The sequence below is a fragment of the Streptomyces goshikiensis genome (assembly GCF_014650555.1).
Taxonomy (GTDB): Bacteria; Actinomycetota; Actinomycetes; order Streptomycetales; family Streptomycetaceae; genus Streptomyces; species Streptomyces goshikiensis.
This window is the reverse complement of sequence record NZ_BMVE01000002.1, coordinates 574,762-631,262: the sequence shown is the minus strand read 5'-3', so window position 1 is coordinate 631,262 and position 56,501 is coordinate 574,762. Positions and strand designations below refer to the sequence as shown.

At 73.7% G+C, this 56,501-nt stretch carries 49 protein-coding genes, 1 tRNA gene, 2 pseudogenes and 1 riboswitch (2 of these 53 only partly in view); of the genes and pseudogenes, 28 read left to right on the top strand and 24 right to left on the bottom strand.

The features are described 5' to 3' along the window. Positions 1-478: the 3' portion of a hypothetical protein gene (locus tag IE248_RS08080; RefSeq protein ID WP_190030277.1), read on the top strand. It extends 44 nt beyond the left edge of the window; only the last 478 of its 522 coding nucleotides appear in the window; its start codon lies beyond the left edge, outside the window; it ends in the stop codon at positions 476-478. 65 nt (positions 479-543) lie between these two features. Further along, positions 544-1,041 carry a hypothetical protein gene (locus IE248_RS08075; RefSeq protein ID WP_190030276.1) on the top strand — a complete coding sequence of 166 codons (498 nt, stop codon included), beginning with the start codon at positions 544-546 and terminating at the stop codon, positions 1,039-1,041. On the opposite strand, the gene IE248_RS08070 is transcribed toward IE248_RS08075, so the two are convergent. From IE248_RS08070 to ligD, 3 genes are all read right to left on the bottom strand, one after another. Further along, positions 1,042-1,296 (bottom strand): WhiB family transcriptional regulator, encoded by a 255-nt coding sequence (locus IE248_RS08070; RefSeq protein ID WP_037795395.1) that lies wholly within the window; start codon positions 1,294-1,296, stop codon positions 1,042-1,044. A gap of 106 nt (positions 1,297-1,402) precedes the next feature. Further along, positions 1,403-1,909 carry an HAD domain-containing protein gene (locus IE248_RS08065; protein WP_350878047.1) on the bottom strand — a complete coding sequence of 169 codons (507 nt, stop codon included), beginning with the start codon at positions 1,907-1,909 and terminating at the stop codon, positions 1,403-1,405. A 3-nt stretch (positions 1,910-1,912) separates the two neighbouring features. After that, positions 1,913-2,932 carry a non-homologous end-joining DNA ligase gene (gene ligD, locus IE248_RS08060; RefSeq protein ID WP_190030274.1) on the bottom strand — a complete coding sequence of 340 codons (1,020 nt, stop codon included), beginning with the start codon at positions 2,930-2,932 and terminating at the stop codon, positions 1,913-1,915. A gap of 75 nt (positions 2,933-3,007) precedes the next feature. On the opposite strand from ligD, the gene IE248_RS08055 reads away from it, so the two are divergent. Then, a complete protein-coding gene (locus IE248_RS08055; RefSeq protein WP_190030273.1) occupies positions 3,008-4,084 on the top strand; it encodes an ATP-dependent DNA ligase in 1,077 nt (358 codons plus the stop codon). Positions 4,085-4,144: 60 nt separating this feature from the next. On the opposite strand, the gene IE248_RS08050 is transcribed toward IE248_RS08055, so the two are convergent. Next, a complete protein-coding gene (locus tag IE248_RS08050) occupies positions 4,145-5,527 on the bottom strand; it encodes an NAD(P)/FAD-dependent oxidoreductase (protein ID WP_073796852.1) in 1,383 nt (460 codons plus the stop codon). 128 nt (positions 5,528-5,655) lie between these two features. Next, complete coding sequence (locus tag IE248_RS08045; protein WP_073797029.1) at positions 5,656-6,645, bottom strand: NAD(P)/FAD-dependent oxidoreductase; 990 nt, start codon at positions 6,643-6,645, stop codon at positions 5,656-5,658. Positions 6,646-6,711: 66 nt separating this feature from the next. On the opposite strand from IE248_RS08045, the gene IE248_RS08040 reads away from it, so the two are divergent. Both IE248_RS08040 and IE248_RS08035 read left to right on the top strand, forming a co-directional pair. Further along, a complete protein-coding gene (locus tag IE248_RS08040; RefSeq protein WP_190030272.1) occupies positions 6,712-7,383 on the top strand; it encodes a helix-turn-helix domain-containing protein in 672 nt (223 codons plus the stop codon). Continuing rightward, positions 7,383-7,904, top strand: coding sequence for a nucleotide triphosphate diphosphatase NUDT15 (locus IE248_RS08035; RefSeq protein WP_229895176.1), 522 nt, complete (start codon positions 7,383-7,385; stop codon positions 7,902-7,904). Before IE248_RS08040 ends, IE248_RS08035 begins: the two co-directional genes overlap by 1 nt. A gap of 12 nt (positions 7,905-7,916) precedes the next feature. On the opposite strand, the gene IE248_RS08030 is transcribed toward IE248_RS08035, so the two are convergent. The 3 genes from IE248_RS08030 to IE248_RS08020 all read right to left on the bottom strand — a co-directional run bounded on the left by IE248_RS08030 (position 7,917) and on the right by IE248_RS08020 (position 12,525). After that, the gene (locus IE248_RS08030) at positions 7,917-10,010 is read right to left on the bottom strand and encodes an MDR family MFS transporter (RefSeq protein ID WP_229895175.1); all 2,094 of its coding nucleotides are present in this window, start codon (positions 10,008-10,010) and stop codon (positions 7,917-7,919) included. A 36-nt stretch (positions 10,011-10,046) separates the two neighbouring features. After that, positions 10,047-11,396, bottom strand: a complete 1,350-nt coding sequence (locus tag IE248_RS08025) for a 6-phospho-beta-glucosidase (RefSeq protein WP_190030271.1) — start codon at positions 11,394-11,396, stop codon at positions 10,047-10,049. Positions 11,397-11,535: 139 nt separating this feature from the next. Beyond that, on the bottom strand, positions 11,536-12,525 hold the full coding sequence (locus IE248_RS08020) for an MmyB family transcriptional regulator (RefSeq protein WP_229895174.1): 990 nt from the start codon (positions 12,523-12,525) through the stop codon (positions 11,536-11,538). A gap of 218 nt (positions 12,526-12,743) precedes the next feature. Here IE248_RS08020 and IE248_RS08015 point away from each other — a divergent pair, with 218 nt between their 5' ends. From IE248_RS08015 to IE248_RS08005, 3 genes are all read left to right on the top strand, one after another. Further along, positions 12,744-13,409, top strand: coding sequence for a helix-turn-helix domain-containing protein (locus IE248_RS08015; RefSeq protein ID WP_008743839.1), 666 nt, complete (start codon positions 12,744-12,746; stop codon positions 13,407-13,409). Positions 13,410-13,476: 67 nt separating this feature from the next. Beyond that, positions 13,477-14,034 (top strand): toxin-antitoxin system, toxin component, encoded by a 558-nt coding sequence (locus IE248_RS08010; RefSeq protein WP_073796856.1) that lies wholly within the window; start codon positions 13,477-13,479, stop codon positions 14,032-14,034. Beyond that, a complete protein-coding gene (locus tag IE248_RS08005) occupies positions 14,031-15,263 on the top strand; it encodes an MAB_1171c family putative transporter (protein ID WP_037798504.1) in 1,233 nt (410 codons plus the stop codon). Before IE248_RS08010 ends, IE248_RS08005 begins: the two co-directional genes overlap by 4 nt. On the opposite strand, the gene IE248_RS08000 is transcribed toward IE248_RS08005, so the two are convergent. Next, complete coding sequence (locus tag IE248_RS08000; protein ID WP_037798501.1) at positions 15,185-15,961, bottom strand: bestrophin-like domain; 777 nt, start codon at positions 15,959-15,961, stop codon at positions 15,185-15,187. The two genes, IE248_RS08005 and IE248_RS08000, sit on opposite strands and share 79 nt — an antisense overlap. Before the next feature lie 37 nt (positions 15,962-15,998). Beyond that, on the bottom strand, positions 15,999-16,589 hold the full coding sequence (locus IE248_RS07995) for a hypothetical protein (RefSeq protein ID WP_190030270.1): 591 nt from the start codon (positions 16,587-16,589) through the stop codon (positions 15,999-16,001). Positions 16,590-16,728: 139 nt separating this feature from the next. On the opposite strand from IE248_RS07995, the gene IE248_RS07990 reads away from it, so the two are divergent. After that, a complete protein-coding gene (locus tag IE248_RS07990; protein ID WP_190030269.1) occupies positions 16,729-17,919 on the top strand; it encodes a cytochrome P450 in 1,191 nt (396 codons plus the stop codon). Positions 17,920-18,026: 107 nt separating this feature from the next. On the opposite strand, the gene IE248_RS07985 is transcribed toward IE248_RS07990, so the two are convergent. Next, on the bottom strand, positions 18,027-19,469 hold the full coding sequence (locus IE248_RS07985) for a glyceraldehyde-3-phosphate dehydrogenase (RefSeq protein WP_037798496.1): 1,443 nt from the start codon (positions 19,467-19,469) through the stop codon (positions 18,027-18,029). 221 nt (positions 19,470-19,690) lie between these two features. Here IE248_RS07985 and IE248_RS07980 point away from each other — a divergent pair, with 221 nt between their 5' ends. Beyond that, positions 19,691-21,262 carry a YfcC family protein gene (locus IE248_RS07980; RefSeq protein WP_190030268.1) on the top strand — a complete coding sequence of 524 codons (1,572 nt, stop codon included), beginning with the start codon at positions 19,691-19,693 and terminating at the stop codon, positions 21,260-21,262. A gap of 88 nt (positions 21,263-21,350) precedes the next feature. Here IE248_RS07980 and metG read toward each other — a convergent pair whose 3' ends face one another. Beyond that, positions 21,351-23,066 (bottom strand): methionine--tRNA ligase, encoded by a 1,716-nt coding sequence (gene metG, locus IE248_RS07975; protein WP_037798495.1) that lies wholly within the window; start codon positions 23,064-23,066, stop codon positions 21,351-21,353. Between the two features lie 197 nt (positions 23,067-23,263). Then, a complete protein-coding gene (locus IE248_RS07970) occupies positions 23,264-25,387 on the bottom strand; it encodes a hypothetical protein (RefSeq protein WP_229895173.1) in 2,124 nt (707 codons plus the stop codon). Positions 25,388-25,687: 300 nt separating this feature from the next. On the opposite strand from IE248_RS07970, the gene IE248_RS07965 reads away from it, so the two are divergent. Both IE248_RS07965 and IE248_RS37230 read left to right on the top strand, forming a co-directional pair. Next, entirely contained in the window at positions 25,688-26,209 is a 522-nt protein-coding gene (locus IE248_RS07965; RefSeq protein ID WP_053065811.1) for a sigma-70 family RNA polymerase sigma factor, read from the top strand. 659 nt (positions 26,210-26,868) lie between these two features. Beyond that, positions 26,869-27,783: pseudogene (locus IE248_RS37230) on the top strand (IclR family transcriptional regulator domain-containing protein); the annotation flags it as partial. Between the two features lie 357 nt (positions 27,784-28,140). On the opposite strand, the gene IE248_RS07955 reads toward IE248_RS37230, so the two are convergent. After that, entirely contained in the window at positions 28,141-29,877 is a 1,737-nt protein-coding gene (locus IE248_RS07955) for a serine/threonine-protein kinase (RefSeq protein ID WP_506417320.1), read from the bottom strand. 128 nt (positions 29,878-30,005) lie between these two features. Between IE248_RS07955 and IE248_RS07950 the strand changes: the two genes are divergently transcribed. Next, positions 30,006-30,629 carry a hypothetical protein gene (locus IE248_RS07950; protein WP_190030267.1) on the top strand — a complete coding sequence of 208 codons (624 nt, stop codon included), beginning with the start codon at positions 30,006-30,008 and terminating at the stop codon, positions 30,627-30,629. A gap of 113 nt (positions 30,630-30,742) precedes the next feature. On the opposite strand, the gene IE248_RS07945 is transcribed toward IE248_RS07950, so the two are convergent. Continuing rightward, positions 30,743-30,827, bottom strand: a tRNA-Leu gene (locus tag IE248_RS07945). Between the two features lie 162 nt (positions 30,828-30,989). Further along, positions 30,990-31,931 (bottom strand): beta-ketoacyl-ACP synthase III, encoded by a 942-nt coding sequence (locus IE248_RS07940; RefSeq protein ID WP_073772501.1) that lies wholly within the window; start codon positions 31,929-31,931, stop codon positions 30,990-30,992. A gap of 217 nt (positions 31,932-32,148) precedes the next feature. Here IE248_RS07940 and fdhD point away from each other — a divergent pair, with 217 nt between their 5' ends. Then, entirely contained in the window at positions 32,149-32,976 is an 828-nt protein-coding gene (fdhD, locus tag IE248_RS07935; RefSeq protein WP_037800007.1) for a formate dehydrogenase accessory sulfurtransferase FdhD, read from the top strand. Positions 32,977-33,008: 32 nt separating this feature from the next. On the opposite strand, the gene IE248_RS07930 is transcribed toward fdhD, so the two are convergent. Both IE248_RS07930 and IE248_RS07925 read right to left on the bottom strand, forming a co-directional pair. Beyond that, the gene (locus tag IE248_RS07930; RefSeq protein WP_190030266.1) at positions 33,009-33,440 is read right to left on the bottom strand and encodes a (2Fe-2S) ferredoxin domain-containing protein; all 432 of its coding nucleotides are present in this window, start codon (positions 33,438-33,440) and stop codon (positions 33,009-33,011) included. Between the two features lie 9 nt (positions 33,441-33,449). Further along, positions 33,450-34,487, bottom strand: a complete 1,038-nt coding sequence (locus IE248_RS07925) for a bile acid:sodium symporter family protein (RefSeq protein ID WP_229895226.1) — start codon at positions 34,485-34,487, stop codon at positions 33,450-33,452. A gap of 212 nt (positions 34,488-34,699) precedes the next feature. Here IE248_RS07925 and IE248_RS07920 point away from each other — a divergent pair, with 212 nt between their 5' ends. The 9 genes and pseudogenes from IE248_RS07920 (at position 34,700) to IE248_RS07880 (ending at position 45,333) form a co-directional block, all read left to right on the top strand. Next, positions 34,700-35,551, top strand: a complete 852-nt coding sequence (locus IE248_RS07920; protein WP_190030264.1) for a LysR substrate-binding domain-containing protein — start codon at positions 34,700-34,702, stop codon at positions 35,549-35,551. Between the two features lie 124 nt (positions 35,552-35,675). Further along, complete coding sequence (locus IE248_RS07915; RefSeq protein WP_190030489.1) at positions 35,676-37,499, top strand: AMP-dependent synthetase/ligase; 1,824 nt, start codon at positions 35,676-35,678, stop codon at positions 37,497-37,499. 125 nt (positions 37,500-37,624) lie between these two features. Then, positions 37,625-38,887: an ABC transporter substrate-binding protein gene (locus tag IE248_RS07910; protein WP_190030263.1), complete on the top strand. Its 1,263-nt coding sequence runs from the start codon at positions 37,625-37,627 to the stop codon at positions 38,885-38,887. Between the two features lie 19 nt (positions 38,888-38,906). Continuing rightward, positions 38,907-40,724: pseudogene (locus IE248_RS07905) on the top strand (ABC transporter permease); the annotation flags it as partial. Positions 40,725-41,223: 499 nt separating this feature from the next. Beyond that, entirely contained in the window at positions 41,224-41,919 is a 696-nt protein-coding gene (locus tag IE248_RS07900; protein ID WP_308438138.1) for an ABC transporter ATP-binding protein, read from the top strand. Beyond that, the gene (locus IE248_RS07895; RefSeq protein ID WP_100580341.1) at positions 41,916-42,686 is read left to right on the top strand and encodes an ABC transporter ATP-binding protein; all 771 of its coding nucleotides are present in this window, start codon (positions 41,916-41,918) and stop codon (positions 42,684-42,686) included. Before IE248_RS07900 ends, IE248_RS07895 begins: the two co-directional genes overlap by 4 nt. Positions 42,687-42,775: 89 nt before the next feature. Next, positions 42,776-43,969 (top strand): CPBP family intramembrane glutamic endopeptidase, encoded by a 1,194-nt coding sequence (locus tag IE248_RS07890; protein WP_229895171.1) that lies wholly within the window; start codon positions 42,776-42,778, stop codon positions 43,967-43,969. 75 nt (positions 43,970-44,044) lie between these two features. Further along, the gene (locus tag IE248_RS07885) at positions 44,045-44,893 is read left to right on the top strand and encodes an aldo/keto reductase (RefSeq protein WP_008737804.1); all 849 of its coding nucleotides are present in this window, start codon (positions 44,045-44,047) and stop codon (positions 44,891-44,893) included. 14 nt (positions 44,894-44,907) lie between these two features. Then, positions 44,908-45,333 (top strand): RICIN domain-containing protein, encoded by a 426-nt coding sequence (locus IE248_RS07880; protein ID WP_190030262.1) that lies wholly within the window; start codon positions 44,908-44,910, stop codon positions 45,331-45,333. A 31-nt stretch (positions 45,334-45,364) separates the two neighbouring features. Here IE248_RS07880 and IE248_RS07875 read toward each other — a convergent pair whose 3' ends face one another. Beyond that, on the bottom strand, positions 45,365-45,670 hold the full coding sequence (locus IE248_RS07875; protein ID WP_008737808.1) for a 4a-hydroxytetrahydrobiopterin dehydratase: 306 nt from the start codon (positions 45,668-45,670) through the stop codon (positions 45,365-45,367). Positions 45,671-45,820: 150 nt separating this feature from the next. Between IE248_RS07875 and IE248_RS07870 the strand changes: the two genes are divergently transcribed. After that, complete coding sequence (locus tag IE248_RS07870; RefSeq protein WP_008737810.1) at positions 45,821-46,630, top strand: helix-turn-helix domain-containing protein; 810 nt, start codon at positions 45,821-45,823, stop codon at positions 46,628-46,630. Here the strand turns inward: IE248_RS07870 and IE248_RS07865 are convergent. Beyond that, a complete protein-coding gene (locus IE248_RS07865; RefSeq protein ID WP_073796869.1) occupies positions 46,616-47,053 on the bottom strand; it encodes a hypothetical protein in 438 nt (145 codons plus the stop codon). The genes IE248_RS07870 and IE248_RS07865 overlap by 15 nt on opposite strands. Positions 47,054-47,369: 316 nt before the next feature. Between IE248_RS07865 and IE248_RS07860 the strand changes: the two genes are divergently transcribed. Next, entirely contained in the window at positions 47,370-48,449 is a 1,080-nt protein-coding gene (locus tag IE248_RS07860; RefSeq protein WP_190030261.1) for a hypothetical protein, read from the top strand. Beyond that, positions 48,446-49,858: an NAD(P)/FAD-dependent oxidoreductase gene (locus tag IE248_RS07855; RefSeq protein WP_008737813.1), complete on the top strand. Its 1,413-nt coding sequence runs from the start codon at positions 48,446-48,448 to the stop codon at positions 49,856-49,858. Before IE248_RS07860 ends, IE248_RS07855 begins: the two co-directional genes overlap by 4 nt. Before the next feature lie 84 nt (positions 49,859-49,942). Here IE248_RS07855 and IE248_RS07850 read toward each other — a convergent pair whose 3' ends face one another. Beyond that, entirely contained in the window at positions 49,943-50,788 is an 846-nt protein-coding gene (locus tag IE248_RS07850; RefSeq protein WP_073797032.1) for a bifunctional 5,10-methylenetetrahydrofolate dehydrogenase/5,10-methenyltetrahydrofolate cyclohydrolase, read from the bottom strand. Positions 50,789-50,855: 67 nt separating this feature from the next. Then, positions 50,856-50,958, bottom strand: a riboswitch (ZMP/ZTP riboswitch). A gap of 47 nt (positions 50,959-51,005) precedes the next feature. Here IE248_RS07850 and IE248_RS07845 point away from each other — a divergent pair. Together IE248_RS07845 and IE248_RS07840 are read left to right on the top strand one after the other, a co-directional pair. Beyond that, entirely contained in the window at positions 51,006-51,767 is a 762-nt protein-coding gene (locus IE248_RS07845; protein ID WP_073772496.1) for a class I SAM-dependent methyltransferase, read from the top strand. Between the two features lie 214 nt (positions 51,768-51,981). Then, positions 51,982-53,559 carry an RNA polymerase sigma factor gene (locus IE248_RS07840; protein ID WP_073772495.1) on the top strand — a complete coding sequence of 526 codons (1,578 nt, stop codon included), beginning with the start codon at positions 51,982-51,984 and terminating at the stop codon, positions 53,557-53,559. 83 nt (positions 53,560-53,642) lie between these two features. Here the strand turns inward: IE248_RS07840 and IE248_RS07835 are convergent, their stop codons facing one another. The 3 genes from IE248_RS07835 to IE248_RS07825 all read right to left on the bottom strand — a co-directional run. Continuing rightward, positions 53,643-54,083, bottom strand: a complete 441-nt coding sequence (locus IE248_RS07835; RefSeq protein WP_008737818.1) for an SRPBCC family protein — start codon at positions 54,081-54,083, stop codon at positions 53,643-53,645. A 60-nt stretch (positions 54,084-54,143) separates the two neighbouring features. After that, complete coding sequence (locus IE248_RS07830) at positions 54,144-55,517, bottom strand: amino acid permease (protein WP_100580346.1); 1,374 nt, start codon at positions 55,515-55,517, stop codon at positions 54,144-54,146. Between the two features lie 74 nt (positions 55,518-55,591). Further along, positions 55,592-56,501, bottom strand: the final stretch of a protein-coding gene (locus IE248_RS07825) for a phage holin family protein (protein ID WP_190030260.1). 1,178 nt of this gene lie beyond the right edge of the window; 910 of the gene's 2,088 nt are visible here — the last part of the coding sequence; its start codon lies off the right edge, out of view — the gene reads right to left on this strand; its stop codon occupies positions 55,592-55,594.

Sequence of the window (56,501 nt, the reverse complement as noted above, 5' to 3'; positions counted from 1 at the left end):
CCGCCTCATGGACCACCTCGACGAGCTTGCCGCACACCATGTCGTTCACACGTCGGTGGGCCTGCATCCAGGCGACCCGGCCGGCATCTCAACGTCGATTTTCTCCCTGGCCGTCTGGAGATCCGAGCAACTCAGCCCCCGGGTTTCCGTGGCGCGCACGGCTCTCGCCATCTCCCGGTCGGAGTTGTGGAAGAGCGCGACTCGCGAGTTCATCGACTTGCCCTCGCAACAGCCCTGTTGCCTCGTCAGCGGGTTCATGTCGCCGCCAGGCTTAGAGGAGCGCCTGTTTCAGGCCCGGATTGCCATGGCCCACCCGGCACAGGGCCATGTCATCGTTCTCGACCTGACCAGCGCGGCAATCGAACACGCCGCCGCGTACACAAGCATTCTCAATGCCATCGCCCACACAATCAGCTTCTCCGACCCCAGTCCCACTCGCGCGTCAGGGACGTCACGCATTTTGGATCTGCTGTTGTGACTCCTCCACTCGTCAAGGCGGCCTGGGATCACCCGCCGACTGCTCTCGGATACAAGCGGCTGGTCATGCGCCGCTTGTTCTGGCTGGTCGGTCCTGGCGCTTTGCTGGTGGTGACACTCGTGGGCGCCGAGCTTGAGCTGATCCCGCACGGAGCGCTGATCTTCATTTGCCTCGCGGCCACCACTCTTCCGTTCCTCCCGGTGCTATTGGTCGCGTACCTCCGCCGTCATCGCGTCGCCGCCATCCTCAAGGCGTACCCATGGTGCGAGGTACGCGGCCACCACCCTCCCCGAACGCCGTCGATCATCGCGATTCGCATCGCGGAGGACTGCGCCCCCACCTTCCGGATGTTCCCGTTCCCGATCCAGGTCACGGACAGTGAGAACCTCATCTGGTTCGCCGGGGATCCGCGGTTCGGTGGGGTGGTTTCGCCCGTTGGGGGGCATCGGCCCGTGCGGGTCGTGCTCGACAAGGGGGCCGGGCGGGAGTGGGGTGGCGGGGATGACGCGCTCGCGCTGAGGGTCGGGTTGGTGCGGCGGAGCGGGAAGGCGACGCAGACCTGATCAGTCGCGCGGGCGCAGCGCCAGGCGTTCGGATTCGGACAGGCCGCCCCAGACGCCGAAGCGCTCGTCGTTCGTCAGGGCGTACTCCAGGCACGCCGCACGCCCCTCGCACGCGCCGCACAGCCGCTTCGCGTCGCGCAGCGACGAGCCCGGCTCCGGGAAGAAGAACCCCGGGCCCGTCTGGGCGCACAGGGCGAGTTCGTACCAAGCGGGGGCGGCGGCGGTCGTCGGCCGCTCACTCGTGTTCATCGACATGCGGCGAGCCTGTCCGCCGCCGATGGACGTCCTATCAACACCTGATCAACACGCGTTCATGCGCGGCCTCTCCGAGCATCGCACCCGCCACTGACAATCGGGGTGTCTACACCTCGCGCAGCCACTCCTCCACGGCTGCGAAGTCCGCTTCCGTCAGGCCGTGGCGGGCGTCGACCCGGTGGAGGAGGGCCGGGGCGGGGTGGGTTGCCGAGACCCAGGCGCGGTCGGCCTCGGTGAGTTCGTCGTCGAGCCAGACGAAGGGGCGGCCGGCGGCCCAGGTGATCAGGGACGGGGTCTTCCAGTGCAGCCCGGGGTGGGGGTGGGGCTCGTCGGAATCCGGCCATTGGACCACGGGGAGGGCCGGGAGGCCGAGTCGGGGTGCGACGCTGTCGTTCGCGTCATCCGTCCAGGTCGTGGCCCATACGAGAGTGCACCCCAGCGCCGCCAGGCGTGGCCCGTGGGTGGGGTTGACGCGGGCGAGCAGCGGATGGGCGTCTGCCGCCGGGTCGGACGGGGTCGTTCGATACGTCGGGTACCCGTCGGGGAGTCGGCGCGGGCTCGCCCCGAAGGGGATGAGTGGTCCGTCCACGTCCAGGAAGAGAAGGGTGCTCAGGGCTCAGTCCTTGTGTTTGGCTCGGCTGGGCTGGACCCGTTTGGGTTCGCCCGGCATCTTCGGGTAGTCCGGCGGGTAGGGCATGTCGCCCAGGCCGTGGTCGTGTTCTTGCCGGTCGGCGAGTTCGAGTACGGCGTCCAGCGTGAAGGCGTGCTCGTCCATGTCCGCGTGCAGGTCGCCCAGTTCGGCGAAGCGCGCCGGCATCGTGACGATGTCGAAGTCCCGCGGCTCCGCGTCGTCGACCTCTTCCCAGCGCAGTGGGGCCGACACCGGCGCGTGCGGGCGGGGCCGGACCGAGTAGGCGGAGGCGATGGTGCGGTCGCGCGCGGTCTGGTTGTAGTCGACGAAGATCCGCTCGCCGCGCTCCTCCTTCCACCAGGCCGTGGTGACCTTGCCCGGCATCCGGCGCTCCAGTTCCCGGCCCAGGGTGATCGCGCACCGCCGGACCTCGGTGAAGGTCCAGCGAGGGGCGATCGGCACGAACACGTGCAACCCCCGGCCGCCGGAGGTCTTGGGCCAGCCGCGCAGGCCCAGCTCCTCCAGCACCGCCCGCAGTTCGTGCGCGGCGGCCACCGCGTGGTGGTAGTCGGTGCCCGGTTGCGGATCCAGGTCGATGCGCAGCTCGTCCGGCCGGTCGGTGTCCTCGCGCCGCACCGGCCAGGGGTGGAAGGTGAGGCACCCGAGGTTGGCGGCCCACAGGACGGCGGCCGGTTCGGTCGGGCAGATCTCATCGGCCGTGCGCCCGCTCGGGAAGGCGATGTGGGCGGTCGGAATCCAGTCGGGCAGGTTCTTGGGAGCGCGCTTCTGGAAGAAGGACTCGCCCTCCACCCCGTCCGGATAGCGCTCCAGGGTCGTGGGGCGGTCGCGCAGGGCGCGGGTGATGCCCGGCGCGACCGCCAGGTAGTACTCGGCCACATCCCTCTTGGTGAGCCCGCGCTCGGGGAAGTAGACCTTGTCCGGGTTGGACAGTCGTACCGCCCGCCCTCCGGCGTCGAGCTCGATCGCATTACCGGCTGCACCCATGTGCGCCACGTTAGGCGCGCCCGCCGCGGCGCGCATACCGGGCGGGTCCGGACGTACCGCCGCAGAATCTCAGGTATGGATCTGCCGGTGATGCCCCCTGTGAAGCCGATGCTCGCCAAGTCGGTGGCCAAGATCCCGCCGGGCATGCAGTACGAGGCCAAGTGGGACGGCTTCCGGGCCATCGTCCACCGCGACGGCGACGAGGTCGAGATCGGCAGCCGCACCGGGAAGAGCCTGACCCGGTACTTTCCCGAGCTGGTGGTGGCGTTGAAGGAGAACCTGCCCGCCCGCTGCGTCGTGGACGGGGAGATCGTCATCGTGCGGGACGGGCGGCTCGACTTCGACCGGCTGACGGAGCGGATCCATCCCGCCGCCTCCCGCGTGAACATGCTGGCCGAGACGACCCCGGCCAGCTTCGTCGCCTTCGATCTGCTCGCGATCGGCGACGAGGCACTCCTCGACACCCCGCTCGCGGACCGCCGTAACGCCCTTTCCCAAGCCCTTTCCACCGCTCGGCCCCCCGTTCATCTCGCGCCCGCGACCACCGACCCCGCGCTCGCGCGGGAGTGGTTCGAGCGGTTCGAGGGCGCCGGGCTCGACGGGGTGATCGCCAAGCCCCTCGATCTCCCCTACCGGCCCGATGCCCGTCTCATGTTCAAGATCAAGCACGAGCGTACGGCCGACGTCGTCATCGCGGGTTTCCGTTTCCACAAGAGCGGTCCGATTGTCGGATCGCTGCTGCTCGGGCTGCACGACGCGCACGGCGCGCTCCAGCACGTGGGCGTCTGCGCCGCCTTCCCCATGAAGCGCCGCGCCGAGCTGGTGGACGAGCTCGAACCGCTGCGGATGCCGGATCCCGAGGGCCACCCGTGGGCGGCCTGGGCCGAGGAGTCCGCGCACGAGAGCGCCAGGCTGCCGGGCGCGCAGAGCCGCTGGACCGGCAAGAAGGACCTGTCGTGGGTGCCGCTGCGCCCCGAGCGGGTCTGCGAGGTCGCCTACGACCACATGGAGGGCGACCGCTTCCGGCACACGGCCCAGTTCCGCCGGTGGCGGCCCGACCGGGCGCCGGAGAGCTGTACGTACGCCCAGCTGGAGGAGGTCGTCGGCTACGACCTCGCCGACGTGCTCGGCCGGCCCGGCCCGGCGCACTGACGTGGTGAAAGGCGGACGGTGACCGGCAACCGGCAACCGGCAACCGGCAACCGGCCGTGCTCAGCCCGCCGTCAGCTTCTCCCACTCCTCCCGCTCCGGGCCCACCGCGTTCGGCTCGTAGTCCGGCCGCGCGGCCAGCCAGCGCGCCACCCGGGCCCTGACCTGCGGATCCGCGTACGCCCGCGCCGGCGGGTCGGCCAGGTGCCGGACCCGGGCCCGCGCCCGCATCACCTCCGGGTCCTCCAGCGCGCACTCGAAGAGAGCGGCCACCTCGCGCGCCGTCCCCGCCCGCCCGGCGCGGGTGGCGAAGCGCTCGCCGATGGCCCCGTCGGCGACGACCTGGTAGTCGAACCAGGGCTTCAGGGTGCGCACCGCCCAGTCGTGGTACTCGGCGGCGAACCGCGCCGACCCCGGGTCGTTCCCCGCCGTACGGGCCACCCTGCGCGCGGCCCAGAGCGCGAGCGAGGTGCCCTGGCCCAGCGTCGGGTTGGTGTGGGCGATGGCGTCCCCCACGGGCACCAGCCCCGTCACGACCGGGCCCCGCTCGTCGACCAGGGAGCTCCAGCGGTTGTCGAGGCTCGCGGTGGCCATGACGTCGGACAGTGGTTCGGCGTCCAGCGCCAGCCAGGCCGCGCCGGGCGGGAAGGTCCGGGCGGCGGCCTCGAACACGGCCGGGTGGCGCAGTGCGGAGCGGGTGGTGTCCTCCGTGTGCACGAACAGGGTCACCGCGAACACCCGGTTGTCCGCCGGGAAGACCGCGCAGCCGGCGAAGGCACCGCCGGTGACCGTCCACGGCCGGCGCGGGCCCTCCGTCAGCCCGGCCGGCAGCCGGTACCAGCGGCAGAAGTAGGCGAGTCCCGTCCGGTGCCGCTCCACGACGGGCGGCCGGCAGCCCGCCGCGGTCAGCCAGCGCTCGACGCCGCCGCGCCGGCCGCCCGCGTCCACGACGAGGTCGCCCTGGTGGGCGCCGGACGGGGTGGTCACCCCGGTCACCCGGACGCCGGGGGCGGTGGTGAGCCCGGTGACCGGCTCCCCGTACCGCGTGACCACCCCCGGTTCGCCGCGCAGGGCGGTGGCCAGCGCGCTCTCCAGGACGATCCGCCGCGCCTGGAGCATGACGAGGTCCTCGTCGCCGGGGCGCGCGGGCGGCCGTACGTCGAACCAGTCCAGCTCGTGCCGCTCGCGGGCCCCGAGCCGGAGCATCTCCGCGTGGACGTCGGGCAGGTCGTCGCGCAGCACGTTGCGCGCGGCGCCGAGCAGCGCGTGGGGCTGGGTGGCCTGCGGTACGGCCGGGCGGCGCCAGCCGAAGAAGTCGCGGTCCAGGGCGGTGCCGGGGGCGCGGGTGTCCCGCTCGAAGAGTTCGGCGGTGTGTCCCCGGCGGGCCGCGAGGAGCGCGGTGGCCAGGCCTCCGACTCCTCCGCCGACAACCAGCACATGTGCCATTGCGCCCCCTTGAGCCGACGAGCCGCGCCGTACGACGATCACACCGCTCAGAGCCTGCACGGGCGCGGCCCGGCCGAAACCCGCACACCCGTCCGAGGGCAGGGCTCCCAGGGGCTCCCAGGGGCCTCCTAGACCGCCCGCCCCCCGGCGCGGTGCGCTTCGAGCGCGCTCAGCGTCTCCGCCGCGACCAGGTCGGTGTTGATCGCCACCGCCGCGTGCACGCCCTGGGCAGCCGCGCCGGCCAGCTGCTCCAGCGGGGCCGTCACATTGCCCGCCGCCCACACCCCGGCGAGGGCGGTGGCGCCCGTCGCCGGATCGGAATCCACACAGGTGCCGATCACCTGGCCCTCCCGCACCAGGTCGGTGGTGGGCAGGCCGAGGCCGGTCAGCACCCCGGAGCGGGCGGTGAAGCGGGGGGCCACGACCAGCGCCCGGCACCCGGCGCTCGCACCGCCGGCGAGGGTGACCCCGGTGAGCCGGTCCTCGGCGACCGTCAGGCCGGTGACCTCGCCCTCCACCACCTCGACGCCCCGGGCGGCCAGCAGCTCCCGGTCCTCGTCGGTGGGGTGCCAGGTGTGAGCCAGCAAGGTGACGTGTGCGCTCCACTGCCGCCAGAGCTGCGCCTGATGCACCGACATGGGCCCGGTGGCCAGCACGGCGATCGGCTCGTCCCGGACCTCCCAGCCGTGGCAGTACGGACAGTGCAGTACGTCCCGCCCCCAGCGCGCCGCCAGGCCGGGCAGGGCGGGGAGCTCGTCCACCAGACCGGTGGCGACCAGCAGCCGCCCCGCCCGGACGGTGGAGGCGTCCCCGCAGCGGACCAGGAAGCCGCCGCCCGGCAGCCGGTCGGCGGCGATGGCCGTACCGGCCGCCCCGGACCGGATCTCGGCGCCGTACCCGGCCACCTCCGCCCGCCCCCGGGCCAGCAGGTCGGCGGGGCTCGCGCCGTCGTGGCCGAGGTAGCCGTGCAGGTGCGCGGCGGGGGCGTTGCGGGGGCTGCCGGAGTCGAGCACCAGCACCGAGCGGCGGGCCCGGGCCAGGGTCAGCGCCCCGGCCAGCCCGGCGGCTCCGCCGCCCACGACCACTACGTCGAAGTACCTCGTCATCGCGTTGTCCATGGTCCCGAGGGTGTGCCGGAAGGGCGCCACTTGACAAATGGACTTGCCGAACCGGCAAATGGAGTCATGGCCACCCCCGAGCAGGACGAAGAGCTGGCGGACGTACTCTCCGCCGTGGGCCCGCGGCTGCGCGCGTTGCGCCAGCAGCGTGGCACGACACTGGCGCAGCTCGGCGAGATCACCGGAATCTCGCTTTCCACCCTGTCCCGGCTGGAGTCCGGGCAGCGCCGCCCGACGCTGGAGCTGCTGCTTCCGCTCGCGAAGGCGCACCGGGTGGCGCTCGACGAGCTCGTCGGCGCGCCGGAGACGGGCGATCCCAGGATCCGGCCGCGGCCCTTCGTCCGGCACGGCAGCACGTACGTGCCGCTGACCCGGCACTTCGGCGGGGTGCACGCCTTCAAGACGATCATGCCGCCCGTGGTCGGCTCGGCGCCGCTGCCCGAGCTGCGGGTGCACGAGGGCTACGAGTGGCTGTACGTGCTGTCCGGGCGGGTACGGCTGCTGCTGGGCGAGCACGACCTGGTGCTCAGCGCCGGGGAGGTGGCCGAGTTCGACACGCGGACCCCGCACGCGTTCTTCAACCCGGGACCCCGGACGGCGGAGTTCCTCAGCCTGTTCGGGCCGCAGGGCGAGCGGATCCACGTACGGGCGAGGCCCCGCGGCGGCGCCGCCGACACCCCGGAGACTGCCGCGGCCTCCGCATCGCCCCTGCCCGACTCCTCCACCGAAGGACCCTGATGACCAGCAGCGCCGACGACCACTCCCACGACCACCCCGGCCGTCCCGCCGTGCGCGCCGTGCGCGCCGTCCCGCAGCCGAACGCCGTGGTCGGCGTCGGGCTGATCGTGGTCGGCGCGGACGGCCGGATCCTGCTCGGCCAGGCCCACGACGGCCGCTGGGAGCTGCCCGGCGGCAAGGTGGACCCCGGGGAGGGCTTCGAGCAGGCCGCGGCCCGCGAGCTGACCGAGGAGACGGACCTCCGGGTGGCGCCGGAGGCCGTCGAGGTCTTCACCGTCCAGCTCGCCCCGGACTCCGACGCGGTGACCCGGCTGACGGCGGGCGCGGTCACCCACGCCGCGGAGGGCCTGCCGGCCGTCACCGAGCCGCACAAGATCGCGCGGTGGGAGTGGTTCGGCCCGGCCGGACTCCCCACGGAGCTGTACGCCCCGTCGGCGGCGGTACTGCGCGCCTGGCGGCCGGGGCTGCCGGGCCTGCCGGAGGCGCCGTCGTACGACTACCGCACCGACGGCACGGCCTGACCCGCGCCGGCTCTAGGACCGCGGGGCCGGGGCGTTGGCGAAGTGGCCCTCGCGGAGGTCTTCCGCCAGGAGGCGTTTCGCGATCGCGTCGGCCGCCACCCGCAGTTCCGCGCCGCTCGGGCGGCCCCGGTCCTTCTCCAGCCTGTCCCCCAGCCACCTCGCCCACGCCCGCGAGATGACCCCCGCCTCCCGCTGCCCCGCCGCGGTGAGCGCCACGTAACCGTTCTGCCAGGTCAGGTACCCCTCCTCCGCCATCCGGTCGAACACCGGCAGCAGTACCTCCGGCGGCACCGAGCGGCGCGCGGCGATCGTTCCGAGGCTCGCGTGCCCGACCGTCCGGACCAGCTGGTCGACCTGCATCACCGCCCACGCGCCGCCGATGTCCAGCCGGGTGTCCGAGCCGTTCACGATCGCGCGCGCCTCTTGCGGCCCCATGTTGCGTACGAGCTTGCCCACCGCCAGTTCCAGCAGCTTCGCCGAGTCCGCCGAGGTGGTGGCCGGCGAGGTGAAGCCGTCGATGTCCGTCGACCCGGCGCGCGCGCTGTCGCGCAGCTTGACCTGCTTGAGGAACAGCCCGACGACGAAGCCGAACAGCGCCACCGGCACGGTCCAGAGGAACACCGTGTGCAGCGCGTCCGCGTACGCGTCGACGATCGGTCCCGCCGCCTCCGGGGGGAGCCTGTGCACCCCGTCCGGGCTCGACGCCGCCTTCGCCAGCAGCGCCGGGTCCTGTCCGGTGCGCCGCGCCGCCTCCGCCACGCCCGACTTCAGCGCGGGCCCCAGGCTGTTGGCGTAGATCGTCCCGAACACCGCGGTCCCGAAGGCGCTGCCGAGCGTACGGAAGAAGGTGACCCCGGAGGTGGCCGTGCCGAGGTCGGCGTAGTCCACGGTGTTCTGCACGGCGATGGTCAGCACCTGCATGGACAGGCCGATGCCCGTGCCCAGCACGAACATGTACAGCGACTCCAGCCACACGCTCGTCCCCGGCCGCATCGTCGACAGCAGGAACAGGCCGGCGGCCATGACCGCGCAGCCCACGATGGGGAAGATCCGGTACCGGCCGGTCCTGCTGGTGACGGTGCCGCTGAACACCGAGGCGATCAGCAGCCCGAAGACCAGCGGCAGGGTCCGCACGCCCGAGACGGTGGCCGAATCCCCGTCCACGTACTGGAGGTAGGTCGGCAGGAAGGTCATCGCGCCGAGCATCGCGAACCCGACGACGAAGCTCAGGACGGAGCAGACGCCGAAGACCGGGGTCCCGAAGAGCCGCATCGGCAGCATCGGCTGCTCGGCCCGCGTCTCGACCAGGCAGAACAGCGCCAGCGCGAGCACTCCGGCCGCGAACAGGCCGATGATCACCGGCGAGCCCCAGGCGTACTCGTTGCCGCCCCAGCTGGTGGCCAGGATCAGCGCGCTGGCGCCGATCGCGACCATGGTGATGCCCAGGTAGTCGATGACCGGTTTGCCCTCGGCCCGCACCGCCGGGATGGTCCGGGCGGCCGCGATGACGACGAGGATGGCGATGGGGACGTTGACGTAGAAGCACCAGCGCCAGGTCAGCTGGTCGGTGAACAGTCCGCCCAGCAGCGGCCCGATCACGGTGGCCACGCCGAAGACGGCGCCGATCATGCCCTGGTACTTGCCGCGTTCGCGCAGCGGCACCACGTCGGCGATCAGCGCCATCGCGGTGACCATCAAACCGCCGGCGCCGATGCCCTGTACGCCGCGCCACACGATGAGGAAGGTCATGTTGGGGGACAGCCCGCACAGGAACGAGCCGCTGATGAAGACGATCGCCGAGATCTGGAAGATCAGTTTCCGGCCGAAGAGGTCACCGAACTTGCCCACCAGCGCAGTCGAAACGGTCTCGGCGAGCAGGTAGGAGGTCACCACCCACGACATGTGGTCGCCGCCGCCGAGGTCCGCCACGATCGTGGGCAGCGCGGTGCCCACGATCGTCTGGTCGAGCGCCGCGAGCAGCACGCCCAGCATGATCGTGCCGAAGATGACGTTGCGCCGCCGTCGGTCGATCACGGGTGGCGCAGGGGCTTCCGCGGTCGCTGTGGTCACACCTGGCACTCTCACAGCGCCCCCGCGGCCCCGCATGCCGCGCGGGACCGTACGAGTGACCCGTGGCCGCGATCAGCGCAGGTAGGCGAGGCCCGGGTGGTCGGCGGCGTACGCGTCGAGGAGCCGCCGGGCCACGGCGACCGAGTCGACCAGCGGGTGCAGCGCGAAGGCCTTGACGGCGTCCGCGCGGGATCCGCTCGCCGCGGCCGCGAGGACCTCCCGCTCGACCGCCTTGACGGAGGTCACCAGCCCGACCGCGTGCAGCGGGAGCGGAGCGACCCCCACCGGGTGCGCGCCGTTGGCGTCGACCAGGCACGGCACCTCGATCACCGCCTCCGCGTCGAGCACGGACAGGGTCGGGCCGTTGCGGACGTTGAGGATCAGGGTGGCCCGCTCGTCGCGGGCGATGGCCCGCATCAGCGCGAGGGCGACCTGCTCGTAGCCGCCGGGCTCCAGGTCGCTCTCCTCGCGTGCGCCGACGCCCGCCACCTCGCGGTTCTCGGCCATGTACGTGGCTTCGCGCTCGGCCCGGGTCCGGTCCCAGGCGGCCAGCGCCGCCCCGGCGGGATGCCCCGGCCGGCCGGCCTCGGCGTAGAAGCCGCGCTGCTGTTCGCGCAGGAAGGCGCCGCGGGTCTGCTTGACCTCCTGGTACGCCCGTACGGTGTCGCGGTTGAAGTAGTAGTAGTGCAGGTACTCGTTCGGGATGGCGCCCAGCGACCGCAGCCAGTCCGCCCCGAAGAGCCGCCCCTCCTCGAAGGACTCCAGCGCCACCGGGTCGGCCAGCAGCCGGGGCAGCAGGTCGCGGCCGCCGACGCGCAGCCCGCGCAGCCAGCCCAGGTGGTTGAGGCCGACGTAGTCGATCCAGGCCTCCTCGGGGCGGGCGCCGAGCAGCCGGGCGACGCGCCGCCCGAGCCCGACCGGCGAGTCGCAGATCCCGATCACCCGGTCGCCCAGTTCCCCGGCCATCGCCTCGGTGACCAGCCCGGCCGGATTCGTGAAGTTGATGACCCACGCCTCGGGTGCGACGCGCGCGACGGTCCGGGCGATCGCCCGGGCGACGGGTACGGTCCGCAGGCCGTAGGCGATGCCCCCGGCGCCGACCGTCTCCTGGCCCAGCACCCCCTCGGCCAGGGCGATGCGCTCGTCCGCGGCGCGCCCTTCCAGGCCACCGACGCGGATGGCGGAGAAGACGAAGTCGGCCCCGCGCACGGCCTCGTCGAGGTCGGTGGTGGCCGTGACGGCCGGGGCGTCCGCGACGCCGTCGGCCTGGTCGGCGAGCACCCGGGCCATGGTGGTGAGGCGGCCGGGATCCTCGTCGTAGAGCGTCACATGCGACACCCGGCCCTCGGCCCGGTCGCCGAGCAGCGCTCCGTAGACGAGCGGTACCCGGAATCCGCCCCCGCCGAGGATGGTCAGCCGCACGCCCCTACCGCCCTTTCACCAGTGCCACGATCGGCGTCACGATCCGCGACGCCGACCGGTGCCACGATCCGCGACAGCCGCCCCTCGGCGGCCGGCCCGGGCGGCACCTTCCCTCAGGGCCCCAGTGTCCCCCGCCGGGTCACTCCCCCAGCGGCGGCACGGCGCGCAGCCGGCCCTGCGGCCGGTTCTCGATGCCGGCCCCGCCGTGTACCGGTCCGGCCGGTAGGCCCTGCGGCGCCGAGAGGATCAGGGTGACCCGGGTGAGCCCCATGCCCTCCAGCATGCGGCTGGATTCGGCCACCATCCGGCAGCGCACCAGACCCCAGCGCGGGTCGGGGTGGCGGACGCTGCGCACCGCCCCGTCCTGCTCCGCGGCCTCGGACCCGTGGGTGGTCAGCCAGTGCGGCACGCCGTAGCGGTAGGCCGCCTCCATGAACGGGTCGCGGGCCACCTCCTGGCGGATGCTGCGCAGGCCCTCGTCGTCCGGGGAGGCCGCGAGCGCGGTCGCGAACTGGGCCAGCAGCGGGACGCACCAGGCCGGTTCGTGGTCCTCCAGCACGGCTGCCGCGTCCGGGTGGAAGAGCACGAAGCGCAGGAAGTTGTCGTCCGGGAGGGCGGTCGGGTGCGGGCGCACCGTCTGGAAGAGCCGGTCGAACGCCGAGTTGGTGAGGGCGACGTCCCAGCGGTGGTCCACCAGGAAGCTCGGGTAGGGAACGGCTTCCATCAGGGCCGCGTAGTCGCACAGGTAGTCCCGCTGGGCGGGGTCCTCGGGCAGCCGGCTCTCCTCGGCCGCGCGCCAGGTCGGCGGGGGGTCGCGGTCGACCATGACGCGGAAGAGCCAGAAGCACTGCCGCTCGCTCATCTCCAACGCCTCGGCCAGGGCGAGCAGTTTGCGGTCCGTCCACTCCTTGACCAGGCCGCGTTCCCAGTTTCCGTAGGCGCGCACGCTGATGCGCAGGCGTGCGGCGACGTCTTCCTGGCTCAGCCCCAGCTCTTCGCGGCGCTGGCGCAAAATCTCCTTGCGTCGCTCCGACCGCACTGCGCCTCGTACGGACTCCTCGCCCGCCAGGCGTTCCTCACCGGCTTGGGCGAGGTCATCGGACGGGCCCACCGCTGCGAGATATGGCACCGAGAGCTCCCCCTCCTCACGGTCTGGATCTTCATTTCCGTGTGGCGATCCTGCTACCGACCTCATTCGAGTGTCAACTATTGTGGCAATTCAAGCCTCTTGACAGCTCATTCGCGCCACAGCTGTGGCAACTTCTGGCCCTCCGGATGCAGACCGGATAGATTCCATGGGCCGACCATGTGCCCGTACCGACCTCGCGCGATCTAGGAGAACCACTGGTGACAGACGGCTTCCCGGCTCCCGTCGCGGCGGCCAACGCGCCCCTGGCAGCCACCGTCACGCGCGTCGCCGAACTCGCGGGCAAGATGGGCCGCGATCTGAACCAGGTCTTCGACCTGCGACGGCTCTCCGACGCCTCCGGGGTCCCCACGGACGTGGTCAAAACCCTGCTGGACGGCCGCCCGGCCGGCGAACCCGATCTCCAGACCCGCTTCCTCCAGCGGCTCGACCTGCTGCGGCGCACCCGGGTCAAGCCCAACGGCCGCCGCTACACGCAGCAGGAGATCGCGGACGGCGCCGGCATGTCCCGGCAGCAGGCCGGCGCCCTGATCAACGGCGACCGCCGCCCCACCATGGAGCACTGCGACGCCATCCAGCGCTTCTTCGGAGTGCACGCGGGCTTCCTCACCGCCCACGACGCCGACGCCCTCACCGACGCCCTCCAGCGCACCGAGCAGCAGCTGCTCCAGGACTTCGCGGGGCGCGAGCGGCAAACCGCACCCGCCGCGCCCGCTTCGACAGGCGATCCACTGGCAAGACTCCTCCAGAACCACGGTGTACGGGGCATCGCCTGGCGCGCCGCCCAACTGCCCAGCGACAAGCACCGGGACAAGGTGACCGAATGGCTGGACATGCTCCTCGAAAGCGTAAAACCGAACGAATAGGGACCCAGTCGAAAGTCTGGGTCTGATCCTTGAATCCTGATCCGGATCCGCGCCGACGGGGAGAACGGTGAGCATAGGCAGAGCGCAGCGGCGGTTGTGCGGGGAGCTGGTGGCCGGCATCAAGCTGGCCGCCCCCGTGGAGCCAGTGGACCTCTACGCCGCCCTCTGCGAGGGCATGAGCAGACACCGCGGCCGCCGGGTGGACTTCCGGATGGCCGCGTTCCCACCCGGAACGGCCAGCGGTCTGTGGCTCGACATGGCGGACCGCGACCTCGTGGTCATCGAGGAGCGCACGGCACCGGACCACCAACTGGTCATCCTCGGCCACGAGCTGTGGCACATGAAGGCGGGCCACTGCAGCCACCACGTCGACGGCGCCGCCGTCGCCGCCCGGCTGCTCTCCGACGGGGCCGACCTCGGCGAGACGGTCCGCCGGGTCGCCGCGCGCACCCGCGCCGACGTCACGGAGGAGACCGAGGCCGAGTCCTTCGGCTTACTGCTGGGCAGCCGGTGCCGGAGCTGGCTGGCCGGATCCGCCGGCCATCGGGCCCCGGCCCAACGCGACCAGCTGGCCGGCCGGATCGAAACCTCACTCGGCTACCGGGGGCACAGGACCGAACGTTGAACGGACAGGACTACTACATCCCGGCGGCCGCGATGGCGGTGTCACTCGCGTGCAAGCTGCCGGCGCTCCGCAACAGCTGGCGCGATCCGCTCCAGCGTTCGGTGTGTGTCCTGCTCGTCCTCGCCACGGCGGTCTTCACGTTCGCCGCGCCGCCCACGATCCACGCCGTCAACCGCCTGACCGGGATCCCCAACGTCTCGGCCCCGCTCGTCTACTGCCTGATGACCCTGTTCAGCGCCTCCTGCCTGGTGCTGATCGTCAACTGGCGGGGCGGGCCGCCGGAGGAGACCCGGCGGACCTCCCGCCGCTGGATCCTCGGCTACTCCGCCGTCGCCGCCGTGCTCGTCGTCCTGTTCGTCCTCGGGGACGCCCCGCAGGAGCGGCTGCGCGACTTCGACACGTACTACGCGAACACCCCGTACATCCGGACCCTGATCGCCCTCTACCTGCTGGCCCACAGCGTCGCGGCGCTGACGATGTCGGCGATGTGCTGGCGCTGGTCCCTCCAGGTGCACGGCTGGCTGCGCATCGGTCTGATGATCATCGTGTGCGGGTACGGGTTCAGCCTCGCCTACGACGCCACCAAGTTCACCGCGGTCTTCGCCCGCTGGACCGGGAACGACCTGGACGACCTGAGCACCTTCGTCGCCCCGCCGCTCGCCTCGGCGGGCGCGCTCGTCAGCGCCGTCGGCTTCGTGCTCCCGCTGGTCTGCCAGCGGCTCTCGGACAGCTGGCAGACCTGGGCGACGTACCGCAGGCTCGGCGCGCTCTGGCAGGAGGTGCACGGGGCCGCGCCCGCCGTCGCGCCCGCCGTGCGGATGTCCTGGTGGACGCCGGCCGAGATCCGGGTGATCCAGCGGGAGTCGGACATCCACGACGGATTCCTGCACCTGGGCCCGTACTTCGACACGGACCACCGGGACACCGCCTACGGGCGCGCCCTCGCCGACGGCGCGGACGAGGAGACGGCCCGCGCGATCGCCGACGCCGCGATGGTCGCGGCCGCCGTGAAGGCGCGCTCCGCGGACCCGGAGGGCGAGGCGATCGAGGCCGGCGAGGGCGGCGAGGCGCCGGACACCGCCGCCGGGGCGCGCGATCTCGTCCGGATCTCCCACGCGCTGCGGCATTCGCCGCTGGTGGCGGCGGTGCGTCAGCGGGCGGCGGTCACCGTGACCGCCGGGAACAGTTCCTCGAACGGCCCCGCCGAATCGATTCCGTTCCGGCCGTAGGGTGCGTCGAAGCTCCACACCATGAACAGCAGGAACACGATCAGCGCGCTGAACAGACCGGCGAGCAGCAGCTCACGGCCGGAGCGGCGGATCTGCAAGGTGAAGATCAGCCCCACGGTCACCACCCCTCCCACCAGCAGCCCCACCCACACCACGCTCGGCAGGGTGGACTCCGAGCTCTGCGTCCGCGAGTGCCGGGCGTCGTCGGCGACGGCGATGTGGTCCAGCAGCGGCTGGTAGGCCTGGGCCTGGATCTCGCTGGTGGGGCTCTGGTGGGTGACGTCGGTGCGCAGCTTGGACAGCAGCACGCCGCCTTCGGCGGAGGCGGCCTCCCCCGCGGTCAGCCGCGGCCAGTCCACGTTGACGGTGTGGGAGACGTAGGCGCTCACCTCGTCCCGCATCCGGTCGCGGACGGGGGCCGGGTAGACGTCGGCGCGCTGGGTGACCTCGTACAGCGCCTGGGCCTCGCGGCGCACGTCGTCCTCGGCGGTGCCGCGCGCCTCCCAGACTCCGGCGATGGCGAGGCCCAGCACGATCGCGTAGACCACGCCGACCATCATCGTCATGTACTCGATGACGTCGGGCGTTTCGCTGGTGTCCTCGTCTTCGGCGACGCGGCGGTGCCGGATCGCGGTGAAGGTGAGGACGAGGGCGCAGACGAGCGCCATGGCGATGGCCAGGACCAGCCATTGGGACACGAGGGTTCTCCCGTTTGTGGATCGGTGGTGTGCGGCGTCAGCGCCGGCTCTTGCCGCGGGGGCGGAGCGCGGCGGCCGCGAGGACGGCCGGGGTGGTGACGACGGTCATGAGCATCACGGTGGACAGACCGCCCGGGCCGCGCCGCTCCAGGGCCGTCGCGTGGTACGGGCGCACGTGGAACCGCGCCACCCCGGCGACGGCCGGCGCGGGCGGGGCGGTGACCTCCGCGGCCTCCGCCCGGGGTTCCGCCGCGGGTGCCGGTGCCTTCGCGTCGCGCGGCCGGGCGGGCACGGCCGCGCGCCCGGGGTGGTGGACGGTCGGCCGCTCGGCGGCGGGGACGGTCACCCGTACCGGAGGCCGGGCGGGGGGCGGCGGCCCGGCGGGCCGCGCGGAGGGCGCCGGCGGCGGTACGGGCGCCGGCGGCGGGGTCGGCACGCAGGCGTCGGCGGGGGCCGTGCCGGGACGGGCCGCGCCGGCGAACGCACCGCCGCCGGCGAAGGCGACGCCGCCGGTAGTGCCACCGGCCGCGTCGCCGTACCCCTCGCCCGCGACCGCCACCTGGGCCTGGAGCGGGCAGAGCGCCGCCACCAGGCCCGCCCCGGCGAGGTACTGCCAAGCGGTCGCCACACGTCCTCCCGTTTCCGCCGCAGATGGTGGGGTTACGTCTGAAGAAACGATCACGGCATCCCTTCGATACGCGTCAGACAGGTCAAGATCCCTGGTCCGAGGGGTCACTTTCGGCCACCGGTGGCGCTAGGTTGCCGGGATGGAGGAGTGGGAGCGCTGGGAGCGGCGGGTGCAGACGGCCGCGCATCCCGTGGCGTACCGGCTGATGCGGGCGGTCGCGGCGCGCGGCCCGGTGGTGCGGGTGCCCCGGGTCGGGGTGGTGGTGAGCGACGCCCGGGTGGCCCGGGAGGTGCTCCTGGACACCGGGGCGTACACGAAGACCGGGCCGGGGGCGGCGGCCGGGCTGTGGACCCCGGTGCTGGGCCCGCGCACGCTGATCACCCTGGAGGGCGCCGAGCACGCGGAGCTGCGCCGGCGGCTGGGCGGCCTGTTCACACCGGGATACGTGGCGACGGTGTGCGAGCGGGTGCTGCGCGCCCCGCTCGCGGACCTGGAGCGGCGGCTGGCGGCGGGCGCGGAGGTGGACCTCGTACGGGTCGTCCGGGACGGGGCCGCCGGGGTGATCCGCGAGCTGGTCGGGATGCCGCCCGGCGGGGCCGGTTTCGCCGAGGCCTCTGCGGCGGTGTCGGCCGTACGGCTGTGGCGGACGACGCTGACCGGGCGTCAGACGGAGCGGGCCCGGGCGGCGCTGGCCCGGCTCACCGAGGCGGCGGTGGCCGCGTACCGGGCCGGGGACGAGTCCACGGCGGCGGGGCGGCTGCGCGCGTTGGGGCTGGACGAGGCGGAGGCGCGGGGCGCGGTCGGGCTGTTCCTGCTGACCGGCACGGAGACGCTGGTCTCCTTCGTGCCGCGGCTGGTGGCGCTGGCCCATGACACGGGGCGCGGGCCGGACGGGATCACGGACGCGCTGGTGGAGGAGGCGCTGCGGGTGACGTCACCGACGCCGGTGATGCTGCGCAGCGCGGCCCGGGCGGGCCGGATCGAGGGTGTCCGGGTGGCGGCCGGGGAGCGGGTGGTGATCGCCACGCTGCTGTGCGCGCGGGCGTACGGGCCGTTCGCGCCGGATCGGGACGCGGCGGAAACGGCCGGGCTGCGCCGGCTCTGGTTCGGGGCGGGGCCGCACTTCTGTCTGGGGATGCCGCTGGCGATGGCGGAGGTCCGGGCGGTGGTCGGGGCGCTGCGGGGCTTCCCGGAGCTGTCGATAGCCGGGCGGCGTCCGGCGCGCGGGGTGCTGGTCCCCTCGTACGCGCGGCTGCCGGTGCGCGCCCGCGCCGGGGGCGTTCCCGGTGACCGGGAACGGGCCCGGGAACCGGACCGGCGCCGCCGGTGACGGGCGGCGGCGGGCTGGCGGCCGGGTCCCGTAGGGGACCGGTCGCCGCCCACCGCCGGCCCGCCCGCCGGGGCGCCGGGTCGGTCGGACGTGCGGGGCGCGCTGGATCAGATGGCGGCCGGGTAGGTCGGGTACTCCACGCCGGAGACGTGCTGGACGACCCGGATGACCTGGCAGGAGTAGCCGAACTCGTTGTCGTACCAGAGGTAGAGGATGGCGTTGTCGCCGTCGACCTTGGTGGCGCCGGCGTCGACGATCGAGGCGTGCCGCGAGCCGACGAAGTCCATGGAGACGGCGTCGGGGGCGGTCGTGAAGTCGATCTGGCGCTTCAGCGGCGAGTGCAGCGAGACCTCGCGGAGGTAGTCGAGGACCTCCTCGCGGGTGGTCTCGCGGCCCAGGCGCAGGCTGAGGATGGCGATCGAGACGTCCGGGACGGGGACGCGGATCGAGCTGCCGGTGATGGGCGCCTTGAGGTCGGGGAGCGCCTTGGCGACCGCGGAGGCGGCACCGGTCTCCGTGATGACCATGTTCAGCGGCGCGCTGCGGCCACGGCGGTCGGCCTTGTGGTAGTTGTCCAGCAGGTTCTGGTCGTTCGTGAACGAGTGGACGGTCTCGACGTGCCCGCGCAGGACGCCGTACTCGTCGTCCATGGCCTTCAGCGGCGGGACGATCGCGTTGGTGGTGCAGGAGGCGCAGGACAGGATCCGCTCGTCCGGCTTGATCGTGTCGTGGTTGACGCCGTGCACGATGTTCGGGACGTCGCCCTTGCCGGGAGCGGTCAGGACGACCTTGTCGATGCCCGGACGCAGGTGCGTCGACAGGCCCTCGCGGTCGCGCCACTTGCCGGTGTTGTCGATGAGGATGGCGTCGTTGATGCCGTACGCCGTGTAGTCGATCTCCGACGGGTCGTTCGCGTAGATCACCTTGATGGCGTTGCCGTTGGCGATGATCGTGCTCGTCGCCTCGTCCACGGTGATGGTGCCCTGGAACTGGCCGTGGATGGAGTCGCGCCGCAGCAGCGAGGCGCGCTTGACGAGGTCCGCCTCGCCACCGCCGCGCACGACGATGGCGCGCAGCCGCAGTCCGTTGCCGGAGCCGGCCTTCTCGATGAGCAGGCGGGCGACGAGGCGGCCGATGCGGCCGAAGCCGTAGAGGACGACGTCGCGGGGCTTGCACCGCTCGATCTTGTTCTCACCCGTGGCGCCGGAGACGGCCTCCGCGGTGAACTCCGCGACCGACAGACCGCGGTCGTCGGTCTTGTACTCGGCGGCCAGCATGCCCAGGTCGATCTGGGAAGGGCCGAGGTCCAGTGCGGTCAGCGCCTCCAGGAACGGCAGCGTCTCGGTGACCGAGAGCTCACCGCCGGGCATCTGCCGGGCGAACCGGTGGGTCTTGAGAATGCTGACCACCGACTTGTTCACCAAGGAGCGGCTGTGCAGCAGGACGGTGACGTCCCGCTCGCGGTGCAGCTTCCCGATGATCGGGATCATCGACTCCGCGATCTCTTCGCGGTTCTTCCAGTTGGTGAACGAGTCCTCGTTGACAGTCACAGGTTTATCTTTCGAGCTAGGCGGCGCTCATATGCTAACCCCACCGTACTTTGATCCTTCACGCGGTCCGCCCCAGCACGACGCCCGGCGCATTTGCCCAGCTCAGCCGCGCCCTTCACCCGCACGGCTCATCCCCCACGGCGCCCGCCTCCCCCCGGTCCCATGCTCGAAGCAGCGAACCGCAAGCCGCCGGCCGGGTCGGCCCGGGAGGAGACAAGGTCATGACGAGTCCGCCGGGCCCGCCCGCCGCGCCCCCGGCGGCGCCCGTGCCTCCCGTGCCCGGGGAGGGCGAGCCGGCCCCCGCGGCGAGGAAGTTCGCCTTCCCGAGCGCGCTGACGATCCTCGCCCTGGTCACGGTGGCGGTCTGGCTGCTGGCCTTCCTCGTCCCGGCCGGCGAGTACGACCGCGACGCGGACGGCGCGCCCGTCGCCGGCACCTACCACCGGGTCCCCGGCAGCCGGAGCTTCACCGAGCGCCTGAACGACCTCTTCCTCGCCCCCGTCAACGGCCTGTACGGCATCCGGGACCCCGCCACCCAGGAGGTCGGCCCGACCTTCACCGGAGCCCTGTACGGCAGCGCGGGCGTCTTCCTCTTCGTCCTCGCCATCGGCGCGTTCATCACCGTCGTCTTCGCCACCGGCGCCCTCGACCGGGGGATCGCCCTCCTGGCGCACCGGCTCCGCGACCGGGGCGCGCTGCTGATCGCCGCCGTGATGCTGGTCTTCTCCGTCCTCGGGACGGTGGAGGGCTTCGCGGAGGAGACTCTCGGCTTCTACGGCCTGCTGGTGCCGATGATGCTGGCCCTCGGCTACGACCGGCTCGTCGCCGCCGGCACCGCCATCCTCGGTGCGGGCATCGGCGTGCTGTGCTCGACGGTGAACCCCTTCGCCACCGGTGTGGCCTCCTCGGCCGCCGGCATCTCCCTCGGCGACGGCATCGCGCTGCGCGCGGCGATGTGGGTGGTGCTCACCCCCGTCACGATCCTCTACGTCACCCGGTACGCGCGCCGCGTCGAGAAGGACCCGGCGAAGTCCCTGTGCGGGTTCCTGCCCGGCGACCGGGAGCAGAAGGCGACCGGCGCCGACGTGGTGGAACCGGAACTGACCCGCCTGCACAAGACGGTGCTGGTGGTGCTCGTCCTGGTCTTCGGGTTCATGATCTTCTCGGTGGTGCCCTGGGCGGGCGCGCTCACCGGCCGGGCGGACGCGGCCGCGTACTCCTGGGAACTGGACTGGTCGTTTCCGGAGCTGTCGGCGCTGTTCATGTGCGCGTCCGTGCTGGTGGGCCTGGTGGCGCGGATGGGCGAGGCGAAGCTGAGTTCCACGATCATCCAGGGCGCCGCCGACTTCATCTCGCCGGCCCTCGTCATCATGCTGGCCCGCGGGGTCACGGTGATCATGAACAACTCGAAGATCACCGACACCATCCTCCACTCGATCGAGGGCGTGGTCGCGGGCACCTCGTCCGGGGTCTTCGCGGTGATGGTGTTCCTGGTCAACCTGCCGCTGGCGTTCCTGATCCCCTCGACCTCCGGGCACGCCACCCTCGCCATGCCCATCCTGGCCCCGCTGGCGGACTTCGCCGGGGTCTCGCGCGCGCTGGTGGTGACGGCCTGGCAGGCGGCGAGCGGCTGGATGAACCTCTGGGTACCGACCACCGCCGTCACCATCGGCGGCGTGGCCCTCGCCAAGGTCGGCTACGACAAGTACCTGCGCTTCGTCTGGCCGTTGCTCGCGATCCTCGCCGTGCTGATCTGCGGCTTCCTGGTGGTGGGCGCGACGGTGGCTCCCTGACCGGGGGTACGGGGGTACGCCGGAGGGGCGCGACCCCGCGGGATCGCGCCCCTCCGTCCAGCTCTCTTCTGGGCCGTTCAGCCGGGCGTCAGCCCGCCTCGGAACCGCCGAAGCGCTCCCGGTACGACTCCAGGTCCTCTTCGGTGACCCGGGCGAACAGCACGGGCGGCACGGTGAACGGCGTGCCCGCCGGGACCGCGTCCAGCGACTTCGCCTGCTCGGGGGTGACCCACGTCGCCGTGTCGTCGGCGAGCGCGAAGGAGGAGCGCATGGCGCGCGCCGAGGCCGGGATGAACGGCTCCGAGACCACCGAGTAGAGGTGGATCAGGTTCATCGCGGTGCGCAGCGTGAGCGCCGCGCCCTCCAGGTCGGTCTTGACCTCCAGCCAGGGCGCCTTCTCGTCGAGGTAGGCGTTGCCGGCCGACCACAGCGCGCGCAGCGCGGCCGCGGCCTTGCGGTACTGGAGGGACTCCATGTGGCCCTCGTACTCGGCCAGCAGCTCCGCGATCTGCTCTCCGAGCCTGGCCTCGGCCTCGCCCGCGGGGCTGCCCGCCGGGACCTCGTCGCCGAACTTCTTGCGGGAGAAGGTCAGCACGCGGTTGACGAAGTTGCCGAGGGTGCCGCCGAGGTCCTTGTTGACCGTGGCGGCGAAGTGCTCCCACGTGAAGGAGGAGTCGTCGGACTCGGGCGCGTTGGCGATGAGGAAGTAGCGCCAGAAGTCGGCCGGCAGGGTCGCGAGGGCCTGGTCGGTGAAGACGCCGCGCTTCTGCGAGGTGGAGAACTTGCCGCCGTAGTACGTCAGCCAGTTGAAGGCCTTGACGTAGTCGACCTTCTTCCACGGCTCGCGGGTGCCGAGCTCGGTGGCCGGGAACATCACCGTGTGGAACGGGACGTTGTCCTTGGCCATGAACTGGGTGTAGCGCACGTCCTCGGCCTCGTACCACCAGGACTTGTAGTCGCGGTTCGCCGGGTCGGCGTCCGCCCACTCCTTGGTGGAGGCGATGTACTCGATCGGCGCGTCGAACCAGACGTAGAAGACCTTGCCCTCGGCGGCCAGTTCGGGCCAGGTGTCGGCCGGGACCGGCACGCCCCAGTCGAGGTCACGGGTGATGGCGCGGTCGTGCAGGCCCTCGGTCAGCCACTTGCGGGCGATCGAGGACGCCAGCTGCGGCCACTCCTCCTCGTGCTCCGCGACCCAGGCCTCCACCTCGACCTGGAGCTTGGACTGGAGGAGGAAGAGGTGCTTGGTCTCGCGGACCTCCAGCTCGGTGGAGCCGGAGATGGCCGAGCGCGGCTCGATCAGGTCCGTGGGGTCCAGGACGCGGGTGCAGTTCTCGCACTGGTCGCCGCGGGCCTTGTCGTAGCCGCAGTGCGGGCAGGTGCCCTCGACGTAGCGGTCCGGGAGGAAGCGGCCGTCGACCGGCGAGTAGACCTGCCGGATCGCGCGCTCCTCGATGAAGCCGTTCTCCTGGAGGCGGCGCGCGAAGTGCTGCGTGATCTCGGCGTTCTGCTGCGAGGAGCTGCGGCCGAAGTAGTCGAAGGACAGCTCGAAGCCGTCGTAGACCGCCTTCTGGGCGTCGTGCGCCTGCGCACAGAACTCGGCGACCGAGAGTCCGGCCTCCTTGGCGGCGAGTTCGGCGGGGGTGCCGTGCTCGTCGGTGGCGCAGATGTAGAGGACGTCGTGGCCGCGCTGGCGGAGGTACCGGGAGTACACATCCGCCGGAAGCATCGACCCGACCATGTTGCCCAGGTGCTTGATCCCGTTGATGTAGGGAAGCGCGCTGGTGATCAGGTGTCGAGCCATCCTCGGATGCTCCATTTCATATCTGCGGTATCACGTGGCCTGTCGGGCGATGATGCGGTTCATCGTATCGAACCGGCCAAAGGCCACGTCCCGCTTTTTCACTGGGTGGACATACGCGAAAGCGAGGGCAGTGACCTCTCCGTCACGGCCCTCGCAATGGGCCAATGCTACAGGTGGCGGGCGGTGACACCGACCCGTCAGTCCCGGCCCCCGCCGCCGCCGTCGAGCGCGGTGACGCGGCCGCCGCCCGCGAGCCGGCCGGTCAGCTCGACGGCGGCGGCCTCCGGTCCGGCCGGTGCGGCGAGGGTCCGGCCCCGCGCCTCGGCCCGGACCGCGCCGCTCGCGGTGATCCCCGTGACCTCGCGGCTGCCGGCGGCGAGCAGGTACCAGCGGCCGGCCGGCGACCGCCACCGGGTGCCCGCGAGCAGGTGCTGGCCGAACCGGCCGCAGGCCGCCGTGTCCGGGGCCCGCGCCACGTCCTGCGGCGGCCCGGCCGCGGGGCTGAGCCGGACCAGTACGTCGCCGGGCCCGGCCCAGGAGGAGGTCCGGGTACAGGACCAGACGGCCCGGCCGCCGCCGTCGGGCAGCTCCGAGGAGGCGAACTCCCAGATGTTGACGGCGCGCACGCCGCCGTCGCGCATGCCGCGCATCTCGGGCAGCCGGCAGGCGGTGGCGGCCCAGGCCGCCCGGGCGGCCGCTCCGGTGGCCTCGCGGGGCTGGCGCGCGGCGGCGGCGCCGGGACCGTCGGGCAGGGGGATGTAGGTGAGGTGGACGGGGGTCAGCGTGCCCAGGTCGGCGAGGACGAAGGAGTGCTTCTCCACGATGCGGGCGGAGGAGGTGACTTCGAGGGCGGGCCAGGCCGCGCAGGCACCGGCGCTGCGGGGCACCTCGACCGGGGCGGTGACCCCGTCGGCGGCGAGGGCCAGCGGCTTGGTGTCCTCCCCGGCCCGGAGCAGGTCGCGGGTGCCGGCGGCGGCGATCCAGGGGGCGAGGAGGTAGCGGGCCCGGCCGCCGTCGGGGCTGCGGACCAGGGTGAGCGCGGCGGCGGTGGTGACGCCGGCCTCGTCGGTACGGGCGAAGTCGAGCTCCCGCGCCCCGCGCCCGGTGACGGCCTCGGCGTACCGGACCACCCGGTCCCCGTCGAGGAGGAGCACCACGGCCCGCCCGTCGCTGTCCCCCGCGTACAGCAGCTGCGGCGCCCTGCGGGGCGGATCCGTGTCCACCCCCGGCGCGGCACGGACCACCACCCCGCCGCCGACGACCGCGACCGGCGCAACCCCCGGCCGCCCGCCCGAACCCAGCGACCCCGCGCCCGAGCCGGCCCGGCCCACGGCGGCCGGGATCAGGGCAGCCGAGCCCAAGGCAGCCCGGCCCGGGTCGGCAGCTCCCGGGGCGTCCCGGCCCACGGCGGGTGGGCCCGGGGTGGGTTGGGGTGGGGCGGGGGCGTGCGGCGGGCTCGCGCTGGACCAGGCGCCGAGGGCCCGGCCGAGGAGTGCGCGGTCGGTGGTGCGGCCGCCGCGGGCGGGCCAGGCGGTGAAGTCCACGCGGGCCGTGTCGGCCCAGGCCTGCGCCGGGACCCGTTCCAGCCGGGCCGGGTCCAGGACGCCGACGGCCACGGGCCGGGAAGCGTGGGGCCGGGCCGGGCCCACGACGGCGAGTGCCCCGGCGGCGACGGCGAGCGCGGCCGCCGCGGCCCACCCGGCCCGGACCCGGCGGCGCCGCCGGAGCAGGTCGGTGGGGCGGGTGCTGACCACGCTTGCGTCGAACTCCGGGCGCCGCAGCTCCCGCAGGAGCGTTTCACCGACCCCCAGGGCGAGGGCCCGCGCCATCGCGTCGGCCGGCGCGCCGGCCGCGCCGAGCAGCCGCGCGGCCGTCTCCTCGGGGAGCCCGTCCACGCGGTGCAGGACGAAGGCCGCCCGGACCGGCGCGGGCTCCCCCGCCAGCATCCGGGCGACTTCCTCGATGCCCCCGGCCGGCGGCCACAGCCGCAGCCCCCACACGAAGGGCGGGACCGGCGGCCAGCCCGCCCGGGCCAGCGCGGCACCGGTCCGCCCGGCGGGGGCGAGGCAGCCGCGCAGGACCCGTACCCGCACCTCGGCGAGCGCGCCGCCGGAGCCGTCGGGACCGCCCGGCCCGGCGGCCCCGCCCCGCCGCGGCAGCGCACGCTGCACCGCCCTGTGGGCCAGCAGCACCCGGCCGTGCCGCCCGAGGGAGTCGGGGAGGGTGAGGTAGGCGAGCCGTACGAGTCGGGGGTACTGCTCGACGAGGACCGCCTCGGCCTGTTCGACGGCGGTGGAGCGGAAGCGCGGTGATGTGCTCACGTATCCGACAAACGAGTGAATCGTGCGATGGTCACACGCAGTCCGCCAACCTCCGCCGACCTCCGCCGAGCGGCATATGCATCCGCGCTGGTTAACGGCCCGCCCGGTCGAAGTCGGTCAAGAGCCGATCATCACCGAACGTAATATTTCCAGGTTTCCTCTCTGCGCCCCCGGGCGCGCCCGCGCTGACAGGCTGGCGGTGCGGCGCACAGGGGATGAGGTGGAACGGTGAACGATGGCGGACCTGAGGAGTCCGGTGGGGCGGTCGGGCTGCCCAGCCGACGGCGGCGACCGACTCCGATGAGCCAGTGGGGCCCGGCCGCGCGCCTGTCCTACTGGGCGTTCCACGCCAACCGGCGGCCCTCCTACATGCGCTTCGCGTACCTGCAGCTCGGCTCCGACGCCGCCGCCGAGGACGCCGTGGACGCCACCTTCGACGCGTTGATGAGCGAGTGGCTGCGGATGCTGCACATGGACCGCCTCGACGCCTACGCGTGGACGGTGCTCAAGCAACGCCTCGCCGACCGGCAGCAGCGCCGCAGCCCCTGGCCCCGGCCGATGGACATCAGCGCCTTCGAGGCCGCGCTCAAGGAGGCCCACGCCGACCGGTACGAGGTGCTGACCGACACCATCCGCTTCTACTCGGCCGTCTCCCGCCTCGCCGAGCGGCAGCGCGACGCCGTCGTCCTGCGCTACGGACTCCAGTGCAGCCCCGGTGAGGCCGCCGCCGTGATGGGCGTCGACGAGGCCACCGTCCGCACGCACCTCGGCCAGGCGCACCGGCGGCTCGCCCGCCTGCTCGACACGTCCGCCGAGTCATGAGGCGGCGCGAGCGGCCCGAGTGGCCCGACAGCGACGGAACCCCCCGTTCCCTGACCGAGTTCCTGGAGCGGGCGGGGGTCCGCGACCGGTATCCGCACTACGACCTCGGCGCCGCCGAGGCCCGCCTGCTGCGCGTGCCGCGGGCGCTCGGCGCGGCCGTCGGCCGCTCCCGCCGCCGGTCGGCGGGGTGGAGCGACCCCGCGCGGGACCGCCCGCTCGACTCCGAGCGGGCCCGGCGCGACCTCAAGGCCGCCTGCCTGGCCGCGGTGTGCGCGCCCGCGGCGGAGGCGGAGCTCGCGTCGTTCTCCGCCGGCGATCGCACCGACCTGGCCGGCGCCGTGGTCTTCGGCTGCCTCCTGCACCTCGCGGGGCTGCGCGAGGGCTCCCGGTTCTGGTGGCAGTTCGCCGCCGGGTCGGGCGGCCCCCGGACCGCGCACGCCGCGTACTGCCTCTTCCTCGACCACTCCCGCCGCGGCGAGCACCACGACGCCGGCGTCTGGGCGCGCGAGCTCGGCCGGCGCGGGTTCCGGCCCGGCGGGCCGCGCGATCTGCGGGAGGTCCGGCTGTGCGCGCAGGCCGCCGTCCTGCGGTACGTCGACCAGCTCGACGATCCCGACGTGGGGCCGGTGCCGCTGCCGAGACCGGGGCTGGCGGGGGTGCTGGGCGCGTTCCACCCCCCACCACCGCCGGCCCGGCCGCCGGCGCCCGCCGGGCTCCCGGCGATGCGGCCGGGCCGCCCCGGACCCGCGCCCGCTCTCCCGCTCCCCTTCGCCCTCGCCCTCGCCCCGCTGCGGCATCCGGCGCTGACGGCCGCCGCGCGCGGGTGCACCCCGCCGGCCCACGGCACCGAGGCGCTGGCGCAGGCACGCCGCGCGCTGGCCGTCGTACGCGTACTGGAACGGCACCCGCTGGGGGTGCGGGCCGCCCAGCTGGGGCGGGAGGCGGGGCTCGCCGGGCCGGAGTTGCGGCCGCTGCTGGCGATGCTGTGCGAGGAGGAGTACGCGGACGCGCTGGGCGCGGGCGCCTTCGCCCGGGGGCCCGCCCTGGACCGGCTCGCCGCTCCCGGCGGCCGGGGTCTGGCGGGGCAACTCCAGCGCACCCTGGCCCTGGCCCGGGACAGCGCGGGCGCCGCCGTGTACCTCAGCCGGTACGCGGAGGGCGAGGTGCTGATCACCCAGATGGCCGACGGGCCCGGGACCCCGCCGGTGCGGGAGTGGGTGGACTTCCGGGCGGCCGCGCACGCCAGCGCCGTCGGGAAGTGCCTGCTGACGCAGCTCGACCACGACGGCCGGGCCGACCACGTGGCCCGGCACCGCCCGGCCCGGCTCACCCCGCGCACGATCACCGACAGCCGGACCCTGTTCAGCGCCCTCGACGCGGTGGCTCCGGGCGCCCCCGTCTTCGACCTGCGGGAGTACTCCCCCGGCGTCGTCTGCTCGGCGGTGCCCCTCACCATCGGGAACGCCGCCGCGTGTCTCGCGCTGTCCCTGCCCGTGCCGCACGCGCACCGCCTGCGGCACGCCACGGAAGCACTGCGCCGCAAGGCCGTTCCGGTGCTGCTGGCGCTGCTGCTGACGGGCACGATCCCGCCGGAGACCGGGGCGGGCGGCCCGGCGAAGGCCCCCGCGGACACCCCGGTGGCGGCGCCCGCACCGGTTCCGCGGCCGGCCGGGGTCACCCCGGAGACCCTGCGGCATCTGCGCAGGCTGTTCCGTACCCCCCTCACCCGGGCGAGCGCCGCCGCGCCCGGGGGGCCGCACCTGGTCAGCGACCCGGCGACGGCGGCGGCCTACCTGTTCGACGCCGTCCCGGAGGCGGGCGGCGGGCAGCCCCGGCTCGCGCTGCCGCGCACCTTCGCCCCGCTCCGCCCGGGGAGCCTGCCGACCCCGGACGGTCTGGTGGTCCTGGGCACCACCTGAACCCCGGCCGGGTCAGCCGGCCGGTACGAAGGAGTCCAGGGCGGTGTCGAAGTGGCTGCGGGCCTCGGCGAGACGGCCGACGGGCGCCGACACCCAGACGTCGTACATGCGGCCGTTCTCGTCCCAGCAGACGTCGAAGGTGTGCCGGGGGCCCTCGGCGGCGCTGAAACCGTTCCAGGTGAACTCCCAGAGGGCGGCGGGCAGTCCGTTGTGCGTCGTCGCGACGACGGAGTGGTCGCGGAAGCCCGGGTTGGTGTCCGCGCCGTTCGCGTCGGAGCGCCGCATCGCGCCGAGCGGGCCGCCGGCCGTGGCCAGGTCGACCTTGATGCCGATGCGGAAGGCCCCGTCCGGGGACACGTAGAAGACCCGCCGGTCGTCGGTGGAGCGCTGGTAGCCGACGGGGACGGTGATGCGGAAGCCCTGGCGGTCGGTCACGCTCCGGTACCCGGCGGGCGCGGGCTCGGCCGCGACGCTACGGGCGGCGGGCGGCGGGGCGGCCGCCGTCGGGGGGCGGGTGTCGGCGGGCTTGGCGTCGGCGGTGGGCGGGGCGCTCGCGCCGGGGGTCGCCGCGGCCGGCGAGGGCGTGCCGGCCGGCGCCGCGCCCGAGGCCGAGGGGGTCCCGGGGGTGGCCGGGGCAGCGGCGGCGGTCCCGGCGGCCCGGCCGGCCGACGGGTGGTCGCCGAGGTAGGAGGTGACGGCGACGGCGCCGACGACGGCCGCGACGACCAGCGCGGCCACCAGCCCCACCCGCAGCGCGGCCGGGCGGGCGGGCCGGGGTCCGGCGGACGCGGGTCCGGCGGACGGGACCGAGTGCTCCGTCGGCGCGTACCCGGGAGGCGTCCGGTCGGCCCGAACCGGTCCGGGCGGCGGGGTCGGAGCGGACGACACGGGCGGCGGCGGGGTCGGCCCGGCGGCGCGTTCCACCAGCGGGACCCGCCCGGTGGTCACGTACGCCGTGAGCAGCCGCCCCGCCTCGGCCGCCGACAGCCGCCGCTCCGGGTCGCGTTCGAGCAGGCCCCGGATGACCGGGGCCAGCGGCCCCGCCTGCGCGGGCGGCCGGATCTCGTCGTACACGACGGCGTGCAGCACCCCGCCGAGCGAGTCCCGGTGGAAGGGCGACTCGCCGGTCAGCGCGGCGCACAGCAGCGCCCCGAGCGACCACAGGTCGCAGGAGGGTCCGGCGGCGGCGCCCTGCATGCGCTCGGGCGAGGTGTATTCGGGCGAGCCGACGAACGCGCCGGTCTCGCTGATGGTGGTGGATCCGACGAGGCTGGCGATGCCGAAGTCGGTGAGCACCACGCGCTCGCTGCCCGCCTCCATCAGTACGTTGGCGGGTTTGACGTCGCGGTGCAGGACCCCGCGGTCGTGGGCCGCGGTCAGCGCGCCGAGCAGGGCGAGCCCGGTACGGGCGGTGTCGCCGACGCTCAACGGGCCCTCGGTGGCGAGCCGGTCGGCGAGCGAGCCGCCCTCCACGAGCTCCATGACGATGAAGGGGCGCCCCTCGTGCTCCACGACGTCGTGCACGACGACGACGTGCGGATGCTTGACCTGGGCGACGGTACGCGCCTCCCGCAGCGCCTTCGTGGCCTCCGTACCGCCGTCGACGTGGAGCTCCTTGACGGCGACCGGGCGCCCGAGGAGTTCGTCGGTGGCGCGCCAGACGGTGCCCATGCCGCCCCTGCCCAGCCGCTTCCCCAGACGGTAACGACCGGCGATCGGTTTGCTGTTGCCCGGCTCGTCCTGCGACACGTTCGCTCCCCCTCGGCCCGTTCCAGGGCCATGATGCCGCACACGTCAGGGGCCGTGTCGGTCGCTCATGAGAGTGTTCGTCCGGGCCCCGGCGGCTTTCCTGCCGCGCCGGGTCCCGGGAAACACAGATGACCGAGGGGATTCACGTGCTGACGCACACCAGGGCCACCACCATGCGACGCTCCGCGCGCACCGCCGCGATCGCGCTCGCCGCACCGCTTCTGGCCGCGTGCGGGCCGTTCGCGAGCGAGGGGGACGGGGCGAAGGCGTCCAAGGCCTCCGAGGCTCCCGTGAAGACGCTGCGCCTCGGCGAGCCGAGCACGCAGACGAAGGAGCTCACCCACGACGGAAAGACGGGCAAGTTCACCATCACCGCGCAGCGGGTGGTCGTGGGCAAGGCCTCGGACCTGGACGAGCTGAAGGACGAGAAGTACAAGGGCTGGGTGCCGGTCTGGGTGTACGTCAACGCCAAGCTCGTCGACGGGGACGCGCCGATGACCGGCGCCATGGTGATGTCGGACGTGGGCGTGCGCACCGCCGACGACGTACCGGTCACCCGCCTGCTGATGATGGGCCAGGACCTGACCAGCAAGCCGGCCGACTGTGAGGACGACGCCCCCGCCGCCGAGTGGAAGAAGGGCGACGACCACACGCGGTGCGCGTCGTACCTGGTGCCCGAGGGCAAGCCGGCCGCGTTCGTCACCTTCTCGCGGGGCTACTACAAGGAACCGCTGAAGTGGGCGGTCCAGTAGGACGAAGAAGCCGGGACGCCTCCACCCGGAGCCGTCCCGGCCCTCCGGGCCCTCGGCTCGCGAGCGCACCGCTGAACGCAAAGAACCCCACCGAAGTGGGGTTCTCGCTTTTGTGTCCGAGGGGGGACTTGAACCCCCACGCCCGATAAAGGGCACTAGCACCTCAAGCTAGCGCGTCTGCCATTCCGCCACCCGGACTAGGTGGTCGGCCCCGGTTTCCCGCGGCGACATGGACAACAATAGCAAAGGTTGGGGGTGGTTCCGACCAGGTATTCGGGCCGGGGGCCTTCGACGCGGCCGCGCTGACCTGCACGCATGCGCCGTAGGCCCTCGCGAGACGGGGCGTCTCGCCTGGTGCGGCTACGGGCAGCGGATGACCTGGCCCGCGTACGAGAGGTTGCCGCCGAAGCCGAAGAGCAGGACCGGGGCGCCGGAGGGGATCTCGCCGCGCTCGACCAGCTTGGACAGGGCCATCGGGATGCTGCCGGCCGAGGTGTTGCCGGAGTCGACGACATCGCGGGCGACGACCGCGTTGACGGCGCCGATCTTGCTCGCGAGCGGTTCGATGATCCGGAGGTTCGCCTGGTGGAGGACGACCCCGGCCAGTTCCTCCGGGGTGATCCCGGCCTTCTCGCAGGCCTTGCGGGCGAGCGCCGGGAGCTGGCTGGTGGTCCAGCGGTAGACGGACTGGCCCTCCTGCGCGAAGACCGGCGGCGTGCCCTCGATGCGGACCACGTGGCCCATCTCCGGCACGGAGCCCCACAGGACCGGGCCGATGCCGGGCTCCTCGCTGGCCTCGACCACGGCGGCGCCCGCGCCGTCGCCGGTGAGGACGCAGGTGGTGCGGTCGGTCCAGTCGGTGATCTCGGTCATCTTGTCGGAGCCGATGACCAGCGCGCGGGTGGCGGAGCCGGACCGGATCGCGTGGTCGGCGGTGGCGAGGGCGTGCGTGAAGCCCGAGCAGACGACGTTGATGTCCATGAGCGCGGGGGCGCTGCTCATGCCGAGCTTGGCGGCGACGCGGGCGGCCATGTTCGGGGAACGGTCGATGGCGGTGGAGGTGGCCACCAGCACGAGGTCGATGTCGTCGGGGCTCAGACCGGCGTTCGCGAGTGCCTTGCCGGCGGCCTGGAAGGCCAGCTCGTCGACCGGCTCCTCGGGGCCCGCGATGTGGCGCGTCTTGATGCCGACGCGGGACCGGATCCACTCGTCGTTGGTGTCGACCATGGCCGCGAGGTCCTCGTTGGTCAGCACTTTGGCGGGCTGGTAGTGCCCGAGCGCCACCACGCGTGAACCGGTCATGGGCAGGGTCCCCCTTTGTCGGTGGTCAGGACTAACCAGCTTGGCCTGCTACCGGTGGGTACGGGTGTGAGTGACCCGACAGGATTCCTGCCCCGGAATTTGGAGAATTCCGAGCAACTCGCTGCCGGGGGCATCTACGCGCGCCCATCCGGGAGAATGTGCTCGTCAGGTGCACGACGAGGTGCGCGACGAGCAGAGAACGGGTGGGCTGATCGCCATGGGACGGGTCACCGAACGCCGTCGTGTCGTCAGGATCCGGGGCGGCGTGGCCGGGACCCGGCCGGACACCCTGGTCGCCGAGGAGCCGCTGGAGATCCGGCTGAACGGCAAACCGCTGGCGATCACGATGCGCACCCCGGGGGACGACTTCGCGCTTGCCGTGGGTTTCCTGGTGAGCGAGGGCGTGCTCGCCTCGGCCGCGGAGGTCCGGGCCGTGACGTACTGCGAGGGCGCCGCCGAGGACGGCTCGAACACGTACAACGTCGTCAACGTACAGCTCGCGCCCGGCGTGCCCCTCCCGGACATCTCGCTGGAGCGGAACGTCTACACCACCTCCTCCTGCGGGCTGTGCGGCAAGGCGAGCCTGGACGCGGTGCGCACGGCGACCCGGTTCACGGGGATCGCCGCCGATCCGGTACGGGTCTCCGCGGCGCTCCTCGGACAGCTGCCGGACCGGCTGCGCGCGGCGCAGAAGGTGTTCGACCGGACCGGCGGGCTGCACGCCGCCGGGCTGTTCACGGCGGAGGGCGAGCTGCTCGACGTACGGGAGGACGTGGGGCGGCACAACGCGGTGGACAAGATCGTGGGGCGGGCGCTCCAGGCCGGGCGGCTGCCGCTGGCCGGCGGGGTGCTGCTGGTGTCGGGGCGGGCGTCCTTCGAGCTGGCGCAGAAGGCCGTGATGGCCGGGATCCCGGTGCTGGCGGCCGTTTCCGCGCCGTCTTCGCTGGCGGTGGACCTGGCGCTGGAGACGGGGCTGACGCTGATCGGGTTCCTGCGCGGGCCCGACATGAACATCTACGCGGGCGAGGAGCGCGTCACCCTCTGACGCGCCGCCGCCGCCTGGCTCGGCGCCGCCGCTCAGCGCCCCCGGCGGGCGCGGCGCGGGGTGTCCGTCCTCGGCTTGGGCTCCGGCGGGTCGATGCGGTGCAGGCCGAGGGTGTCCGGGAGCGGGCTGGAGCCGGGGCCGCCCGATTCCGCCCAGGCGATGATCTCGTCGGTCGCGGTGTCGTCGAGGGCCCAGCCGAACCAGGCCGCGCGGGCGCCGCGTCGCCGGGCCTCGGAGGTGGGCTGGACCACGATGACGTTGGCCTGGGAGCAGGGGCCGAGGCAGTCGCTCGTACGGACGGCCAGCCGGCCCCCTGACGCGGCCGCGGCCTCGCGCAGCCGGGCCAGTTGGCCCGCGTGGTCGGTGCCGGGGTTCTTGCGGGGGTCGCCACAGCAGCAGCCCCTGCACACCACCAGGGTGCAGGGGCGTTCGGCGTGCGCGGCGAGCGGGCGTATCCAGGTCACCGCCGCACGTTACCGGGCCCGGGCGGCGGGGTGTTGGGGGGTGGGCGAGACCTCCGCCACATGACCGGGGGCGCGTTGGGGCACGGCGGGCGCGGGCGCGGGGTCCGGGTCCCGCTCCGGGTCCCGGTCGGCGTCGCGTGCCCGGTGGCGGGCCAGGGCCGCGCAGACCATCAGCTGCATCTGGTGGAACAGCATCAGCGGCAGCACGGCCAGGCTCGCCTGCGCCCCGAACAGCACGCTCGCCATGGGAAGTCCGGCGGCGAGGCTCTTCTTCGACCCCGCGAACTGGATGGCGATCCGGTCAGCCCGGTCGAATCCGAGGCGGCCGGCCCCGTACCAGCTGGCCAGGAGCATGACGGCGAGGAGCACGGCCTCGACCAGCAGCAGGGCGCCCAGACGCGGGAGGCTGACCTGGTGCCAGATGCCGGCGGCCATGCCCGCGCTGAAGGCGGTGTAGACGACGAGCAGGATCGAGCCGCGGTCGACGAGGCCGAGCACCTTCTTGTGGCGGGCCAGGAAGGCCGCGATCCGGCGGCGCAGGACCTGGCCCAGGAGGAACGGCAGCAGGAGCTGGACGACGATCCCGGCCAGGGAGCCGGGCGAGAAGCCGCCCGCGTCGGCGCCGAGCAGTGCGGCGGCGAGGAGCGGGGTGAGGGCGATGCCTGCGAGGGAGGAGAAGGAGCCGGCGCAGATCGCGGCGGGCACGTTGCCGCGGGCGATCGAGGTGAAGGCGATCGAGGACTGGATGGTCGAGGGGACCAGGCAGAGGAAGAGCAGGCCGGCGTAGAGCGGGGGCGTGAGCAGGTTGGGGACGAGGCCGCGGGCGGCGAGGCCGAGGAGGGGGAAGAGCAGGAAGGTACAGCCGAGCACGGTGAGGTGCAGCCGCCAGTGGCGCAGTCCGTCGAGGGTCTCGCGGGCGGAGAGCCGGGCGCCGTAGAGGAAGAACAGCAGGGCCACGGCGCCGGTCGCCCCCGCGTCGGCCACGTCCGCGGCGGCGCCGCGGGCGGGCAGCAGCGCGGCGACGCCGACGGTCCCGAGCAGCGCCATCACGTATGGGTCCACCACCCCCCACCGGCGGCCCCGCGGGGCGGAGCCGGTGCCCGGCGGGGCGGTTCGGGTCGGGCGGGTGCGGCGCATGTACGGGTGCCTTCTCGTGCGGTGTCGTTCTCATCGTGCCCGGGGCAATGGTGATCGGGAAAGGCGCATTCCGTGCTCACTGTCATCGGCGTGCGCAATGACAATCGCCCTAGCATGGCTCCATGTACGACCCCGTTCAGCTGCGTACGTTCCTCACCGTCGCCCAGACGCTCAGCTTCACGCAGGCCGCCGGGCGGCTCGGGGTGCGGCAGTCCACCGTCAGCCAGCACGTGCGGCGGCTGGAGGAGCCGACCGGGCGGCCGCTGTTCTTCCGGGACACGCATTCCGTGGAGCTGACGGAGGACGGCGAGGCGCTGCTCGGCTTCGCGCGGACCATCCTGGAGGCGCACGAGCGGGCCGCCGCCTTCTTCACCGGGACCCGGCTGCGCGGCCGCCTGCGGTTCGGCGCGTCGGAGGACTTCGTCCTGACCCGGCTCCCGGAGGTCCTGGAGGGCTTCCGGCACGAGCACCCCGAGGTGGACCTGGAGCTGTCGGTCGAGCTGTCGGGGGTCCTGCACGAGCGGCTCGACGCGGGCCGTCTGGACCTGGTGCTGGCCAAACGGCGCGGCCCGGGCGACGAGCGGGGCCGGCTGGTGTGGCGGGACCGGATGGTGTGGATCGGGGCGGAGGGGCTGCGGGTGGATCCGGAGCGGCCGGTCCCGCTGATCGTGTTCCCGCCGCCGGGGATCACCCGGGCCCGGGCGCTGGAGGTCCTGGAGCGGGAGGGCCGGGCCTGGCGGATCGCCTGTACGAGCGGCAGCCTGAGCGGCCTGATCGCGGCGGCCCGCGCCGGTCTGGGCGTGATGGCGCACACCCGGGGGCTGATCCCGCCGGGGCTGGTCCGGGTGGGCGGGCTGCCCGAGCTGGGGCCGGTGGAGTTCGCCCTCCTCCAGGCCGGCCGCCCGACCCCGGCCTCCGAGGCCCTGGCGGCCGCGGTCCTCTCGGGCGGCGATCGCCTCAGCCGGCCCGCCTGACCTGCGGTCCGAGCCGTCCCGGGCGGTGAAATCCGAGGGGATCCTGTGGAGGTTTCCGAAGCGGTCCCGGCCGGCCCCGCGCGTGGGGTAGCGTCGCGGCGCCGACACGGAGAGGAGCGGGATGTTGCGCGAGGTAACCGTGCCACCCGTGATCACGGCCGCGCCGGTCGGAGGGCTGGCCGACGTCGTGTTCGACCACGCCGCGCAGGATCCGGACCGGGTGGTCCTCGGCCGCAAGACGGACGGCCGCTGGCTGGACGTCACCTCCGGCGAGCTGGCCGCCGAGGTGCTGGCGCTGGCGAAGGGCCTGCTGGCCCAGGGCGTGCGGTTCGGGGACCGGGTGGGGGTGATGTCCCGTACCCGGTACGAGTGGACGCTGTTCGACTTCGCGCTGTGGGCCGTCGGCGCCCAGCCGGTCCCCGTGTATCCGACGTCGTCGGTCGAGCAGGTCCACTGGATCCTCTACGACTCGTCCTGCGTCGGCTGCGTCGTCGAGGACGAGGACCAGGCGATGACGGTCGGCTCCGTCATCGAGCGGCTCCCCCAGCTGCGCCGGCTCTGGCAGCTCGACGCCGGGGCGGTGGCGGACCTGGTCGAGTCGGGGCGCGGGGTCGCGGAGGGGGTGGTGCACCGCCACCGCAGTGCGGTCACCCCGGATTCGACGGCCACCGTCATCTACACCTCCGGGACCACGGGCCGCCCCAAGGGCTGTGTGCTCTCGCACGGCAATTTCATGTTCGAGGCGGACACGCTGGTGAACTGCTGGGAGTCGGTGTTCCAGGCCGGGCCCGGCGAGCAGCCGTCCACGCTGCTCTTCCTCCCCCTCGCGCACGTCTTCGGCCGGATGGTGGAGGTGGCCGCGGTCCGGGCGCGGGTCAAGCTGGGGCACCAGCCGGTGCTGGCGGCGGCCGAGCTGCTGCCGGATCTGGCGGCGTTCCGGCCGACGTTCGTGCTCGGGGTGCCGTACGTCTTCGAGAAGGTGTTCGCGGCGGCGCGGCGCAAGGCCGAGGTGGAGGGGCGCACGGGGGCCTTCGACCGGGCGGTGGAGACGGCCGTGCGGTACGCCGAGGCGCGGGAGCAGAAGGCGTTCGGTACCGGGCCGGGGCCCTCGGCGGCGTTGCGGATGGAGCACCAGCTGTTCGAGAAGCTGGTGTACGGGAAGGTCCGCGAGGCGATGGGCGGCCGGGTGCGGCACGCGATGTCGGGCGGGTCCGCGATGGCGCGCCGGCTCGGGCTGTTCTTCGACGGCGCGGGAATCACGGTGTTCGAGGGGTACGGGCTGACGGAGTCCTGCGCGGCGGCGACGGCGAATCCGCCGGGGGCGACGAAGTACGGCACGGTCGGGCGGCCGATCCCGGGCAGCACGGTGCACATAGCCGACGACGGGGAGGTCTGGCTGCACGGCGGTCACATCTTCTCGGGGTACCTCAACGACCCGCGTTCCTCGGAGGTGGTGCTGCGCGGCGGCTGGCTGGCGACGGGGGACCTGGGGCGGCTCGACGAGGACGGGTACCTCACGATCACCGGGCGCAAGAAGGAGATCCTGGTGACCTCCAACGGCAAGAGCGTGGCGCCGGCGGCCCTGGAGGAGCGGGTGCGGTCGCATCCGCTGGTGGCGCAGTGCGTGCTGGTGGGCAACGACCGGCCGTACATAGCGGCGCTGGTGACCCTGGACATGGAGGGGGTCGCGCACTGGCTGTCGATGCGGGGGCGACAGCAGCTGGCGGCGGCGGACCTGGTGCACGACCCGGATCTGACGGCGGAGGTGCGCCGGGCGGTGGTGGCGGCGAACACGCTGGTCTCGCAAGCCGAGGCGATCCGTACGTTCCGGGTACTGGCCGAGCAGTTCTCGGAGGAACGGGGGCTGCTGACGCCCTCGTTGAAGCTGAAGCGCGGGGCGATCGAGAAGGCGTACGCGAAGGAGGTCGCCGCCCTCTACCAGTCCTGACGCGCCCCTCGGGGCGGCCGCCCGCCCATTCCTGACGGATCGTCAAATCACCGTGTCAGGAATATTGACGGTGCGTCAGCTCACGCACAGAATGCGGGGATTCCGACCGGAGGGGATCCCCACCCATGTTGCGACCGATCCGCGCCCTGGCCGCCGCCGCGGCGGCGCTCGCCCTCGTCTGCGCCTGCAACTCCGCCTCCGGCGGCTCCCTGCCGGGCAAGCCCGGCGACGCGGCGGCCACCCGAGGGGTGAGCGCCGGCTCGATCAAGGTCGGCGGCATCGTCTCCATGACCAGCGCGAGCGGCTACAGCAAGAAGGACACCGACCTCGGGGCGCGGGCCCGGTACCTGAGGGCCAACGCCGAGGGCGGGATCAACGGCCGCACGATCGACTACATCGGCGCCGAGGACGACGGCCAGGACCCCGGCAAGAACCTGGCGGCCGCCCGCAAACTCGTCCAGCAGGACAAGGTCTTCGCGGTCGCCCCGATGAGCTCGGTCACCTTCTCCGGCGCCGACTTCCTGGAGCAGGAGAAGGTGCCCACCTTCGGCTGGGGCACCCTGCCCTCCTTCTGCGGGCCGCAGTACATCTACGGCTTCAACGGCTGCCTGGTCCCCTCCCCCGGCGGCACCCTCAACCAGACCTGGCCCGAGGGCATCGGCCAGGTGCTCGGCGGTGCGAAGGGCAAGTCGGTCGCGATCATCGCCAACGACAGCGACGCCGGGAAGTTCGGCATCCGCACCTTCCAACAGGGCTTCGCCGGCGCCGGCTTCGAGGTGGCCTACGCCAAGGCCTCCGTTCCCGCCACGGCCGTGCCGAGCGACTGGTCCGCGTACGTGAAGGACATCCTCGCGAGCGACGGGGGCGAGGCGCCGGACGCCGTCGTCTCGGTCATGCAGACCCCCAACAACATCGGGCTGTTCACCGCCCTCAAGCGCGCCGGGTACCGGGGGCTGCTCTCCGACCCGACCGACTACGACCCGGCCCTGCTCGCCAAGGACACCACCAGGCAGGCCCTCGACGGGGTGCACGTCCTGCTCCAGTTCGAGCCCTTCGAGTCCGCGAACCCGAGGATGGACCAGTTCAAGGCGGACATCAAGGCGGCCTCGGGCGGCCGGGAAGTCCCCCTGAACATGCACATGTTGACCGGGTACATGTCGGCGGACCTGTTCGTGTCGATCGCCCTGAAGGCGGGCAAGGACCTCACCGTCGCCCACTTCCAGAACGCCGCCCGGAGCTTCTCCGACACCGGCACGCTCGTCGGCGACCGCGCGGAGCCCAAGGGCCAGAAGGAGAGCTTCGGCTGCGGGGCGCTGGTCCGGCTGAAGGACGGGGCGTACGAGGTCTCCGTCCCCTTCAAGTGCTACGAACCCGTCCCCTTCAAGTAGCCCGGGCAAGGGGAGCGGCATGGAGGATCTGCTCGTCATCGCCCTGAGCGGCCTGGTCTCCGGCGCCCTGTACGCACTGCTCGCCACCGGGCTCGTGCTCTCGTACTCGGCCTCCGGGCTGTTCAACTTCGCGCACGGGGCCACGGCCTACCTGTGCGCGCTGGTCTTCTACGAGGTGCGCTCCGGGCTGGGCTGGCCGGCCGTCCCGGCGGCGCTGCTGGTCGTCCTGGTACTCGCACCCGGCCTCGGCTGGGCGCTGGACCGGCTGATGTTCCGCCGGCTGGCCCGGGTCGGGGAGAGCGCGCAGATCGTCGCCACCATCGGGCTGCTGGTGGCGCTGCCGGCGGCCGGGCTGTGGGCGGTGGAGCTCCTGGCGGAGGCGGGCGCGCCCGTGAAACCGGCGGAGAACCAGTTCGGGCTGCCGGGCGTGGGGCCGAGCCCCGCGCGGTCCTGGCAGCTGACGGAGGGGGTCGGCATCGACTCCGACCAGCTGATCACCTGGGTGGCGACGGCGCTGGTGGCCGTGGCGCTGTGGGTGCTGCTGCGGCACACCCGGCTGGGGCTGCGGCTGCGGGCGGCCGTCGACAACCGCTCCCTGACCGAGCTGCGCGGGATCAGCGCCGACCGGCTGTCGTCGGTGGCCTGGATGATCGCGTCGGGCCTGGCGGGGCTGGCGGGGGTGCTGGCTACCCCGCTGCTGGGGCTGTCGGCGCACGACTTCACCCTGTTCCTGTTCGTGTCGGCGACGGCGGCGGTCATCGGGCGCTTCGCGTCGGTGCCGCTCGCGTTCGCGGGCGGGCTGGGGCTGGGCGTACTGCAGAACCTCGTCGCCGGGTACGCCTCCTTCGCCGAGCGGATCACCGGCTTCCGGACGGCGGTGCCGTTCCTGATCCTGTTCGGCGGGCTGCTGGTGCTGACGCGCAGGGCCCGGACGGCGGGGACGGCGGCGGCCGACGCGCCGCCGGTCGATCATCTGGCGGGGGCGTCGTGGGCGCGGCGGTGGGGGGTGTGGGCGGTGCTCGCGGGGGCGCTGTGCGTGGCGTTCTACACCGTCACCACGCCGTTCTGGAGCGGGCTGCTGGCGCAAGGGCTGGCGATCGGGCTGGTGTTCATGTCCTTCACGATGGTGACGGGGCTCGGGGCGATGGTCTCGCTGGCGCAGGCCACCTTCGTGACGGGGGCGGCGCTGGTGGCGGGGCTGCTGATGAGCCGGGGCTGGCCGTTCGTGGCGGCGCTGGCGGCCGGGACCTGCGCGGCCGCCGTACTGGGGGCGCTGGTCGCCCTGCCGGCGCTGCGGCTGGGCGGGCGCTCGCTCGCCCTGGCGACGCTGGCGCTGGCCTTCCTCGCCGACCAGGTCCTGTTCCAGCTGCGGTGGCTGCGCAACGGGGACGCGGGCTGGCCGGTGCCGCGGCCGGTGATCGGGCCGGTGGACCTGTCCGACGACCGGGCGCTCGGCGTGGCCCTGGTGCTCCTCGTCGCGATGGTGGCTGCCGGGCTGAGCGTGCTGCGGGGCTCCCCGGCGGGGCGGGCGGTGCTGGCCGTCCGGTCGGCGCCGGCGGCGGCGATGGCGTCGGGGGTGTCCGTGCTGCGGACGAAGCTGCTGCTGTTCACGCTGTCGGCGGGGCTGGCCGGGTTCGGGGGCGTGGTGTACGCGTCGTACAACACCCGTGTCACCGCGACGGACTTCACGGCGATGACGGGGCTTGTGTGGCTGGCGGTGGTGGTGGCCGCGGGGGTGCGGCGGCCGCAGTACGCGGTGGTGGCGGGGCTGGTCTTCGCCGTCGCGCCGCGGCTGATGGCGGACTACGTGACGGCGTCGGCGCACCTGCCGGTGATCCTGTTCGGGCTCGCGGGACTGGCACTGGCCAACGACCCGGACGGATACTGCGCCGCCCTCCCGGTGCGAGCGGCCAAACGGCGCGCCGGCGCCGCCTCGCCCGAAGCGGGCCCGGCCGGGGCCGGCTCGACCGGCGCGGGCCCAGCCGAAGCCGGCTCGACCGGGGCCGGCTCGGCAGTAGCGGGCTTGGCCGGGGCCGCCTCGGGCAGAGAGTGCCCCGCCGGGGCCGGCTCGACCGGGGCGGGCTGGACGCCAGCGGGCTCGGCCGGGGGCGGCCCGGGCGGGGCGGGCTTGGGCGAAGCCAGCTCGACCGGAGCCGTCTCGACCGGCGCGGGCCCAGCCGAGGCGGGCCCGACCGGCGCGGGCTCGGCCGAAGCGGGCCCGACCGGCGCGGGCTCGGCCGAAGCGGGCCCAGCCCGGAGCGACACGTCCGGAGCGGGCTGGACGCCAGCGGGCTCGGCCGGTTCGCGGGGGGTCGGCTCGGGGCCCTCGGGGTCGGGTGTCCCTGCCCTGGAGCTGCGGGGGGGTGCGGGCTGGGTACGACGGGGGGCTCGTACTGCGCGGGGTGGATCTGAGCGTGCGGCGCGGGGAGGTCCTGGCCGTGCTCGGGCCGAACGGGGCCGGGAAGAGCACCGCGTGCCGGGTCGCCGCCGGGCTGTTGCCCGTCACCGGGGGCGAGGTCCTCGTACGGGGACGGGCGGTGACCGGGGACGGCGCGGTACGGCGGGCGCGGAGCGGGGTGGTGCTCGCGCCCGAGGGACGGGGCGTCTTCCCCTCCCTCACCGTCGAGGAGAACCTGGCGCTCTGCCTGCCGGACGCGCGGGCGCGGGACGCCGTCTACGAGCGGTTCCCGCACCTGCGGGAGCGCCGCGGGGTGGCCGCGGGGGCGCTGTCGGGCGGGGAGCAGCAGATGCTGGCCCTGGCGCCGCTGCTCCAGCGGCCGCCCGAGGTGCTGATCGCGGACGAGCCCTCGCTCGGTCTGGCCCCGCGCGTGGTGGCGGAGGTGTACGCGCTGCTCACCGAGCTCCGCGACGCCGGGACCGCGCTGCTGCTGGTGGAGGAGAAGGCGGCCGGGATCCTCGGGGTCGCCGACACCGTCGCGTACCTCTCGCGGGGCCGGGTGTCCTGGTGCGGCCCGCGGGCCGAGGTGGAGGAGGACCGGCTGACCGAGGCCTACCTGGGGAGGGCGACATGAGCGAGCCGTACGTACTGGAGGCGAGCGGGGTCGGCGTCCGCTTCGGCGGGGTCAGGGCGCTGACCGGGGTGGGGCTCGGGCTCCGGGCCGGGGAGGTGTGCGGGCTGATCGGGCCGAACGGGGCGGGGAAGACCACCCTGTTCGACGTGCTGTCCGGGATCCGCCGCCCGGACCGGGGGCGGATCCTGCTGGACGGGACCGACATCACCCGCCGCTCCCCGGTGTGGCGGGCCCGGCACGGGATGCGCCGGACGTTCCAGCGGCAGCAGCTGTTCGGGCAGCTCAGCGTGGCGGACAACGTGCTCGTCGCGCAGGAGTGGCGGGGCGGCGGGGGCGGTCTCGCGGCCGACCTGCTCGCCTCGCCGGCCCGGCGCCGGCGGGAACGGGAGCGCCGGGAGCGGGGGGCGCGGGTGCTGGACGACTGCGGGATCGGGCCGCTCGGGGCCTCGTACGCGGGCGGGCTGCCGGTGGGCCGGGCCCGGATGGTGGAGCTGGCGCGCGCGGTGGCCGATCCGCCGCGGGTGCTGCTGCTGGACGAGCCCGCGTCGGGCATGTCGGCGCCCGAGCGGGAGCAACTGGCCGGTGTGGTGCGGGAACTGGCCCGGGAGGGGTGCGCGGTGCTGCTGGTCGAGCACGACGTGGCCTTCGTGATGGGGCTCTGCGCGCGCGTGGTCGTACTGGACCTCGGCGCGGTCCTCGCCGAGGGGACGGCGGCGGAGGTCCGGGCGGACCCGCTGGTGCGGAAGGCGTATCTGGGCGCGGCGTGACCAACTCCCGGGCCCGGGGCCGGAGGGGGTCGAGCGCGTGATCGAATGGGGGGCCAAGGACGGCGGAGCTGGAAGAAGGCGGACGACCCGTGTCAGAGACCCCCGATCGCGCGGACCTGCCCGGTCCCACGGCCGAACACCTCCCGCCCGCAACCGACGTTCCGACCGGGCCGCCGCCCCGGGACCAACCCGGCGCCGGGCCCGGGATCGGCCCCCAGGGCGGGATCGGCCCCCAGGGCGGGCGCTCTCCCCTGGCCTGGCCCGCCGGGGACGGCGGCTGGGCGGCGGCGGGGGCGCAGCCCCGGTGGGGTTACGAGGTGCGGCCCAGCGGGCCGAGCGCCGCTCCCGAGGACTCGCTCTACCACCAGCAGGCGCGCAACGGCCGCCAGGGCGTGCTCGGGCGGCTCGGCGAACTGCTGCTGCTGGTCGGCTTCCTGGTCGCGGGCACGATCGCCGTCATCGCCGCCGGTGCGGCGGCCGGCTACGCCCTGGGGCTGGACTTCGCTCCCGCGGACAGCGAGCGGTTCCTGGACGATCCCCTCGCCGACACCGTCATGGCGCTCGCGGGGATCGCGATCGGCATACCCGCCGTGCTGCTGGCGGTCCGCCTCGGCGGCCACCGGTTCGCCGGGAGCGTGGCCTCGGTGACGGGGCGGCTGCGGTGGCGCTGGCTCGGCGTCTGCGCCGCCGTCGCGCTCCCCGTCCTCTCTCTCCAGACGGGTCTGCTGATGCTGTGGGGCTGGCTGGAGGAGGGCGACGCGGGCCTCGGCGCCGTCGAGTTCCCCGGCTGGGGGAGGCTGCTGCTCGGCCTGGTGGCGCTCTTGCTGGTGGTGCCCCTCCAGGCGGCGGCCGAGGAGTTCGTCTTCCGGGGCTGGCTGGCCCAGTACTTCGGAGGGTTCCTCCGCTCGCCCTGGCCCGGCATCGTGGTGGCCTCGCTGCTGTTCGCGCTGGCCCACGGGTTCGGCGCGTGGTCGGGGTTCGCCCTCCTGTTCTACTCGGCCATGTGGTGGGGCTGGCTGGTCGTCCGGACCGGCGGCCTGGAGGCCGTGATCGCGGCGCACACCGCGAACAACCTGGTCGCCTTCTGCCTCTCCCTCGTGCTGGGTCAGCTCGCGGACACCGACACGGCGGCGGACGCCCCCTGGCAGGCCCTCGTACTCGAACTGCTCATCTCCCCGGCGTACTGCCTGCTCATCGCGAGGCTGAGCACGAAGTACGGGGTGGAGCGGCGCGGACCGCGCCGCTCCGGGGCGTTGCTTCCCTCGGGCCCGGCGGCGCAGTAACGTCCCCGCTCGGCGCGGCGAACCGAGGCCGACCGCGGCCGACCGCGGCGGCCCGAGGCGAGAGAGCGAACAGACGTGAACCAGTCCCCCACCATCGAGCTCAACAACGGCACGCTCATGCCCCGGCTCGGCCTCGGCGTCTGGCAGGTCCCGGACGACGAGGCGGAGCGGGTCGTCGGGACCGCACTGGAGGCCGGCTACCGCAGCATCGACACCGCCGCCGCGTACGGCAACGAGGAGGGCACCGGGCGGGCCATCGCCCGCTCCGGCGTGCCGCGCGCGGAACTGTTCGTCACCACCAAGCTGTGGAACGTCAAGACGCGGTCCTGGGACCGGGACGGGGTGCTGCGCGCCTTCGACGCCTCCCTCGGACGGCTGGGGCTCGACCGCCTGGACCTGTACCTGATCCACTGGCCGCGTCCGATGCGCGACGACTTCCTCACCATCTGGCGGACCTTCGAGGAGATCGCGGCGAGCGGCCGGGCCCGGGCCGTCGGCGTGTCGAACTTCCGCCCGCAGGACCTGGAGCGGCTCGCCGAGGTGAGTGCGCTGGTGCCCGCCGTGAACCAGATCGAGCTGCACCCGCTGTTCCCGCAGGCGGAGCTGCGCGCGCTGCACGCGCGGCTGGGCATCGCCACCGAGGCCTGGTCCCCGCTGGGCCAGGGCAAGGAGCTGCTCTCCCTGCCGGCCGTCACGGCGGTCGCCGCCAAGCACGGCCGGACGGCCGCGCAGGTGGTGCTGCGCTGGCACCTGCACCACGGCACGGTCGTGATCCCGAAGTCGGTGACCCCGGCGCGGATCCGGGAGAATCTCGACGTGTTCGGCTTCGAGCTGGACGCGGCGGACCTGGCCGCGCTGGACGCGCTGGGCTCCGGGCCGAAGGGCCGGCGGCTCGGGCCGGACCCGGCCGAGTTCGACATCTGAGGAGTGGGTCGCGCGTGAATCCCCCGGACGGTCCCTACCGGGTCCGCAACGTCGCCAGCGGTCTGCTGCTCCAGGTGGAGGCCGGGAACCGGGTGGGCGTCGGGCCCGCGGGGCCGCCCGTGCCGGCGGCCGCCCAGCAGTGGCTGATCTCGCCGGTGCACAGCGGCGGCGGGCTGTTCCACCTGGTGAGCGCGCACAACGGCAAGCGGCTGGACGTCGCGAACGCGTCGACGGACAGCGGGACCCGGGTGCAGGTCTGGAAGGCGAACGCGTTCGGCGCGCAGGAGTGGATCGTCGAGGAGCACCTGGACGCGCCCGGCGTGGTCTCCCTGATCGCCGCGATCAGCGGGCTGCCGCTGGAGGCGGACGAGGAGGGCCGGGCCCGCCAGTGCGAGGACAGCGACGCGCCCTCGCAGTGGTGGCGCCTGGAACTCCTGTGAGTCCGCCGCTGCCCTCACCCCGGTGCGGGGATCAGGCCGCGCCGTGGCCGGGGGCGATGCTCTCGACGCGTTCGGCGAGTGCGAAGTCGGTCGCGGTGACGGCGTCGCCCGCGCTGTGGGTGTTCACGGCGAGCCGGACCGTGTCGTAGCCGAGGGTCAGGTCCGAGTGGTGGTTCAACTCCTGCTGGAGGGCGGCGATGTGGGCGACGAGCGCGCTCGCCGCGAAGTGGCCGTCCAGCCGGTAGGTGCGGGTGATGCGGTCGTTCTCGTAGGCCCAGCCGGGGAGTTCCCGCAACCGGTCCTCGATCTCCTTCTGCGAAAGCGGCTCGTCCGACATCCGCACGCTCCTTCCCGGTGCTCCTCGCCCGTCCCGCGACTGACGTGGTGTCAAGGTTCCCACAGCACGGGGCCCGGGGGAGCTTCCGCGCCATGGTGCGTGCGGGTGCATCCGCGTCCTTGCGGGGCCGGCCGGGTTAATGTCGGGGGCATGACCCCCACGACGACGTCGTCCGTCGGAGCCCTGCTCCGGACCTGGCGCGGGCGGCGCGGCATCAGCCAGCTGGAACTGGCCGGCCGCGCCGGGTCCTCGTCCCGGCACATCAGCTTCGTCGAAACCGGCCGGGCCCGGCCGAGCGAGGAGCTGCTGCTGCGCCTCGCCGACCAGCTCGACGTGCCGGTCCGGGAGCGCAACGCGCTGCTGCTCGCGGCCGGGTACGCACCGCGGTACGCGCAGACCCCGCTGGACGACCCGTCGATGCGGGCGCTGCGGGAAGGGCTGGAGCGGCTGCTGACGGGGTACGAGCCGTACCCGGCGCTGGTCGTGGACGCCACGTACACGGTCGTCGCGGCCAACCGGGGCATCGCGATGCTGCTGGAGGGGATCCCGGAGCACCTGCTGACCCCGCCGCTGAACGCCATGCGGATCACCCTGCACCCCGAGGGCCTGGCCCGGCGGATCCACAACCTCGACGAGTGGCGCGGGCACCTGCTGGCCCAGATGGGACGGCAGATCGCGCTGGCCCGCTCGGCGCCGCTGCGCGCGCTGTACGAGGAGGTGGCGGCCTACCCCGTGCCGGATCCCGCCCCGGACCGGCCGCGCCCCGCCGAGCCGGACGGGGCGGCCCCGTACATCGCGCTCCCGCTGGTCATCGAGCACGACGGGCGGCTGATCTCCTTCATCTCCTCCATCGCCACCTTCAACACGCCGATGGACGTCACCGTCGCCGAGCTGGCCGTCGAGACGCTGCTCCCGGCGGACCCGGCGACGGCCAAGTACCTGCGCTCACTGGACTACTGAGCCCGCTCCCGCACGCAGGGAGAGCCACTGGGAGAGGGCGAAGGCTGCCACGACGAGGGCCTGCGCCGGGATCCAGACGGCCCCGGCGGCGGTGGGCTCGAACCAGAGGAAGAGCGCGGCCACGCTCGCGGCCGCCCAGGCGCAGTTGACGTCGATCACAGCCGCCACGGCGAGGGGCCGGGGCCGCCGGCGCGCGGCCAGCAGCCCGACCGCGGCGCCGTAGAGCACCAGCAGGACGCCGAGCGCCGCCAGCAGGTCCTGCCCGACGCCGAGCAGACGGCCGAGGGGGGCGGCGAAAGCCGCGTACGCGAGGCCGTTGGCGGTGGTGACGAGGGAATCGAGGGCGAGGAAGCGGCGCAGCATGGCCCGCGGTTCGGGGGTGCGCGCGATGCGGGCGGCGCCGGAGAGCAGGGGTGCGGACATGGCGGATCGGCCTCCGTCGAGGGTCGGGTGCACACGGTGGGAACCGGGCCCCGGGGCCGAGTGCGCGGCTCCGGAACCCGATGCCCCCACTGTGCCGCCGGTGCGCGAGCGGGTCGATTACGTCGGAGGTCATCGCGGGCGCCGAGGGCTGTCGGCGAGTGCCGGTGGGGCTCCGGTGGGGGCGGGTGGGGGCAACGTTTGTTGAGTTTCAGCGTAGGAAAGGTGGGGATTTCGCTGCTTCGGCAGGGGGCCGGCGGCTAGGCTGCACGTCAGCCCAGCCACTCGAACGCCCTGTCGAGGTACGGAGAACCGCCCGTTGCGCGACGCCGTCCGAACCGATCTCGCCGCGTGCTGGGGCCGCGTCGCCGAGGCCGCGCGCGGGCGGGGACTGGACCCCGCCGCAGTGCTGTCCGCGGAGCGGCTGAGCCACCTGTCCGGGGTCGAACCGGCCCGCGTCGCCGCCGTGGTGGCGGGCACGGCCCCCGAAGTCCCGCTGGAGCAGCGGGTGCACCGCCGGTTCCTGCTGCTGCGGGCGACCCGGCGCGACAAACACGACCGGGAGTGGCCGCTCGCCGCCATAGCCGAGGACTTCGGCGCGCCCGGCGCCTCCCTCGGCCCCCTCAACGCGGGCACCGGGCTGCCCCGGCTGGGGCACGCGGCGGGCGTACAGCGGTTCTTCGGGGTCCACGCCGGGTTCCTGCTGGCCGACGCCAAGAGCGCCGTCGAGCGGGCCCTGGCGTACGGCACGGACGACCTGGAGCAGCTCTCGTACCGCACCGGCATGACCCCGGAGGCGGTCCGGCTCACCCTCGACGGAAGGCCGCCGCGGCCCCCGCTGAGGGAGCAGGTCCGCTCGCGGCTGGAGCACCTGCGCCGCACCCGCCCCAGGCAGGACGGCCGGCCGCACTCCCTCGCCGAGATCGCCGCGTCCTTCGACGCGTCCGGGCAGTCACTGACCCGCCTCGCCCAGGGAGAGGGCCTGCCCAACCTGGCGGCGGCCGCCGGGATCCAGCGCTTCTACGGGGTCGAGGGCGGCTTCCTGCTCGCCGATGACGCCGAGGCGCTCGGGACCGCCCTCGCCGGCATCGAGCGGGAGCTGGGGCCCGCCGGGCAGGGCGGGGAGAACCCGATGCTCGCCCTGATGCGGGCGCACGACGTACGCGGCATCGTGACGCGGGCCGGGCGGCTCTCCCCGGGGGGATGGAAGTCCCTGGCCGACCACCTGGAGGACCTGCTCGCCCGCGAGGGGCAGCTCACGCGGCTCCCGCCGCCCGCCACGGACGCCGCGCCCGCGGCAGAAACCGTAGAAGCCGTACCCGCCGTAGAAGCCGTACCCGCCGCAGAAGCCGACACCGCCGATGCCCCGCACGGCCCTGACAGAGAGCACCCACGATGACCCAGCCCTCCCCGCCCCGTCACGCCGTCGTGATCGGCGCCAGCCTGTCCGGCCTGCTCGCGGCCGCGGTCCTCGCCGAGCACATGACGGTCACGGTCATCGACGCCGACGCCCTCCCGCAGGGCCCGGCGGCGCGGCGCGGGCTCCCCCAGGCCCGGCACGTCCACCTGCTCTGGTCGGGCGGTGCGCGCGCCATCGAGGAGATCCTGCCGGGCATCACCGGGGACTGGCAGGCGGCGGGCGCCCTGCGCCGGAGCCTGCCGACCGACCTGGTCACCCTGACCGCGCAGGGCTGGCTGCCGCGCTACGAGGAGATGCAGTTCACCGTCTCCTGCAGCCGGGACCTGCTGGACTCGGTGGTCCGGGCCCGGGTGACGGGCCTCGCCGGCGTCAGCACGCTCCAGCGCAGCCGGGTGCGGTCCCTGGAGGGCACGGCCGCCCGGGTCACCGGGGTACGGGTCGACACCCCCGACGAGGAGGGCCGGCTGATCGGCGCGGACCTCGTCGTCGACGCGAGCGGGCGCGGCTCCCGGGCCCGGACCTGGCTCCAGGAGCTCGGCGTGGGCGGGATCAGGCGGGCGGAGGTCGACTCCGGGCTCGTGTACGCGACCCGGATCTTCGAGGCGCCCGCCGGGGCCCACGCGGCGGGGTTCCCCATCGTCAACGTGCAGTCCGACGCGCGGGTTCCGGTGCCGGGGCAGACGGCGACGATCGTGCCGATCGAGAACGGGCAGTGGCAGGCCACCCTGTCGGGCACCCGGGGCGGGCAGCCCACGGCGGACCCGGAGGCGTTCGTCCCGTTCGCCAAGGGGGTCCGCTCACCGATCGTGGGCGAGCTCCTGGAGGGCCGCAAGCCGCTCACGGACGTGGCCGTCACCCAGGGCACCGCCAACCGCCGGCTGTACTTCGAGAAGGCGGACCTGCCGGACGGGTTCTTCGCGGTCGGGGATTCCGTGGCCACCTTCAACCCGCTGTACGGGCAGGGCATGACGGTCGCGGCGCAGGGCCTGCTGGCCGTACGGGACCTGCTGCGGGCGAAGGGGCTCTCGCACCCGGGCATTGGCCGCGAGGCGCAGCGCGCGGTGGCTCCGCAGGTGGCGACGGCCTGGGAACTGGCGACCTCGCAGGACATCCTGTACCCGGGGGCGACGGGGGTGCGGCCCAAGCCGGGGGCGGGGGTGATGGGCGCGTACGTCACCCGGCTGATGACGGGGGCGACGACGCAGCGGGCGCTGACGACGGCGCTGCTGCGGGTGATGACCATGAACAGCGCGCCCACGCACTGGTTCAGCCCGGCGGTGGTCTGGCACGTCCTGCGGGCGACCGACCGGGGCGCCCTGCGGGCCCCGACGCTCACGGCCGCCGAACGCGCCGCGGCGGGCCTCGCCGCGTCCCCGCGGCCCAGCTGACGCGCTCGCCGGGTCCGGGGACGGTCTCCCGGACCCGGCGGCCGCGTCGGTGAGCCCGGAGGGGCTCGGAGGTGCTCAGGGGGTTCAGAGGGCGGCGAGGTCCAGGCCGGCCTGGGCGGCGGCGGCCTGCACCGTCTGCTCCAGGAGCACCGCGATCGTCATCGGGCCGACACCGCCCGGGACCGGGGTGATCAGCGAGGCGCGGGCGGCGGCCGACTCGAAGTGGACGTCGCCCACGTTGCCCTCGTTGTACCCGGCGTCCAGGACCACCGCGCCCGGCTTGATGTCCTCGCCCCGGATGAACTCGGCCTTGCCGACGGCGGCGACCAGAACGTCCGCCTGGCGGACGATGGAGGGCAGGTCCACGGTGCGGGAGTGGCAGTAGGTGACGGTGGCGTTGCGCTCCAGCAGCAGCATCCCGGCCGGCTTGCCGAGGATCGCGCTGCGCCCGACGACGACGGCGTGCTTGCCGGTCAGGTCCACGTCGTAGGCCTCCAGCAGGCGCATGATGCCGCCGGGGGTGCAGGACACGAAGCCGGGGAGCCCGAAGCCCATCGCGGCGAACGAGTGCATGGTGACCCCGTCGACGTCCTTGCCGGGGGCGATCGCCTCGAAGGCCGCGCGCTCGTCGATGTGGTGCGGGACGGGGTGCTGGAGCAGGATGCCGCTGATCTCCGGGTCCTCGGAGAGGGCGGTGAGCGCGGCGACGAGCTCCTCGGTCGTGGTCTCGGCGGGCAGCTCCACGTGGCGCGAGGTGATCCCGGCCTTGGCGCAGCGGTTCTGCTTCATGCGCACGTACGTGACGGACGCCGGGTCCTCGCCGACCAGCACGGTCGCCAGGCACGGGGCGGTACCGGTGCGCTCGGTGATCTTCGCCGCGTGCAGGGCCGTCCGCTCCGAGATGCGGCGGGCGAGGGCGGTGCCGTCCATCAGCTGGGCGGAGGCAGTCTGGGCAGTCGTCACGGGGTCTCCTGAACGTCGCTGCGGATCGCGGTTCGCGGTTCGCCCAGGCGCGCGGCAGTCGGCGTACCAGAGGTGCACAGGTACGCCGGGCCGCTCCCCGGTGGTGATCCACCCGAACGCCAGTCACGGCCCGCCTCCACCATATCCGGTGGATGACCGGGCCCCGACCTGGGACGATCGAGACATGACGCGCACTTTCGACCATCTCGTCGCCGAAGCCGAGTCCGTGTCCGTCGACGGCTGGGACTTCTCCTGGCTCGACGGCCGCGCCACCGAGCAGCGTCCCTCCTGGGGCTACCAGCAGCTGATGGCGGCGCGTCTCGCGCGGGTCCACAGCGCCCTCGACATCCAGACCGGCGGCGGCGAGGTGCTCGCGGGTGCGGGGCCCCTGCCCCGGCTGACGGTCGCCACCGAGTCCTGGCCGCCGAACATCGCGAAGGCGACCCGGCTGCTGCACCCGCTGGGCGCGGTGGTCGTCGCGGACGCCGACGAGCCGCCGCTGCCGTTCGGCGACGAGTCCTTCGACCTGGTGACCAGCCGGCACCCGGTGACCATCTGGTGGGACGAGATCGCCCGGGTGCTCGGGCCCGGCGGGACCTACCTCTCGCAGCAGGTCGGTCCGGCGAGCGTCTTCGAGCTCGTGGAGTACTTCCTGGGTCCGCAGCCCGAGGAGGTCCGCCGCACCCGGCACCCCGACGACGCGGCCGCGGACGCCGCCGGGGCGGGTCTCGACGTGGTCGATCTGCGCTCCGAGCGGCTGCGGACGGAGTTCCACGACATCGGAGCCGTGATCTACTTCCTGAGGAAGGTGATCTGGATGGTGCCCGGCTTCACGGTCGGGCAGTACCGGGACCGGTTGCGCGAGCTGCACGAACAGATCGAACGCGAAGGTCCGTTCGTCGCGCACACCGCCCGCTTCCTCATCGAGGCCCGTAAAAAGGGCTGACCGCGGGGCGGACGGATCCGCGCCGGATCGGTTGCGTCGCCACAGCGTGGCGCAGGTCACTCAATTCAGCGCGTAACGAATCTACTCGGGCATGCGATGAACCGACAGGTGTCCTCGCGCGGCCCCGGAATACAGACCCCCCTCGGGTCTGTTTCCCGAGTTCGCGCGATGATGTCCCGCCCACCCCATATCTGTTCGCAACGAGAGGCTCCTTGTGTCGCTCAGCCCGTCCCGTACGTTCCCTCCGGAGATCGCCGAATCGGAGGCCCTCGTCGCGCTCGTCGAGCGCGGCCGCGAGCAGGGTCACATCAACGGTGACGACGTGCGCCAGGCCTTCGAGGCCGGCCGCATCCCGGTGGACCAGTGGAAGCGGGTCCTGCGCAGCCTGAACCAGGTCCTGGACGAGGAGGGCGTCGCCCTCCACGTCAGCGCCGCCCCCGCCACGAAGGCTGCCGCCAAGAAGCCCCGCAAGGCTGCCGCCGCGCCCGCCCGCACCGTGACCAAGAAGGCCGCCGCCGCGCCGCGCCCGATCGGCGCCCGCAAGACCGCCGCCGCGGCCGCACCGGTCGCCGCCGCCGCGGCGATATCGGCCGACACCGCCGGCGCCGATGTGTCCGAGGACACGGACGCCGCTCCGAAGAAGCGCGTGGTCAAGAAGGCCGCCGCGAAGAAGACCGCCGTGAAGAAGACCGCGGCTGCCAAGAAGACCGGCAAGGACGCCGACGAGGGCGAGACGCCCGCCGTCGAGGGCGAGGACTGGGCGGCCGAGGACCTGGCCGACGAGGCCGAGGAAGAGGCCCCGAAGGTCGGCGGCACGCAGGGCTTCGTCCTGTCCGACGACGACGAGGACGACGCTCCGGCGCAGACGGTCATGGTGGCCGGCGCCACCGCCGACCCCGTCAAGGACTACCTGAAGCTGATCGGCAAGGTGCCGCTCCTCAACGCCGAGCAGGAGGTCGAGCTCGCCAAGCGCATCGAGGCGGGCCTGTTCTCCGAGTACAAGCTCGAAGAGGAGGAGGACCACAAGGCCACGTTCAAGCGTGAGCTGGAGATCCTCGTCGAGGACGGCCGCCGCGCCAAGAACCACCTGCTGGAGGCCAACCTCCGCCTCGTGGTCTCCCTGGCCAAGCGCTACACCGGCCGCGGCATGCTCTTCCTGGACCTGATCCAGGAGGGCAACGTCGGTCTGATCCGCGCCGTGGAGAAGTTCGACTACACCAAGGGCTTCAAGTTCTCCACGTACGCGACCTGGTGGATCCGGCAGGCGATCACGCGTGCCATGGCCGACCAGTCCCGCACGATCCGCATCCCCGTCCACATGGTCGAGATCATCAACAAGCTGGCCCGTGTCCAGCGCCAGATGCTCCAGGACCTCGGCCGGGAGCCCACTCCGGAGGAGCTGGGCAAGGAACTCGACATGACCCCCGAGAAGGTCATCGAGGTCCAGAAGTACGGCCGCGAGCCGATCTCCCTGCACACCCCGCTGGGTGAGGAGGGCGACAGCGAGTTCGGTGACCTGATCGAGGACTCCGAGGCGGTCGTCCCGGCCGACGCGGTGTCGTTCACGTTCCTCCAGGAGCAGCTCCAGTCGATCCTGGGCACGCTCTCCGAGCGCGAGGCGGGCGTGGTCTCCATGCGGTACGGCCTCAACGACGGCCAGCCGAAGACCCTGGACGAGATCGGCCGCGTGTACGGGGTCACCCGCGAGCGCATCCGCCAGATCGAGTCCAAGACGATGTCGAAGCTGCGCCACCCGTCGCGTTCGCAGGTGCTGCGCGACTACCTCGACTAAACCGGTCGCGACACCACACCGGCCCCCGGGGCGCGGTCGGCAGGGCGGACGCCCTGCCGGTCCACCCGGGGGCCGGTGTTTTTTCAGTGCTCCAGCAGGTGCCTGAGCTTCTCCTCGTTCCTCGGGAGCTCCTTGCGGGCGTAGGGCCTGAGCACCAGCGGGACCAGGGCCCTGCCGATGCCGTGGGCCTCGAAGTCGAGGTTCAGGGTGACGCGCGAGCGTCTGCCCTCGTCGAGGGGTTCGACGGTGCCCCGGACATCGCCGCGGACCGGGCCGTCGAGCCCGTGCAGCCGCCAGCTCCGGGGCGGGTCGAACTCGGTGACCTGCATGGTCATCGGGAACCGGCGCCGGCCGATCCGGCGGGTGACGGCCAGCTTCGAGCCGAGGTGGAGGGGGGCGCCGTCCAGCGGGCGGGCGCGGACCGCGCTGTGCTGCCATTCCGGCAGGTGGGCGGGGTCCGTCAGATAGCCGTAGACCTCCGCGGGGCTGCGGGCGATGTCGACGCTCGCTCTGATCGCGTCCATGGCGACCCCTTCGCTGCCCGATGCACGGCGCGGCCCTCTCCTCCTACGCTACTCCGCAGGTCAGGCGGTGGCGCGGGTCTTGCGGGCGGACATCGCGGCGTAGCAGAGGACGCCGGCGAAGAGGAACAGCACGCCCTGGTAGACGGCCGCGTAGCCGGAGCCGGCGACCAGCCACATGGAGAAGCCGAAGGCGAGGACGGCGAGGACGCCGTCGCGGGCCAGGCGGCCGGCGTGGACGCGCTCGCGCTGCCCGGAGAGCAGGAAGTAGATCTGCGCGGCGGTGGCGAGCAGGTAGGGGACGGTCGCGGTGAAGGTGGTGATCAGGACCAGGCTCTCGAAGACCCCCTCGGCGCCCAGCGTGTAGTTGTACACGGTGAGGGCGGAGGCCAGCGCCACGGTGACGACGACGCCGACGACGGGGACGCCGCGCTTCTTCGTCTCGAAGACCTTCGGGAAGAGCCCGTCCTTGGCGGCGGCGTACGGGGTCTGCGCGCTGAGCAGCGTCCAGCCGTTGAGGGCGCCGAGCATCGAGATCACGGCGGCGCAGGCGACCACGGTGCCGCCCCAGGTGCCGCCGAACATGGCGTTGACGGCGTCGGTGAAGGGGGCGGTGGAGGAGACCAGCTTCTCGTGGGCGACCAGGCCGAAGACGGAGAGGGTGCCGAGCAGGTAGACGACGGCCGCGCCGGCGGTGCCGAGGATCGTCGCCCGGCCGACGTTGCGGGCCGGGTCGCGGACCTCGCCCGCGCTGACGGTGGCGGACTCGACTCCGAGGTAGCTGAAGAGCAGGATCGCCGCGGCGGCGGAGACGGCTCCGGCCGCGCTCTGGTCGGTGGCCCGGAAGGGGCCGAGGTTGGCGGGGTCGAAGAAGAACAGGCCGCCCACGGCCACCAGGAGCAGCGGGGCGAACTTCAGTACGGTGGCGATGACTTGGACCGCGCCGACGTAGCGGGTGCCCGCCAGGTTGGCGAGGGCGGGGAGCCACTGGACGGCGAGCGCGGCCAGGCACATGGACCACTTGTGCGCGCCCGCGGCGGGGAAGAGCACGGTGAGGTAGCCGACGGCCGCGACGGCGAGGGCCGCGTTCGAGACCCAGGCGGTGATCCAGTAACTCCAGGCGGCGAGGAAGCCGGCGAAGTCCCCGAACGCGGCGCGGGCGTAGACGTACGGTCCGCCGGTCTGCGGGTGGCGTTCGGCGAGCCGGCCGAAGACCAGGGCGAGGGCGATCGCACCGGCGGTGAGCACCCCGAAGGCGACGAGGCTGATCGTGCCGAACGGCGCGACCGAGGCGGGCAGCAGGAAGATCCCGCCGCCGATGACGTTGCCCATGACCAGGCAGGTCGCGATGGGGAGGCCGAAGCGGCGGGCGTGCGGGCTCTGTGCCGCCTCTGCCGGTTCCGTGGTCGGGGCGGGGTCTCGCAGGGTGGTGCTCACGGGGGTCGCGCCTTCGGTATTTCACATGCTGGACAGGTCGACACATGGTCGTGCACGGTCAATCCCGCACCAAATCAATGGTTTTCGTCCTGTACGGGGGCCCCTGCGGAAGGAAAGCTTCCGCCTGTGGCGGCCTCCGGCCGGGGATCCTGCAGCGGGACCTGGGGGCCGTCCGCCTCGCGCAGCCAGCGCCGCAGCACGTCGTGCACCGCCTCCGCGCCCACCAGACCGGGGCCCGGGTCCGAGAGCACCGCCGGCCACATCAGGAACGGCCGCCCCTGCTCCCCGCCCAGGCCGCCGTGCGAGCCGATCTGCTCCTCGAAGGCGTGCACCTCCCCGGTGGCCGGGTCGTAGGCGGAGTTCACCATGATGTCGGCCACGTGCGGGAAGGCGTCGCTGCGCCGCACCGCCTCCGCCGCACCCGGCCCGAAAGGGGCCAGCAGCTCCTCCGCCTCCCCCGGCACCGCCAGCCGCGCCACCGCGCCGCCCGGCCCCAGCACCTCCCCGTCCACCAGCAGGAAGCCGATCCCCGGGTGGCTCGCGAGGGTCGTGAGCAGGGCCGGGTGCGCGCGCTCGATCCGCTCCCGGGTGGCCCGGCCCGCCATGGCCGGGAAGGAGATCAGCCCGAGGTTCCCCGAGGGCAGCACCACCGGGTCCCGGCCGGGACGGGCCTCCTCTTCCTCCTCCACCGGCCGGTGGAGGGCGGCCAAGACGGCCGCGCGGGCCTCGGCCCCGCTGTGCGTACGGCCGGCCCGGCGGGAGACCGGAAGCCCGCAGCCCGCGCGGACCAGGTCCTTGAGGGTCAGCCCGTACTTTCCGAGGAAGGTCTCGCCGGGGCTCTGGCCGTGGTCCGAGAGCAGCACGATCCGGTACTCCCGGGGCGCGTGCTCGGCGACCCGGGACAGCAGGGCGAGGCTGCGGTCGAGGCGGGCCAGGACCTGCTGGGTGTCCCGGCCGGCCGGGCCCGAGTGGTGGGCGACCTCG

Coding starts and splice junctions, on each gene's coding strand:
- IE248_RS08075 (WP_190030276.1), top strand. CDS start 544: ATGCGCCGCTTGTTCTGGCTGGTCGGTCCTGGCGCTTTGCTGGTGGTG.
- IE248_RS08070 (WP_037795395.1), bottom strand. CDS start 1,296: ATGTCGATGAACACGAGTGAGCGGCCGACGACCGCCGCCGCCCCCGCT.
- ligD (WP_190030274.1), bottom strand. CDS start 2,932: ATGGGTGCAGCCGGTAATGCGATCGAGCTCGACGCCGGAGGGCGGGCG.
- IE248_RS08055 (WP_190030273.1), top strand. CDS start 3,008: ATGGATCTGCCGGTGATGCCCCCTGTGAAGCCGATGCTCGCCAAGTCG.
- IE248_RS08050 (WP_073796852.1), bottom strand. CDS start 5,527: ATGGCACATGTGCTGGTTGTCGGCGGAGGAGTCGGAGGCCTGGCCACC.
- IE248_RS08045 (WP_073797029.1), bottom strand. CDS start 6,645: ATGGACAACGCGATGACGAGGTACTTCGACGTAGTGGTCGTGGGCGGC.
- IE248_RS08040 (WP_190030272.1), top strand. CDS start 6,712: ATGGCCACCCCCGAGCAGGACGAAGAGCTGGCGGACGTACTCTCCGCC.
- IE248_RS08035 (WP_229895176.1), top strand. CDS start 7,383: ATGACCAGCAGCGCCGACGACCACTCCCACGACCACCCCGGCCGTCCC.
- IE248_RS08030 (WP_229895175.1), bottom strand. CDS start 10,010: ATGCGGGGCCGCGGGGGCGCTGTGAGAGTGCCAGGTGTGACCACAGCG.
- IE248_RS07990 (WP_190030269.1), top strand. CDS start 16,729: ATGGAGGAGTGGGAGCGCTGGGAGCGGCGGGTGCAGACGGCCGCGCAT.
- IE248_RS07980 (WP_190030268.1), top strand. CDS start 19,691: ATGACGAGTCCGCCGGGCCCGCCCGCCGCGCCCCCGGCGGCGCCCGTG.
- metG (WP_037798495.1), bottom strand. CDS start 23,066: ATGGCTCGACACCTGATCACCAGCGCGCTTCCCTACATCAACGGGATC.
- IE248_RS07965 (WP_053065811.1), top strand. CDS start 25,688: ATGAGCCAGTGGGGCCCGGCCGCGCGCCTGTCCTACTGGGCGTTCCAC.
- IE248_RS07950 (WP_190030267.1), top strand. CDS start 30,006: ATGACCGAGGGGATTCACGTGCTGACGCACACCAGGGCCACCACCATG.
- IE248_RS07940 (WP_073772501.1), bottom strand. CDS start 31,931: ATGACCGGTTCACGCGTGGTGGCGCTCGGGCACTACCAGCCCGCCAAA.
- fdhD (WP_037800007.1), top strand. CDS start 32,149: ATGGGACGGGTCACCGAACGCCGTCGTGTCGTCAGGATCCGGGGCGGC.
- IE248_RS07925 (WP_229895226.1), bottom strand. CDS start 34,487: ATGGCGCTGCTCGGGACCGTCGGCGTCGCCGCGCTGCTGCCCGCCCGC.
- IE248_RS07920 (WP_190030264.1), top strand. CDS start 34,700: ATGTACGACCCCGTTCAGCTGCGTACGTTCCTCACCGTCGCCCAGACG.
- IE248_RS07910 (WP_190030263.1), top strand. CDS start 37,625: ATGTTGCGACCGATCCGCGCCCTGGCCGCCGCCGCGGCGGCGCTCGCC.
- IE248_RS07895 (WP_100580341.1), top strand. CDS start 41,916: ATGAGCGAGCCGTACGTACTGGAGGCGAGCGGGGTCGGCGTCCGCTTC.
- IE248_RS07875 (WP_008737808.1), bottom strand. CDS start 45,670: ATGTCGGACGAGCCGCTTTCGCAGAAGGAGATCGAGGACCGGTTGCGG.
- IE248_RS07870 (WP_008737810.1), top strand. CDS start 45,821: ATGACCCCCACGACGACGTCGTCCGTCGGAGCCCTGCTCCGGACCTGG.
- IE248_RS07865 (WP_073796869.1), bottom strand. CDS start 47,053: ATGTCCGCACCCCTGCTCTCCGGCGCCGCCCGCATCGCGCGCACCCCC.
- IE248_RS07855 (WP_008737813.1), top strand. CDS start 48,446: ATGACCCAGCCCTCCCCGCCCCGTCACGCCGTCGTGATCGGCGCCAGC.
- IE248_RS07850 (WP_073797032.1), bottom strand. CDS start 50,788: ATGGACGGCACCGCCCTCGCCCGCCGCATCTCGGAGCGGACGGCCCTG.
- IE248_RS07845 (WP_073772496.1), top strand. CDS start 51,006: ATGACGCGCACTTTCGACCATCTCGTCGCCGAAGCCGAGTCCGTGTCC.
- IE248_RS07835 (WP_008737818.1), bottom strand. CDS start 54,083: ATGGACGCGATCAGAGCGAGCGTCGACATCGCCCGCAGCCCCGCGGAG.